This is a genomic window from Tsukamurella sp. USMM236, assembly GCF_037148755.1.
In the GTDB taxonomy this organism is placed as follows: Bacteria; Actinomycetota; Actinomycetes; order Mycobacteriales; family Mycobacteriaceae; genus Tsukamurella.
Genome location: NZ_JBBCSS010000001.1, coordinates 341,279 through 396,781, shown reverse-complemented (window position 1 = coordinate 396,781; position 55,503 = coordinate 341,279). Strand labels below are relative to the sequence as shown.

55 protein-coding genes and 1 pseudogene (2 of these 56 only partly in view) are annotated in these 55,503 nt (G+C 70.7%); 18 read left to right on the top strand and 38 right to left on the bottom strand.

Annotated elements, in window-relative coordinates:
- Positions 1–3,235 carry the 3' portion of an alpha-(1->3)-arabinofuranosyltransferase gene (locus WFK95_RS01740; protein ID WP_336669707.1) on the top strand. The gene continues 1,046 nt to the left of window position 1, outside the view, so only the last 3,235 of its 4,281 coding nucleotides appear in the window; its start codon lies off the left edge, out of view; it ends in the stop codon at positions 3,233–3,235.
- 346 nt (positions 3,236–3,581) lie between these two features.
- On the opposite strand, the gene WFK95_RS01735 is transcribed toward WFK95_RS01740, so the two are convergent.
- A complete protein-coding gene (locus WFK95_RS01735; RefSeq protein WP_224647714.1) occupies positions 3,582–4,817 on the bottom strand; it encodes an acyltransferase family protein in 1,236 nt (411 codons plus the stop codon).
- Positions 4,818–4,982: 165 nt separating this feature from the next.
- Between WFK95_RS01735 and WFK95_RS01730 the strand changes: the two genes are divergently transcribed.
- A complete protein-coding gene (locus WFK95_RS01730; RefSeq protein WP_224647715.1) occupies positions 4,983–6,326 on the top strand; it encodes a DUF3068 domain-containing protein in 1,344 nt (447 codons plus the stop codon).
- Here the strand turns inward: WFK95_RS01730 and WFK95_RS01725 are convergent.
- On the bottom strand, positions 6,256–7,455 hold the full coding sequence (locus tag WFK95_RS01725; RefSeq protein WP_336669706.1) for a polysaccharide biosynthesis protein: 1,200 nt from the start codon (positions 7,453–7,455) through the stop codon (positions 6,256–6,258). The two genes, WFK95_RS01730 and WFK95_RS01725, sit on opposite strands and share 71 nt — an antisense overlap.
- A 29-nt stretch (positions 7,456–7,484) precedes the next feature.
- On the opposite strand from WFK95_RS01725, the gene WFK95_RS01720 reads away from it, so the two are divergent.
- On the top strand, positions 7,485–9,197 hold the full coding sequence (locus tag WFK95_RS01720; protein ID WP_336669705.1) for a hypothetical protein: 1,713 nt from the start codon (positions 7,485–7,487) through the stop codon (positions 9,195–9,197).
- A 200-nt stretch (positions 9,198–9,397) separates the two neighbouring features.
- Positions 9,398–10,813, top strand: coding sequence for a condensation domain-containing protein (locus tag WFK95_RS01715; protein WP_336669704.1), 1,416 nt, complete (start codon positions 9,398–9,400; stop codon positions 10,811–10,813).
- Here WFK95_RS01715 and WFK95_RS01710 read toward each other — a convergent pair.
- The 10 genes from WFK95_RS01710 to WFK95_RS01665 all read right to left on the bottom strand — a co-directional run bounded on the left by WFK95_RS01710 (position 10,800) and on the right by WFK95_RS01665 (position 19,984).
- Complete coding sequence (locus WFK95_RS01710) at positions 10,800–11,069, bottom strand: hypothetical protein (RefSeq protein WP_336669703.1); 270 nt, start codon at positions 11,067–11,069, stop codon at positions 10,800–10,802. The genes WFK95_RS01715 and WFK95_RS01710 overlap by 14 nt on opposite strands.
- Positions 11,070–11,527: 458 nt before the next feature.
- Positions 11,528–12,154 carry an MBL fold metallo-hydrolase gene (locus WFK95_RS01705; protein WP_336669702.1) on the bottom strand — a complete coding sequence of 209 codons (627 nt, stop codon included), beginning with the start codon at positions 12,152–12,154 and terminating at the stop codon, positions 11,528–11,530.
- Positions 12,151–13,236, bottom strand: coding sequence for an S-(hydroxymethyl)mycothiol dehydrogenase (locus WFK95_RS01700; protein ID WP_224647721.1), 1,086 nt, complete (start codon positions 13,234–13,236; stop codon positions 12,151–12,153). The genes WFK95_RS01705 and WFK95_RS01700 overlap by 4 nt, the downstream gene beginning before the upstream one ends.
- Before the next feature lie 43 nt (positions 13,237–13,279).
- Positions 13,280–14,158: a hypothetical protein gene (locus tag WFK95_RS01695; RefSeq protein WP_336669701.1), complete on the bottom strand. Its 879-nt coding sequence runs from the start codon at positions 14,156–14,158 to the stop codon at positions 13,280–13,282.
- Between the two features lie 8 nt (positions 14,159–14,166).
- Positions 14,167–14,517, bottom strand: coding sequence for a UBP-type zinc finger domain-containing protein (locus WFK95_RS01690; RefSeq protein ID WP_336669700.1), 351 nt, complete (start codon positions 14,515–14,517; stop codon positions 14,167–14,169).
- Entirely contained in the window at positions 14,514–15,995 is a 1,482-nt protein-coding gene (locus tag WFK95_RS01685) for an ATP-binding protein (RefSeq protein ID WP_336669699.1), read from the bottom strand. Before WFK95_RS01685 ends, WFK95_RS01690 begins: the two co-directional genes overlap by 4 nt.
- The gene (locus WFK95_RS01680; protein WP_336669698.1) at positions 15,992–17,671 is read right to left on the bottom strand and encodes an FAD-dependent oxidoreductase; all 1,680 of its coding nucleotides are present in this window, start codon (positions 17,669–17,671) and stop codon (positions 15,992–15,994) included. The genes WFK95_RS01685 and WFK95_RS01680 overlap by 4 nt, the downstream gene beginning before the upstream one ends.
- Before the next feature lie 4 nt (positions 17,672–17,675).
- Positions 17,676–18,311 (bottom strand): hypothetical protein, encoded by a 636-nt coding sequence (locus WFK95_RS01675; RefSeq protein WP_336669697.1) that lies wholly within the window; start codon positions 18,309–18,311, stop codon positions 17,676–17,678.
- A complete protein-coding gene (locus WFK95_RS01670) occupies positions 18,308–18,508 on the bottom strand; it encodes a hypothetical protein (protein ID WP_336669696.1) in 201 nt (66 codons plus the stop codon). The genes WFK95_RS01675 and WFK95_RS01670 overlap by 4 nt, the downstream gene beginning before the upstream one ends.
- Positions 18,509–18,841: 333 nt before the next feature.
- Positions 18,842–19,984, bottom strand: a complete 1,143-nt coding sequence (locus tag WFK95_RS01665) for a glycosyltransferase family 4 protein (RefSeq protein WP_336669695.1) — start codon at positions 19,982–19,984, stop codon at positions 18,842–18,844.
- Between the two features lie 25 nt (positions 19,985–20,009).
- Here WFK95_RS01665 and WFK95_RS01660 point away from each other — a divergent pair, with 25 nt between their 5' ends.
- Positions 20,010–20,774, top strand: coding sequence for a class I SAM-dependent methyltransferase (locus WFK95_RS01660; RefSeq protein WP_336669694.1), 765 nt, complete (start codon positions 20,010–20,012; stop codon positions 20,772–20,774).
- Between the two features lie 70 nt (positions 20,775–20,844).
- Here WFK95_RS01660 and WFK95_RS01655 read toward each other — a convergent pair whose 3' ends face one another.
- From WFK95_RS01655 to WFK95_RS01635, 5 genes are all read right to left on the bottom strand, one after another.
- A complete protein-coding gene (locus WFK95_RS01655; RefSeq protein WP_336669693.1) occupies positions 20,845–22,980 on the bottom strand; it encodes a magnesium transporter MgtE N-terminal domain-containing protein in 2,136 nt (711 codons plus the stop codon).
- Between the two features lie 387 nt (positions 22,981–23,367).
- Positions 23,368–24,267, bottom strand: a complete 900-nt coding sequence (locus tag WFK95_RS01650; RefSeq protein WP_443081519.1) for an RNA polymerase sigma-70 factor — start codon at positions 24,265–24,267, stop codon at positions 23,368–23,370.
- Positions 24,246–25,286, bottom strand: a complete 1,041-nt coding sequence (locus WFK95_RS01645) for an NAD(P)/FAD-dependent oxidoreductase (protein WP_336669691.1) — start codon at positions 25,284–25,286, stop codon at positions 24,246–24,248. Before WFK95_RS01645 ends, WFK95_RS01650 begins: the two co-directional genes overlap by 22 nt.
- Positions 25,287–25,361: 75 nt before the next feature.
- Positions 25,362–27,935: an ABC transporter permease gene (locus WFK95_RS01640; RefSeq protein WP_336669690.1), complete on the bottom strand. Its 2,574-nt coding sequence runs from the start codon at positions 27,933–27,935 to the stop codon at positions 25,362–25,364.
- The gene (locus WFK95_RS01635) at positions 27,935–28,714 is read right to left on the bottom strand and encodes an ABC transporter ATP-binding protein (protein ID WP_224652021.1); all 780 of its coding nucleotides are present in this window, start codon (positions 28,712–28,714) and stop codon (positions 27,935–27,937) included. Before WFK95_RS01635 ends, WFK95_RS01640 begins: the two co-directional genes overlap by 1 nt.
- 105 nt (positions 28,715–28,819) lie before the next feature.
- Here WFK95_RS01635 and WFK95_RS01630 point away from each other — a divergent pair, with 105 nt between their 5' ends.
- The 4 genes from WFK95_RS01630 (at position 28,820) to WFK95_RS01615 (ending at position 31,479) form a co-directional block, all read left to right on the top strand.
- Positions 28,820–29,302: a hypothetical protein gene (locus WFK95_RS01630; protein ID WP_336669689.1), complete on the top strand. Its 483-nt coding sequence runs from the start codon at positions 28,820–28,822 to the stop codon at positions 29,300–29,302.
- A gap of 107 nt (positions 29,303–29,409) precedes the next feature.
- Complete coding sequence (locus tag WFK95_RS01625) at positions 29,410–30,585, top strand: AAA family ATPase (RefSeq protein WP_336669688.1); 1,176 nt, start codon at positions 29,410–29,412, stop codon at positions 30,583–30,585.
- A gap of 45 nt (positions 30,586–30,630) precedes the next feature.
- Positions 30,631–30,960, top strand: coding sequence for a hypothetical protein (locus WFK95_RS01620; RefSeq protein ID WP_146488536.1), 330 nt, complete (start codon positions 30,631–30,633; stop codon positions 30,958–30,960).
- A 102-nt stretch (positions 30,961–31,062) separates the two neighbouring features.
- Positions 31,063–31,479: a hypothetical protein gene (locus WFK95_RS01615; protein WP_146488537.1), complete on the top strand. Its 417-nt coding sequence runs from the start codon at positions 31,063–31,065 to the stop codon at positions 31,477–31,479.
- On the opposite strand, the gene WFK95_RS01610 is transcribed toward WFK95_RS01615, so the two are convergent.
- The 3 genes from WFK95_RS01610 to WFK95_RS01600 all read right to left on the bottom strand — a co-directional run bounded on the left by WFK95_RS01610 (position 31,443) and on the right by WFK95_RS01600 (position 33,229).
- Positions 31,443–31,889: a hypothetical protein gene (locus WFK95_RS01610; RefSeq protein WP_336669687.1), complete on the bottom strand. Its 447-nt coding sequence runs from the start codon at positions 31,887–31,889 to the stop codon at positions 31,443–31,445. The genes WFK95_RS01615 and WFK95_RS01610 overlap by 37 nt on opposite strands.
- A gap of 98 nt (positions 31,890–31,987) precedes the next feature.
- On the bottom strand, positions 31,988–32,779 hold the full coding sequence (locus WFK95_RS01605) for a hypothetical protein (RefSeq protein ID WP_336669686.1): 792 nt from the start codon (positions 32,777–32,779) through the stop codon (positions 31,988–31,990).
- A gap of 18 nt (positions 32,780–32,797) precedes the next feature.
- Positions 32,798–33,229, bottom strand: coding sequence for a hypothetical protein (locus tag WFK95_RS01600; protein WP_336669685.1), 432 nt, complete (start codon positions 33,227–33,229; stop codon positions 32,798–32,800).
- Positions 33,230–33,740: 511 nt separating this feature from the next.
- On the opposite strand from WFK95_RS01600, the gene WFK95_RS01595 reads away from it, so the two are divergent.
- On the top strand, positions 33,741–33,986 hold the full coding sequence (locus WFK95_RS01595; protein WP_336669684.1) for a hypothetical protein: 246 nt from the start codon (positions 33,741–33,743) through the stop codon (positions 33,984–33,986).
- 630 nt (positions 33,987–34,616) lie between these two features.
- Here the strand turns inward: WFK95_RS01595 and WFK95_RS01590 are convergent.
- From WFK95_RS01590 to WFK95_RS01565, 6 genes are all read right to left on the bottom strand, one after another.
- Positions 34,617–34,775: a hypothetical protein gene (locus WFK95_RS01590; RefSeq protein WP_336669683.1), complete on the bottom strand. Its 159-nt coding sequence runs from the start codon at positions 34,773–34,775 to the stop codon at positions 34,617–34,619.
- Positions 34,772–34,987 carry a hypothetical protein gene (locus tag WFK95_RS01585; RefSeq protein WP_336669682.1) on the bottom strand — a complete coding sequence of 72 codons (216 nt, stop codon included), beginning with the start codon at positions 34,985–34,987 and terminating at the stop codon, positions 34,772–34,774. Before WFK95_RS01585 ends, WFK95_RS01590 begins: the two co-directional genes overlap by 4 nt.
- The gene (locus WFK95_RS01580; RefSeq protein WP_336669681.1) at positions 34,980–35,264 is read right to left on the bottom strand and encodes a hypothetical protein; all 285 of its coding nucleotides are present in this window, start codon (positions 35,262–35,264) and stop codon (positions 34,980–34,982) included. The genes WFK95_RS01585 and WFK95_RS01580 overlap by 8 nt, the downstream gene beginning before the upstream one ends.
- Positions 35,261–35,491, bottom strand: coding sequence for a hypothetical protein (locus WFK95_RS01575; protein ID WP_336669680.1), 231 nt, complete (start codon positions 35,489–35,491; stop codon positions 35,261–35,263). The genes WFK95_RS01580 and WFK95_RS01575 overlap by 4 nt, the downstream gene beginning before the upstream one ends.
- A gap of 198 nt (positions 35,492–35,689) precedes the next feature.
- The gene (locus WFK95_RS01570) at positions 35,690–36,010 is read right to left on the bottom strand and encodes a hypothetical protein (RefSeq protein ID WP_336669679.1); all 321 of its coding nucleotides are present in this window, start codon (positions 36,008–36,010) and stop codon (positions 35,690–35,692) included.
- 247 nt (positions 36,011–36,257) lie between these two features.
- Positions 36,258–37,403 (bottom strand): AAA family ATPase, encoded by a 1,146-nt coding sequence (locus tag WFK95_RS01565; RefSeq protein WP_336669678.1) that lies wholly within the window; start codon positions 37,401–37,403, stop codon positions 36,258–36,260.
- Positions 37,404–37,788: 385 nt separating this feature from the next.
- On the opposite strand from WFK95_RS01565, the gene WFK95_RS01560 reads away from it, so the two are divergent.
- Positions 37,789–38,088, top strand: coding sequence for a DUF3892 domain-containing protein (locus WFK95_RS01560; protein ID WP_146488547.1), 300 nt, complete (start codon positions 37,789–37,791; stop codon positions 38,086–38,088).
- A gap of 107 nt (positions 38,089–38,195) precedes the next feature.
- A complete protein-coding gene (locus tag WFK95_RS01555) occupies positions 38,196–38,594 on the top strand; it encodes a hypothetical protein (protein ID WP_146488549.1) in 399 nt (132 codons plus the stop codon).
- A 46-nt stretch (positions 38,595–38,640) separates the two neighbouring features.
- On the opposite strand, the gene WFK95_RS01550 is transcribed toward WFK95_RS01555, so the two are convergent.
- Both WFK95_RS01550 and WFK95_RS01545 read right to left on the bottom strand, forming a co-directional pair.
- Positions 38,641–39,585 (bottom strand): hypothetical protein, encoded by a 945-nt coding sequence (locus WFK95_RS01550; RefSeq protein WP_146488550.1) that lies wholly within the window; start codon positions 39,583–39,585, stop codon positions 38,641–38,643.
- Complete coding sequence (locus WFK95_RS01545; RefSeq protein WP_269434170.1) at positions 39,582–39,713, bottom strand: hypothetical protein; 132 nt, start codon at positions 39,711–39,713, stop codon at positions 39,582–39,584. The genes WFK95_RS01550 and WFK95_RS01545 overlap by 4 nt, the downstream gene beginning before the upstream one ends.
- A gap of 108 nt (positions 39,714–39,821) precedes the next feature.
- Between WFK95_RS01545 and WFK95_RS01540 the strand changes: the two genes are divergently transcribed.
- Positions 39,822–40,139: a sigma-70 family RNA polymerase sigma factor gene (locus WFK95_RS01540; RefSeq protein ID WP_146488551.1), complete on the top strand. Its 318-nt coding sequence runs from the start codon at positions 39,822–39,824 to the stop codon at positions 40,137–40,139.
- A gap of 2 nt (positions 40,140–40,141) precedes the next feature.
- On the opposite strand, the gene WFK95_RS01535 is transcribed toward WFK95_RS01540, so the two are convergent.
- Positions 40,142–41,503, bottom strand: coding sequence for a recombinase family protein (locus WFK95_RS01535; protein ID WP_146488552.1), 1,362 nt, complete (start codon positions 41,501–41,503; stop codon positions 40,142–40,144).
- Positions 41,504–41,527: 24 nt separating this feature from the next.
- Here WFK95_RS01535 and WFK95_RS01530 point away from each other — a divergent pair.
- Positions 41,528–42,034: pseudogene (locus WFK95_RS01530) on the top strand (type VII secretion AAA-ATPase EccA); the annotation flags it as partial.
- A gap of 10 nt (positions 42,035–42,044) precedes the next feature.
- On the opposite strand, the gene WFK95_RS01525 reads toward WFK95_RS01530, so the two are convergent.
- The gene (locus WFK95_RS01525; protein WP_224650532.1) at positions 42,045–42,575 is read right to left on the bottom strand and encodes an FAS1-like dehydratase domain-containing protein; all 531 of its coding nucleotides are present in this window, start codon (positions 42,573–42,575) and stop codon (positions 42,045–42,047) included.
- Between the two features lie 165 nt (positions 42,576–42,740).
- On the opposite strand from WFK95_RS01525, the gene WFK95_RS01520 reads away from it, so the two are divergent.
- Positions 42,741–43,892 carry an FAD-dependent monooxygenase gene (locus WFK95_RS01520; protein WP_336669677.1) on the top strand — a complete coding sequence of 384 codons (1,152 nt, stop codon included), beginning with the start codon at positions 42,741–42,743 and terminating at the stop codon, positions 43,890–43,892.
- 53 nt (positions 43,893–43,945) lie between these two features.
- Here WFK95_RS01520 and WFK95_RS01515 read toward each other — a convergent pair whose 3' ends face one another.
- The 3 genes from WFK95_RS01515 to WFK95_RS01505 all read right to left on the bottom strand — a co-directional run bounded on the left by WFK95_RS01515 (position 43,946) and on the right by WFK95_RS01505 (position 48,171).
- Positions 43,946–45,124, bottom strand: a complete 1,179-nt coding sequence (locus tag WFK95_RS01515; protein WP_336669676.1) for a hypothetical protein — start codon at positions 45,122–45,124, stop codon at positions 43,946–43,948.
- Between the two features lie 559 nt (positions 45,125–45,683).
- Positions 45,684–47,039, bottom strand: a complete 1,356-nt coding sequence (locus tag WFK95_RS01510; protein ID WP_336669675.1) for an MFS transporter — start codon at positions 47,037–47,039, stop codon at positions 45,684–45,686.
- Between the two features lie 13 nt (positions 47,040–47,052).
- Positions 47,053–48,171, bottom strand: coding sequence for a C45 family peptidase (locus WFK95_RS01505; RefSeq protein ID WP_336669674.1), 1,119 nt, complete (start codon positions 48,169–48,171; stop codon positions 47,053–47,055).
- 65 nt (positions 48,172–48,236) lie between these two features.
- Here WFK95_RS01505 and WFK95_RS01500 point away from each other — a divergent pair, with 65 nt between their 5' ends.
- The gene (locus tag WFK95_RS01500) at positions 48,237–49,298 is read left to right on the top strand and encodes a LacI family DNA-binding transcriptional regulator (protein WP_336669673.1); all 1,062 of its coding nucleotides are present in this window, start codon (positions 48,237–48,239) and stop codon (positions 49,296–49,298) included.
- Between the two features lie 7 nt (positions 49,299–49,305).
- Positions 49,306–50,304, top strand: a complete 999-nt coding sequence (locus WFK95_RS01495) for a phosphatidylglycerol lysyltransferase domain-containing protein (protein ID WP_336669672.1) — start codon at positions 49,306–49,308, stop codon at positions 50,302–50,304.
- 15 nt (positions 50,305–50,319) lie between these two features.
- Here the strand turns inward: WFK95_RS01495 and WFK95_RS01490 are convergent, their stop codons facing one another.
- Genes WFK95_RS01490 through WFK95_RS01470 form a run of 5 tightly spaced genes read right to left on the bottom strand, consistent with a single transcriptional unit; the run spans position 50,320 to position 54,387 of the window.
- Entirely contained in the window at positions 50,320–51,480 is a 1,161-nt protein-coding gene (locus WFK95_RS01490; protein ID WP_336669671.1) for a TetR/AcrR family transcriptional regulator, read from the bottom strand.
- A 20-nt stretch (positions 51,481–51,500) separates the two neighbouring features.
- Positions 51,501–52,331: an SDR family NAD(P)-dependent oxidoreductase gene (locus WFK95_RS01485; RefSeq protein WP_224650516.1), complete on the bottom strand. Its 831-nt coding sequence runs from the start codon at positions 52,329–52,331 to the stop codon at positions 51,501–51,503.
- Positions 52,332–52,355: 24 nt separating this feature from the next.
- Complete coding sequence (locus WFK95_RS01480) at positions 52,356–52,754, bottom strand: MaoC/PaaZ C-terminal domain-containing protein (RefSeq protein ID WP_336669670.1); 399 nt, start codon at positions 52,752–52,754, stop codon at positions 52,356–52,358.
- Positions 52,751–53,209: a MaoC family dehydratase N-terminal domain-containing protein gene (locus WFK95_RS01475; protein WP_336669669.1), complete on the bottom strand. Its 459-nt coding sequence runs from the start codon at positions 53,207–53,209 to the stop codon at positions 52,751–52,753. The genes WFK95_RS01480 and WFK95_RS01475 overlap by 4 nt, the downstream gene beginning before the upstream one ends.
- Complete coding sequence (locus WFK95_RS01470; RefSeq protein ID WP_336669668.1) at positions 53,206–54,387, bottom strand: lipid-transfer protein; 1,182 nt, start codon at positions 54,385–54,387, stop codon at positions 53,206–53,208. The genes WFK95_RS01475 and WFK95_RS01470 overlap by 4 nt, the downstream gene beginning before the upstream one ends.
- Before the next feature lie 119 nt (positions 54,388–54,506).
- Here WFK95_RS01470 and WFK95_RS01465 point away from each other — a divergent pair, with 119 nt between their 5' ends.
- Positions 54,507–55,503, top strand: partial view of a long-chain-fatty-acid--CoA ligase gene (locus WFK95_RS01465; RefSeq protein WP_224650497.1) — the 5' portion only. 536 nt of this gene lie beyond the right edge of the window; the window shows 997 of its 1,533 coding nt (coding positions 1–997); the start codon lies at positions 54,507–54,509; its stop codon lies beyond the right edge, outside the window.

Sequence of the window (55,503 nt, the reverse complement as noted above, 5' to 3'; positions counted from 1 at the left end):
GGCCGAGCCGGTGCGGGTCTTCCTCGACAGCGTCGGCGCGCCCCTGCGCAACGTCTACAAGCTCGAGCCCTTCCTGCGGTTGCCGCTGGTCCTGGGCATGGCGCACCTGCTGGCCCGGGCGCCGCTGCCCGGCACCGTCGGCCTGGCGAAGGTGCGGCGGGCGCTGGCGCACCCCGAGCAGGACCGCCTCGCCGCGGGCGCCCTCGCCGTGGTCGTGGTGCTCGCGCTAGCGGGCGGCATGGCGTGGACGGGCAAGCTCGCGCCCCGCGGGCCGTACGACAAGATCCCCGACTACTGGTCGCAGGCCGCGGACTGGCTGTCCGCGTACGCCGCCGGGACCGCGCCCGGCCAGGCCCGCGCCGAACGCGCCCTCGTCGTGCCGGGCGCGCCCTTCGGCGCGCAGCTGTGGGGCCTCACGCGCGACGAGCCGATCCAGCCCCTGGCCGAGACGCCGTGGGCCGTGCGCGACGCGATCCCCCTCAACCCGCCCGGCGCGATCCGCGCCCTCGACTCGGTGCAGCGGCTGTTCAGCGCGGGCACACCGTCGGCGGGGCTGGCCGCGACGCTGCGCCGCCAGGGCATCTCCTACCTCGTGCTGCGGGCCGACCTCGACCCCGGCACGTCGCGCTCCGCCCGGCCCGCGCTGGCCCGCGCCGCGATCGAGGGCTCGCCCGGGATCAGCGAGGTCGCCCGGTTCGGCGCGGACATCGCGCCGCCGACCGTCGAGAAGGTGGTCGTCGACTCCGGGTTGCGGCCACCGCTGCCGGCCATCACGATCTACCGCGTCGACGGCGGCGCCCCGACCGGCCCGTACGTGGCCGACCTGGCGACGATGCCGCGCGTCGCGGGCGGGCCGGAGGCGCTGCTGGGGCTGCAGGCCGACGCCGCCGCGTCGGGCCGGCGCGAGCTGGGCGCGGCGCTGCTCGCCTCGGACGCGAAGGACGCGGGCCTGCCCGACGGTCCGCTGACCGTCACCGACACGCCCAAGCGGCGCGAGACCGACTACGGCCGCGTCGACGACCACAGCTCCGCGATCCGCACCGCCTCCGATCCCCGCCGAACGCTGAACCGGCTGCCCGACTACCCGGCGGCGGGGCTGGTCGACGGGACGTGGCAGGGCGCGACGGTATCCGCGTCCAGCTCGGCCGCCGACGCCACGCAGCTCGGCACCGTGCTCCCCGGCGCGGGGACCGCCGCCGCGGTGGACGGCGACAAGAACACCGCGTGGGTCTCCTCCGGGCTGGACCATGCGATCAACCAGTGGCTGCAGTTCACGCTGCCCGAGCCGCGGGCGGACCTGTCGGTGACGGTCACCGTCGGGCGCGCACTGGGCCCCGCGGTCACGCGCCTGCTCATCACCACCGAGGCGGGCACCGTCTACTCCGATCCCGTCACGGCGGGCACGCCTATCACGCTGGTCGCGCCGTCGGAGCCGACGCGCTGGGTGCGGATCACCGCCGCCGAGACCGCGGACCGCACCTGGGGCAACCAGTTCGCCATCACCGAGGCCGAGCTCACGGACACCCGGTCGAAGCAGTCGATCCCCGCGCGGCACGACGTCGCGCTGCCCGCGTCCGGGCCGGCGCAGCGCTGGGTCTTCGGTCAGGACACGATGGGCCGCTCCGGCTGCGTCGTCACGCCCGGCGAGAACGGCGCGCCGGGACCGGTCCAGTGCGCCGACATCGCCATCGGGCCGGAGGAGCCGGGGCCCCTGCGGCGCACCGTCGACGGTCCCGGGGCAGCTGCGGTGACGCCGTCGCTGACGGTCCGCGCCCGCCCGGGCCAGGCGCTGTCGGCGCTGCTCGGGGCGGCGGGCGCGCCGTCGGCGTTCGCGGAGTCGGCGGTCGGCGACGGCCGGGCGAGCTCCGCCGCGGCCGTCGACGGGGATCCGAACACGGTCTGGTCGGCGCCGCAGTCGGTCACCGAGCCCACGTCGCCGAAGCCGGTGCTGCGGCTGCGGCTGCCGTCGCCGCAGGTCGTCGGCGGCCTGACGCTGCGGCTGCCCGGCGGCGAGGCGCCCGCGCGGCCGACGCGGATCGGCGTCGACCTGGGGACGGGGCGGCAGGTACGCGAGCTGCCGTCGGGCGATTCCGTCACCGTGAAGGTCGAACCGGCCGTGACGGATTCGATCTCGATCTCGCTGCTCGACTGGGACGAGCGGATCAACATCAACGACTTCGGCTTCCCGGAGAAGATGGCGCCCGGGCTCGCCGAGGTGCGGGCCGTCGGCCCCGACGGGGCGCCCGTCCCCGGATCCGATCCCGCGCCCGCGGACCGTCCGGTCGTGGTGCCGTGCGAGACCGGCCCGACGGTGCGGATCGGCGACCGGCTGCTGCGCTTCCGGATCGAGGCGGGAGCGCGGGAGCTGCGCGACGGTGCGCCCGTCCGCGCCGTGGCCTGCGACCCCGCGCCGGTGCCGCTGCCGGCCGGGAAGGCGCAGGTCGTGGCGTCGCCGGGGCTCGCCTTCAGCGTGGACTCGCTGTCGTTGGACACGCCGGCGGCCGCCGAGGCATCGCCCCGGGACGAGAGCGTGAAGGTGCAGAGCTGGACCCCAGACCGCCGGGTGGTGACGGTCAGCCGCGCCGACGCCGATCAGGTGCTCGTCGTCCCCGAGAGCCGCAACTCCGGCTGGGCCGCGACGGGGCCGGACGGCACGCCGCTGCGCGCCGTGACGGTGAACGGCTGGCAGCAGGGTTGGGTGGTGCCCGCCGGGACCGACGGTGCCGTGACCCTGCGGTTCGCGCTCAACGCGCCGTACCGGATCGGGCTCTTCGGCGGGCTCGCCCTGCTGGTGATCCTCGCGGCGCTGGCCCTGGTCCCGGGCTCGCGGCCGCGTGCCGACGGCGGGCCGGTGCGCGCCTGGCAGCCGGGGGTCGCGGCGGGCCTGGGGATCGGCGCGGTCGCCTTCGTGCTCAGCGGCTGGCCCGGGCTCGCGCTGTGGGCGGCCGCCGGTCTCGCGACGTGGGTGGTCTCCGGGCTGCACGTCTCGGCGGACCGTCGGGCGGCGATCCGGGTGTTCGGCGCCTCCGGCTTCGTGCTGGCGGGGATGCTGCTGCTCGCGACCGGCCCGTGGCACGCCGAGGCCGGTTACGTGGGCCACGGCCCCTGGCCGCAGGGCCTGGCCCTGGTCGGCGTGCTGCTGATGGCCTGGTCGACGGTGCCGCCCACCCGATTCCTCCGCCGGCGCGGCGGCGCGTCCGGCGAGGACGAGCGCGAGGCCGGCGGCGCGAAGTAGGCCTGCGGGCTGGGTGTTGTCTCGCAGAGAAGCGATGCGCGCCACGCATACCCCATGAACCTGCAGGTCAGTGGCTCATTTTGCTGTTCGAGCGATGCGTCCGGCGCATACCCCCGCAGCTCCCCACGATTCCGCAGTGCTCGTTCGACGTCCCCACGCGGCGTTCCTTCCCCCACGCCGCACCGAATCCCCCAGGAAATGCCGTGGACCGGTGCGCAAGGCACACGCTCGGACGTCCCCGGGCAGACTCCGGGTGATGCGCCGCGCGCGTCACCCGCTGCCGAAATGCGCCTCTGACCTACAACGACGAAGGGGCATGCGTGGCACGCATCGCTTCCGTGCAGAACTACCCCACCGGCGCGACGGGCTCCGCGGCCGGCGGCTCGATCCGCGCCTGCGCGGCCTCGGCGGGCGAGGAGGCGGCGGACCGTCGGGCCTCGCGGCGAGCCAGCCAGCGACGGGCCGGCTCCTCCACCCAGGCGTAGCTCAGGGCCGCGACGGCGACCGAGAAGACCAGCGTCAGCAGGGTCACCTTCAGGAAGGCGCCGTTGAAGGGCACGATCGCGAACAGCGGGAAGATCGCGGTGAGCACCACGAGGTGCCAGATGAAGATGCCGTACGACCAGCGGCCGAGCGCCAGCATGAACCCCGAGCCGAGCCACCGCGAGGGCTCCGAGGCGGGCGCCAACACGAGCGGCGCCAGCAGCAGGAAGCCCAGCACCCCGCCGAGTCCCATGCGCAGGGCGAACTGCCAGGCCTCGGGGGTGTCGAGCGTGACGGGCCCGCCCAGCGGCGTGCAGATCACGGCGAACACCACGAGCGCCGCCGGCCAGCACACGCGACGGCGCGCCAGGCGCCGCACCGGAGCGAACCAGGCGACCGGAGCGCTCACGATCTCGGCGAGGACGATGCCCGCGACGAACCACGGCACGTACGAGGGCAGCCAGTTGTGGTGGTTCACCCCCGGCGGCAGGGGCAGCGCCGCGCCGACCCACGCCCAGCTCAGCGACACCGCCGCCACGGCGAGTAGCGCCGGCACCCGCCACCGCGCGGCCGAACCGCGCAGCCGCACGAGTGCCAGCGCGGCCAACGGCAGCAGCAGGTAGAAGAGCATCTCCACGGAGAGCGACCACATCTGGGTCAGCCCGTCGGTGAGGGAGTAGGGCACGAAGACCTGGGTCAGCGAGAGGTTGGCGAGCCAGGTGGAGCCCGACGGGGCCGTCGACCGCGGGAGCAGGGCCAGCGCGACCACGGCGACCAGGAGATACGCGGGCATGATCCGCACGAATCGCGACCGGTAGTACCGCCCCGTCGGCGGGCCGTCGGAGGACGTCCAGGCGGCCCGGGCGTGCGCGCGCCACAGCAAGAACCCGGACAGCCCGAAGAACAGGGCGACCGCCATGTCGAACCGGCCCCACACCCGGCCCATCACCGAATGACCCACCTGACCGGTCTGGAAGGCGGTGTGGGTGAGCATCACGGCGATCGCCGCGCACGCGCGCATGCCCTCGAGTGCGGGCACGAAACCGGCCGCACCCGCAGGCTTTGCAGATGCGAATTCGCTGGTCCCGACGGTGCTCATCGTCCACCGAATCTACCCGGGATCCGGGCGCCGCCCGCGCGCGTGGCCCATGCCACCCCGGCACCACCTGTAGGCTCGGGTACTTGTAAGGGAGCGCGACCGCGTGCCCCGACGGCGTGTGCGAACCCCGTACGCGCTCCACGAGAGCTGTGAGGAGACACTTCGATGGCGGTAGGCCGTAGCCGGCTGGCGCGCGTTATCGGTCCGATCCTGATCTTCTTGGGCGCGCTGCTGATCACGGCCGCGATCGCCGGACCGGCGTACGTCGCGGGCAAGCTGACGACGATCCCGCTGGACATCGACACCACGACGGTGGCGAAGTCCGAGAAGGTCGCGGACTCCCAGGCGGATGCCGACTTCCCCGCGAAGTCGCTGGACATGTGCTCGATCAACCGGGACAAGGCCGTCGTCAACGACGTCTCGGTGACGACCCAGACCCGCACGCTGGTGACCACTCCGTCGGACGAGTCGACGATGACGGTGCAGTCCGGCAGCTCGATGGTCGTCCCGTCGATCAAGACCAAGGGCGAGCCGCGGCACCCGCAGCTGACCGGCGCCGTGCAGGACAAGCGTCCCTGCGACGACGGCCTGGTGCAGGCCTGGCTCGACCGTGTCTCCCTCGACCGCGAGACGGGTGAGCCCACCGGCAAGACCTCGGAGGCGACCTACCAGCCCGGCGAGAGCACCCCGGCCGTGAAGATCGCCGACCGCAAGGGCCTGCAGTACCGCTTCCCCGCCGGCACCACGCAGGACGGCAAGTACGAGTTCTTCGACCTCATCACGCGCAGCAACGTGGGCCTGAAGTTCGTCGAGGAGAAGGAGGTCAGCGGCACCAAGACGCTGCACTTCCAGGGCCAGCAGAGCTGGGTGGACCTCTCCACGATCCGCGACAGCAACGACCCGACGCTGGGCACCGTGCTCACCATGCCCGCGAGCTGGTGGGGCATCGGCGGCGTCGATCCCAAGGACGACATCACGCTGAACCGCTGGGCGAAGACCGACGTGGACCTGTGGGTCGACCCGACCTCGGGCGTCATCGTCGACCAGTCGCTGCACTACACGCAGCAGTTCCGCCTCCCCGGCCAGGTCGCCCCGAACACGCCGAAGCAGGTCCGCGACTTCAAGCTCGACGTCTTCGACGCCAAGCAGCGCTGGGTCGATGCGACGGTCCGCTCGCAGGCGGAGGTCGCGAAGTCGGCGCAGAACAAGATCGCTGTCGCCAAGTACGTGGCGCCCGTCGCGGGCGGCGTCCTCGGCCTGATCGCCCTGGGCCTCGGCGTCTTCGCCCTGTTCCTGGGCCGCAACCCGGCCACCGCGGGCGGACCGGGCACGGGCCGGGCGGCCGCCGCCGGTTCCGGCGATGCCGCTCCCACCGCACCGCTCGACGAGGACCCGATCACCACGCCCGACGTGGGCGGCGATCCGGCGACGGAGGCGTTCAGCGCCCAGCCCCGGCCGGACGAGTCGCAGACCGAGGCGATCGACTTCCGGAAGCGCGACGAGCGCTGACGGTCACGACCGCACCGATCACCATCACCGCCGCGAGCGCACACAGCGCCGCGGCGGTGATCATTTCGGCGGGCGTGCGCGGCAGGGTGAGCAGGATCGCCGCCTCGGACGCGACCACCGCCCACGCGAACAGCGCCATGCGGGTGCGCTCGATAGCGATGGCGTAGAGCAGCAGGCCCTGCAGCAGCGCCAGGAGCGCGCCCTGCGCCGCGAACAGCCACAGCAGCCCCTGCACGGGCCGGTAGTCCTCACCGGCCAGGAGCGTCGCGAGCGGGGCGCACACCGCCGCACCGGCGACGCACGCCAGGCCCAGGGCCGTCAGCAGCCCCACGACGGTGCGCAGCGCGCTACGGGCCCGGCCCGGGGTCGCGAGCTGCGGGTAGAAGACGACGCCGACGGCCTGCGGCAGCCAGAACGCGACCTTCGACGCCACGGCGCCGAGGGCGTAGGTGCCGGCCGCGGCCGCGCCGAGGACGGGCCGCGAGAGCAGCAGGTCGAGCGAGGCGAAGACGACGAGCACCAGCTGCACGGAGCTGGCGCCGAGCACCGCGCGCACCCCCGCGTCGGGCCCGGCCTCGTGCCCCGCCGGGGCCCCGGCCAGCGCCCGGCCGACCGCGGCGGCGACGAGCGCGCCCACCGTCGTACCGAGGAGCGCCGGCCCCGGGCCCAGCAGCAGTCCGGGCACGGTGAAGATCAGCTTGCCCAGGCCGGCCAAACCGAGCAGCGCCGCGAGCCGGCCGAAGCGCCGCTCGCCCTGCAGCAGGCCCTGCTCGACGGCCAGCAGCACCAGGGCGGGCGCGGCGGCCAGCGCGGCGGCGGCCGTGATCGCCCGGGTGTGCAGGCCGGCGGCGGCCAGCGGCACCGCGACCGCGGCGAGCACCCCCGCGCCCAGCGCGATCCGGTAGCCCAGCGCCCGCATCTGCGCGGCCCCGGCGCCGCGGACCACCTGGCGCGCGACGACCGTCTGCAGCGCGAGCGCGGGCACGGCGAGGATCAGCGTCAGCTGCAGGAGGGAGGCGAACTCGCCGTATCCGGCGGGCCCGAGCCAGCGACTCGCGGGCAGGTGCACCAGGTACGAACAGAGGTTGGCCAGCATCGAGCCGATCGTGACCCACGCCAAACCTCGCACCCGGCCATTGTGTCAGTAGGCTCGGGTCGATGAGATCGCGCGACCTGGCCCTCGCCGCCTGGTCCGCCGTGCTCGCCGCCGTGATCCTGGGCCCGCTGGCCGTCGGCGGCCGCTACCTCCTGCTGCGCGACGCGGTCTCCACGCCCCGCTCGTACCTCACCGACACCGCGCTCGGGCTCGGCGACAACGCCGCCCGCGCGACGCCGCAGGACTGGCTCCTGGCCGTCGGCTCGCAGGTGGTCGACGGTGGCCTCCTGGTGACGGCGCTGCTGTTCGTCGCGCTGGTCGCGGCCGGCTGGGGCTTCGGGCGGTGCGCGCTGGCGATCCTCGCCGCCGTGGGGCGCGAGGCCGGCCTCGGCGCAGGCCTGGCCGCGGCGACGGTGGGCCTGTGGAATCCGTTCGTCGCCGAGCGGCTCCTGCAGGGGCACTGGAGCCTGCTGGCCGGGTACGCGGCGATCGGCTGGGCGGTCGTCGTGGGATTGCGGCTGGAGGGCCGGGCACAGCTCGGCGGCTTCGCGGCGTGCCTCGCCGCGGGCGGCCTGACGCCGACGGGTGCGGTCCTCGCGCTGATCGCTGGCCTGGTGGCGGCGCCGCGGCGGTGGGCCTGGCAGCTGGGGCTGTTCGTGTGCGCGGCCGCGCCGTGGCTGTACCCGTCGCTGGTCTCGGGCAGCGGGGTGCGCGCCGACCCGGCGAGCGTCGCCGTCTTCGCCGCCCGGGCCGAGCCGGGCCTGGGGACGCTGGGCTCCCTGCTGGGGCTCGGGGGCATCTGGAACCGGCAGGCCGTGCCCGACGGTGCCCCCTGGCTCTGGACCGCGCTCGCCCTCGCGCTGGTGGTCGGCGGGCTGCTCGTGCTCCGCGCGCGGGTGTTCTCCCCGCCCCTGGGCCGGTTCGCGCTGCTCGCGCTGTGCGCGGTGGTGCTGCCCGCGCTGGCGGCGACGGGCCCGGGGACGGCGCTGCTCGAGGCCGTGGTGCAGGCGATCCCCGGCAGCGGGCTGCTGCGCGACGGGCAGAAGTGGGTGGCGCTGGCCCTGCCGCTGTACGCGACCTGCATCGCGGCACTGGTCGCCGCGGTGCCCGCCGCCGCGCGGGCCGCGGGCGCCGTGATGGCGGTGGCGGTGCCGATCGCGGTGCTGCCGGGCCTGGCGTGGGGCGTGGGCGGGGCGCTCGCCCCGGTGACCTACCCGGAGTCGTGGCGGACCGTCGCCGAGGCGGTGCCCGCGGACCGCGGATCGGTCGCGGTGCTGCCGCCGGGCATGTTCCGGACGTACGCGTACGGGCCCGGCGCGCCGGTCCTCGACCCCGCGCCGCGGATGCTGCGGGCGCCCGTCCTGCAGACGGGTGAACTCCGCGTCGGCGGGCGCTCCGTCGACCGGGTGCCCGGCGCGGCGTCCGACGCGGAGGACGCGCTCGCCGCCGGCGGCGACGCCCTGGCGGGCCGCCTGGCGGAGCTGGGCGTCGGCTGGGTTCTCGTGGAGGCCGTGCTCGTGGACGGCGAGACGGCCTTCCCGGCGGTGCCGCTCCCCGGTCTCACGCTCGCCGTCGATACCCCCGACCTGCGGCTCTACCGGGTGCCCGGCGAGATCGCGACCGTCTCCGCGTCAGCGGCGGAGCGGGCCGGGGCGTGGACCGCGCACCTGCTGTGGGCGACGGTGCTGCTGGGCGGGGCGACGGTGGCCGCGACGGGCCGCGCGCGGCGGATCTCGGGGGCCGACGGTGCCGGCGCGCCGACCCCCTCGCAGTGACCCGAATTCCCGTACGGCGTGTAGGAAATCTGCTGTTCATTTGCATTCCGCATGGCACGACACCCCCCATTACTTCGTTCTGTAATTAGCGATGCACATGATGCGTCATGCACGACGAAATGTGAACCCCCGACAATTGTCGGGTTTCTCACTGTTCGTACGTCTTTTGCCGCGCTATGGACTTAGTCATCATGTTCTTCATGATCTCGGGTTTCTCAGAGCAGTGGCAGTGCCCGGCGGGAGAGTGGACCGTCTGGGCTCCGGACGCGACCACCAAGGAGGCGATGCGCACCGCCCCTGACCTGGACGTCTGCACGTCCTACGTGCAGGCCGACCACCTGCGCAGCGGCATCGACGGCGAGGCCTGCACCCGGCGTCTCGTCTTCACCACATTCACGATCCACGATGTTTTCGATGAAAGAGCCGTCGAATCGGTCTTCACCGAATTCGTGCGCGGGCACGGCGTCTTCCACACCGCATTTCCGGTGTCGACGGATCCGAATCCGCGCGGACGCACGCTTTCTCCGGAGCAGATCGCTCTCGCCGTCGAGGCCTCGTCGGAAACGCATCCCGGCGCGACAGTCAAGGACTACCTCATGTCGTCGGTGCCGGAGCTGCACGAGTGGGCGGCCTTCGCCTTCGCCGTGACCGGCGTCGAGCACGCGCGCCCCGGCACAGCCGACCCGCACTTCCAGGTGGTGGTCTGCTCGGACCACCTGTACACCGACGGGGTCTCGCAGGCCGTGAGCTTCTTCGAGCTCGTCTCGCGGTACACCGCGGCCCGCAGCGGCACCCCGTACGTGCCGGTGCCGGTGCGCCCGCACCGCGAGTTCACCCGCGAGCAGCGCACGCTGGCCGCCACCCTCACGCCCACGCATCCCGACGTGGTGCAGTGGCGCGAGACGCTCAGGCGCGCGGGCGGCATGCCGCGCTTCCCCCTGCCGCTGGGGCTCGCCGACGGCGAGGCGGCACCGGGCCGCATCGCCGTGCACGCCTCGTTCATCGACTCCGACCGCACCGCCCGCTTCAGCGCGGCGGCGAAGCGGGCCGGCGCGAACATGAGCAGCGCGCTCCTCGCGGTGCTCGGGCAGGTCCACAACAACCTCACGGGCGACGAGCTGTTCACCATGCTCATCCCGCGCGCCGACCGCTCCGCGACGGGCGACGCGATGGCCGTCGGCTGGTACGTCACGCTGGTGCCGGTGCAGTTCTCGGCCTCGGGGACGTTCGACGAGGTCGCACGCAACGCGCACGAGGCGGTCGCGACGGCGAAGCAGCTGGACCGCACCCCGGTCTACCCGGTCATCGACCTGCTGGCCGACGATCCGGGCTTCCCCGTGCAGCACGGCTTCACCGCGCCGATGCTCTCCTACATCGACGTCACGCGGGTTCCGGGCGCGGAACTGGCTCGGCAGCACGACTTCTCGGTGTTCGCCAATGCCACGCCCTCGCGCGAGGTCTTCACCTGGATCAACCGCGACGAGTCGGGCCTGGACTTCAACGCGATGCATCCGGACACGACGCAGGCGACCCGCTCGGTGGACACGGTGTTCCGCCTCCTCCGCGACCGCATCGTCGAGGTGGCCGACCACTCCCCCGCCCTCATCTCGGCGTAGCGGTCTCCGCCCGCGCGGGCGCGACGGTGCGGGCGGGGCGGAGATCGGCGGGGAAGCCGCCGACGCGGGCGTGCAGCTCGGCCTGCAGGGTGCCCCGAGCGCGGCTGTCGAGAGCGGGCGCGTAGGCGGCGGGCGCGACGCCGAAGGCGATCCACGGGCCGGCGGGATCGACGGCCACCGACGTCACCACGAGCCGGGCGCGGCGGTCGGCACCGTCGGGCAGCGGACCGAAGGGGACGGGCACGAGGCGGCGCACCGAGATCGCCCGGCTGGCGGTCGCGCGGGTAGCCGAGCAGCCGCTCGGCCTGCGGCACCGTGCGGCCGACGAGTTCCTCGGTGCGGATTCGGCCGCCCGACCCCTCCCGGAGCACGAGCGGGACCAGTGCGGCCAGCACGAGGGCCGCCACCAGGCCGAAGACGCCCCAGAAGACGTCGCCCGCGGCGAAGGCGATCTCCGCGGACAGCGCCGCGAAGGCGCAGGCCACGATGTGCACGGCGAGCTGCAGCAGCAGGGAGCCGGCCGTCGTGACGAGGCCCGCGATCAGGATCGCCGTGACCAGCGCGGCGGTGCCCCACCGCCGGTCCAGCAGCGCGCCGAGCAGTGCGGCGCCGAAGACGAGCAGGTAGGCGATCCACCACCTGCTCGCCCGCGGCCCCATCTGCACCCTGGTCATGCAAAGAAGATACAACCCGGGTTCGGATTCGGGCGGGGGATCAGTGCCCCCGGCGGATCCACTCCTCGAGGTGAGGCGATTCGGTGCCCAGCGTCGTCCCGTCGCCGTGGCCGGTGTTCACCACGGTCTCCGGCGGCAGCGCGAACAGCCGGTCGCGGATCGACTCGATGATCACGGAGAAGTCGCTGTACGAGCGGCCGGTGGCGCCGGGCCCGCCGGCGAAGAGCGTGTCGCCGCTGAACAGCTGCCCCGCCTCCGGGAGGTACAGGCACACCGATCCCGGCGAGTGACCGGGCGCGTGGATCACGCGGATCTCGGTGCCGACGACCGCGATCCGGCTGTCGTCTGCGAGGTCCTCGTGTCCGACACCCGGGTGGGTCATGCCCCAGAGCACGTCGTCTCCCGGGTGCAGCAGGATCGGGGCGTCGAGCCGTTCGGACAGCTCCGGCGCGACGGTCACGTGGTCGTTGTGCCCATGGGTGCAGACGATTCCGCGCACCGTGCGCCCACCGACGGCGTCGACGATCGGATCGGCGGAGTGCGCGGCGTCGATCACCACGACCTCGCTGTCGTCGCCGACGAGCCAGACGTTGTTGTCGACGTCCCAGGTGCCGCCGTCGAGGCTGAATACACCTGAGGTGACAACGCGTTCCACGCGCAGCGTCACAGGACCACCACCGAGCGCAGCACCTCTCCGCGGTGCATGGTCGCGAAGGCCTGCTCCACCTCGTCGAGGCCGATCCGCTCGGTGACGAACTTCTCCAGCGGCAGGCGGCCCTGCCGGTAGAGGTCGACGAGCTGCGGGAAGTCCCGCTCGGGCAGGCAGTCGCCGTACCACGAGGACTTGAGAGCCCCACCGCGCGAGAAGAAGTCGATGAGCGGCATGTCGAGGGTCAGGTCCGGAGTGGGCACGCCCACCAGGACGACGGTGCCCGCCAGGTCGCGGGCGTAGAAGGCCTGCTTCCAGGTCTCGGGGCGGCCGACGGCGTCGATCACGACGTCGGCGCCGAAGCCGTCGGTGAGCTCCTGGATCGCCTCCACCGCATCGGTTTCCGCGGCGTTGACGGTGTGCGTGGCGCCCAGCTCGCGGGCCCACTCCAGCTTCTTCGGGTCCCGGTCGACGGCGATGATGGTGCGCGCACCCACGAGGCGGGCGCCCGCGATGGCCGCGTCTCCCACACCGCCGCAACCGATCACGGCCACGGTGTCGCCGCGGGAGACGCCGCCGGTGTTCACGGCGGCACCCAGGCCGGCCATCACGCCGCAGCCGAGGAGCCCCACGACGGCGGGGTCGGCCTCGGGATCGACCTTGGTGCACTGGCCCTGGTGCACGAGGGTCTTCTCCGCGAAGGCGCCGATGCCGAGGGCGGGCGAGAGCTCGGTGCCGTCCTCGAGAGTCATCTTCTGCGTGGCGTTGAACGTGTCGAAGCAGTACTGCGGCTTGCCGCGCTTGCAGGCGCGGCACTGCCCGCACACGGCACGCCAGTTGAGCACCACGAAGTCGCCGGGCGCGACGTGATCGACTCCCTCGCCCACGGTTTCGACGACGCCGGCGGCCTCGTGTCCCAGCAAGAACGGGAACTCGTCGTTGATGCCGCCCTCGCGGTAGTGCAGGTCGGTGTGGCAGACGCCGCACGCCTGCACCGCGACCACCACCTCACCGGGCCCCGGGTCGGGGATCACGATCGGGAGGACCTCGACGGGCTCCCCCTTCGCGCGGGCGACGATTCCTCTGACGGTCTGCGGCACGGTTCTCCTCCTGGTCCGGATACGGCTATTGCCATCCTCGCATCTATCGCGGCGACGAGAACTCGGACAGCTCGCGCAGGTGCGATCCGGCGGGGGCGTCCCGGTGCCGCAAGTAGTGGACGAACAGCTCCTCCGCGTCCGCCGTGGCGTGCACGTCCGCGGGCCGGACGCGGTGCTCGAACTCGCCCTGGACGACGGTCTCCGTCTCCGTCTCGGCGGCCGCCGCCGGGCGGCCGATCACGTACTGGCGGAGGGCACCGTCGGGTTCGCGGCGCTTGATCTCGACCACGAGGCGGTCGTCCGTTCCCGCGGCCTGGAGGAACTCCAGCGACGTGGGCTCCTCCGTCACCGCGGCGTCCGGCGCCAGCGGGAACACCGAATAGAAGGTGTGCGGCAGGATCGCGTCGGCGGCGCCGATGCGCCGCACCGACCAGCGGACGCGCTCCTCGAGGTCGTCGGGGATCCAGGTGGTCCACTGGGCACGGCGGTCGTCGCGCTCCGCGAAGTCGGGGCGCCGCCAGGACGCTCCCACGGCGCGCGCGGGCTCGGGCCCCGCGACGGGCGGGCCTGCGGCACCGTCGTCGAAGAAGGCGACCAGGTCCGGCCCGATCCCGTACCGGGGCAGGGCGTCGATCTGTCGCCGCACGGCGAGCGAGCTGTACCTGCCGTTACGCAGGAGCGGCCCCTCGGGCTCGGTCTGCGGCTTGCGGCGCGTGCGCCGGAGCTCGCGCGGGGCGCCTTCGCAGACGTAGACGGCGGCGGTCGCGCACGCCCGCGCCAGCGGGTTCACCCGGCCGTACAGGTACCCGGCCACTTGGAACACCCGCTCGAGTTCCTCGTCGGAGCACCGCAGCACCCACGCGGCGGCCTCGTCCTCGCCGTAGCGGCGCAGGTCGGCGGCCGTCATCTCAGCGGTCGTCATCACGCCGCTCAATGCACGTGGTTCCTCCAGTCGGCGGGCACGCGGCCCGCGGGGCCGGGCACGGCCTGGTCGACGGGGTGGTTCTGCGGGTCGGCGAGCAGCGGACCGTCGTAGTAGTCCTCCGAGACGTAGTCCCAGAACCAGGCCTCGCCGGGCTCGAAGCTCTGCACGATGGGGTGGCCGCTCTCGCGGGCGTGGGCGCTCGCGTGCTGCGACGGCGACGAGTCGCAGCAACCGATGTGGCCGCACCTCGCGCAGCGGCGCAGGTGCACCCACCAGCCGCCCGCGGCGTCGCACTCCACGCAGCCGGCGCCGCTGGGTGGCACGGCGGGATCGATCGGATCGGTCGGTTCGCTCATGCTTGAATCCCTTCTCCCGGGTCGCCGGGGTCGGCGATCTCGTCCCGCTGCGGGCCGGCGATGGGCAGTTCCACGGTGAACACCGTGTTCCCGGGAACCGAGCGCACCGACAGGTCGCCCTGGTGCTTGTTCACCACGATGCGCCACGAGATGTCCAGTCCCAGACCGGTTCCCTGGCCGACGTCCTTGGTCGTGAAGAAGGGCTCGAAGATGCGGGGCACCACGTCGGCGGGGATGCCGCTGCCGGTGTCGGCCACCTCGACCACCACCGACTCGTCCTTGCGGCGGGCCCGCAGCGTGAGGGTGCCGCTGCCGTCCATCGCCTGCACGGCGTTGTCGATCAGGTTGGTCCACACCTGGTTCAGCTCGGCGCCGTAGCCCTGGATGTCCGGCAGGTCGGGGTCGTAGTCCCGGACCACCGTGACGTCGCCCTGCCCCAACTTGCGGCTGAGCATGACGACGGTGCTGTCGAGCAGCTCGCGGACGTCGAGCACCTGGAAGGGCGCGCGGTCCATCTGCGAGTACTGCTTGGCCGCCTGCAGCAGGGTGGAGATCCGGTTGGTGGAGTCGGTGATCTCGTTCATGAGCAGCTCGGTTTCGACCGTGTAGTACAGCCAGCGCAGCGCGCCCGACAGCGTCTGGACGTCGTCGAGCGAGCCCGCGACGCGGTCGAGGAAGTCCGTCTGCAGGCCCGCGGCCACGAAGACGGGGGCGAGCACGTGCCCGTCGCCGATGTCGTGGTCGTCGAGCCAGTCCATGAGCTCGTCCTCGCGGTCGGAGGCCTCCAGCGGGCCGAGATCGGGGGCGACCGCGACCGCCTCGACGGCCTCCTCCTGGAACTTCACGAGGTCCACCAGGCGGGTGCGGTCGAGCTTTCCGCTGGCGATGCCGGCCAGCTTGTGCCGCATGCCGCCGACGCGGGTGCGCAGCTCCGCCGCCGCGCGGGTGGCGGCGCCGGCGGGGTTGTTCAGTTCGTGGGTGAGGCCGGCGGACAGCGAGCCCAGCGCCAGCAGGCGCTCCCGCTGCTCGATCATCTGGCGGCTGCGCTGGCCGCCGTAGAAGACGCCCTCCAGCAGATGCACCGCCATCGGGAACCAGTCGTGCATCGCCTCGTTGAAGTCGGCGGCGGGCAGCATGAAGAACTGCGCCTCCGTCACCGCACGCATGGACGAGTTGTACTGCGTCTGCGCCGGGCCGCCCTTGCCGAGGAACGCCGACCACGCGCCGGAGTAGGCGCCGCGCTGGTCGGAGCGGGTGGTCTCGACCTCCGCGTCGCCCACCTTCTGCGACAGCGCGATCGTCCCCTTGAGCAGGACGTACAGCCAGTCCGCGGGGTCGCCGGTCGAGTAGACGGGGCCGGCCGGGAAGGTCTCCACGTGGCCGCGTTCGCACAGCCATTCCAGTTGCTCGTCGCTGAGCTTCTCGAACAGGAACAGGGTGCGCAGTTCGTCGACGAAGCACGGGTCATGAGTGCTCACGAGTCGACTCCTTCCAGATAGCGGTGGACGAACATCACGGCCATCGCGCCCTCGCCCACCGCGGAGGCGACGCGCTTCGCCGATTCGGATCGGACGTCGCCGGCCACGAAGATGCCGGGCACGTTCGACTCCAGGTGGAACGGCGGACGGTCCAGTTCCCATCCCGGCGGGGCGGCACCGTCGGGCGTGAGGTCCGGGCCGGTCAGCAGGAAGCCCCGCCCGTCGCGCTCGACGACGCCGTCGAGCCAGTCCGTGCGCGGCTCCGCACCGATGAAGACGAACAGGAAGTCGGCCGGGACCTGCTCCGTCTCGCCCGACTGGGTGTCGCGCAGCGTGAGCTGCGTCAGGTGGTCGTCGCCGTGCGCCTCGATCACCTGGGTATGCGGCTTGACGTGCACGTTCTCGATCGCGTTCAGCTGCTGGATGAGGTAGTACGACATCGACGCCTCCAGCGACGGGCCGCGCACCAGCAGGGTGACCGAGCGGGCGCCCTTCGACAGGTAGGCCGCGGCCTGGCCCGCGGAGTTCGCCCCGCCCACGATGTAGACGTTCTGCCCCGCGCAGGCCGGCGCCTCCGTCATCGCCGAGCCGTAGAAGATGCCCGCGCCGGTGAGCCGCTCCAAGCCCGGGGCGTCCAGCTGCCGGTAGGCGACGCCCGTCGCCAGGATGACGGTGTGCGCGCCCACGACGGTGCCGTCGGAGAAGCGCACGCGCCGCCCGGCGCCCGTCACTTCGAGGGCGACGACGTCGGCGGCCGTGATCATCTCGGCGCCGAACTTGGTGGCCTGCCGCCGCGCCCTGTCGGTGAGCTGCGTACCCGAGACCCCGTCGGGGAAGCCGAGGTAGTTCTCGATGCGCGAGCTCTGCCCCGCCTGGCCGCCGGTCGCGGACCGCTCGACGAGCACCGTCCGCAGCCCCTCGGACGCGCCGTACACCGCGGCGCCGAGGCCGGCCGGTCCGGCGCCGACGACCACCAGGTCGTAGAACTCCTCCGACGGGGTGGTGTTCAGGCCCACGTGCGCCGCGAGCTCGCTGTCCGACGGTGCGCTCAGCGCGGTTCCGTCGGCCGCGGCGACGAGCGGGAGCTGCTGCCCGTCGCTGCCCGCCGCGGCGAGGAGCCGCTGCCCCTCGGGCGACTCGGCGGTGTACCAGCGGTACGGGATCTGGTTGCGGGCCAGGAACTCCCGCACCTCGGACGAACGGGCGGACCAACGGTGGCCGACGACCTTCGTCTCCGGCACGGGCCGGTGGTCGCTGCACAGCCACGCCTCCAGCTGCGCGTCGATGACGGGGTAGAGCTTCTCCTCCGGCGGGTCCCAGGGCTTGAGCAGGTAGTGGTCCAGGTCGACCACGTTGATCGCCTCGATCGCCGCACCCGTGTCCGCGTACGCGGTGAGCAGGAGCCGGCGCGCACCCGGGTAGACGTCCATCGCCGCCTCGAGGAACTCCAGCCCCGTCATGCCCGGCATGCGGTAGTCGGCCAGGATCACGGCCACCAGGTCGCCGCGGAGCTTGAGCTCCTTGAGCGCCTCGAGGGCCTGCTCGCCGCTCTCCGCGCGGACGATCCGGTACTCATCGCCGTACTTGCGCCGCAGGTCGCGGGCGACCGCGCGGGACACGCTCGGATCGTCGTCGACGGTCAGGATCGCGGGGCGCCGTTTCTCGGATTCAGCCACCGTTTCAGATTACGGCGGTCGCGGCTTCCGCGTCGGCGAGTGCAGCTGTGAGCGAACGCAGCGGGTCCGGGCCGTAGGAGACCCGCTCGAGCGTGCCCGCCTGCGTCCCGATCGACCAGCGGGTGGCCCAGCGGTCGTGCAGGCCCTCCGGCTGCGCGATGCGGACCTCACAGTCGCCACGGGCGGTGCGCACCGTCATCGCCGCGATCGGTGCCACGATCTCGCCCTTGTGTCGCCGCCGGTCGCGGAGGTTGAGGACGGCCAGCACGATCATCGCCGCGAAGAGGAGGATGACCGCCGCGATGCGCCAGGGCGCCCAGCCGCCGTAGTCCATCCACATGAGTGCTATCGCCGGGATCAGGAGCGCGACGCCCCCGAACAGGTAGCGGGCGTCGCTCGCGCTCGTCGCGGGTTCCATCCCGATCGCGGTCCGCCACAGTTGGCCCGCTACCGTTGCGAGGGTCAGGCCGATCGCGAGTAACAAGCCGTGCGCGATCCGCTGACTCGGCGGGCCGTCGAACGGCCAATCGAGGAGCGTGAACGCCGCGAACAGCACGAGCCACAGCAGGAACACCACCCCGGCGAACGCCTTGAGCGCCGCGACCGGCACGGTCCGGGTCTCGACGTCAGCGCGCTTCATCGCCGGGACTTCACGAGTCCCACCGCACCCGATGCCGCGATGATCAGGTAGCCGGCGATCATGACAATGGCAAGAACGGTCCGGAGGCTCGGCCATTGCGACCAGTCCACGAGAAGCATCGTCGCAACGCCGAGCAGCCCGCCGACCAGCATCATGATCCATGCGATTCGCGGCGCTACCTCACGTTGCCTCATCATGTGTTCACGGTAACGGATACCGGTCGGTGCCTCGACGAGCTTCGGTGCGAGTCGGCGACGACACGCCGATGGACCGCCGCAGAGTCCCACCGAATCTCAGCCCGCGAGGGTCGATGCCCTCAGCTGGCGTCGTCCCCCGCGCGACGCCGATCCGCCCGCCCCACGTTCGAACCCCCACCAGAGGCCGTGCTCGCCGCGAGGGACCGAGTGACCCCCGTGCGACATTCGCTCCCCCACTAGAAGCCGCGACCTGCGTAGACACGGTGATGCACCGCGCGCATCACTTTCGTGGAGCACCACATGCCCGCATCCGAGCCAGGTCACCCCGCCGAATCAGACCAACCCGCCGACGCGCTCCCCGGCGACAGACGCGGCCAGCACGCGGGAGACGCCGTCGGCGGTCGCGGGCCAGGAGAACTCCCCCGCCCGCTCCTGCGCCTTCGCGCCGAGCTCCTCCCGCAGCAGAGCGTCACTCAGCAGCGTGTACACCGATTCGGTGAGCCCGGAGAGGTCGCGGACCAGCAGGCCGGTGGCACCGTCGACGACGGAGTCCGTGAGCCCGCGCGACGAGACGTACCCGACAGTCGGCACCGCGTGCTGGGCCGCCTCGATCACCGTGATGCCCCATCCCTCCTTGCGCGACGGCATGACGTGCACCCAGGCCCGCGAGAGCAGGCGGTGCTTGCGCTGCTCGGTGACGTGGCCGTGGAAGGTCACCCGGTCGAGGACGCCGAGCTTCGCGGCGTGCGCGTACAACTCGGAGTCCCACCAGCCGCTGCCGATGACGTCGAGGTGCAGGTCGGGGACGCGGCGCCGCAGGCGGGCGAGCACATCGAGTGCGTCCTCGATCTGCTTGTGCGGCACGAGCCGCGAGAGCACGACCATCCGCGGCGACGCGGACCGCACGTCCGCGATCCCGGGTGCCACGGAGTCGATCCCGTTGCGCACCACGGCCACCCGCTCCGGGCCGACGCCGAGCAGCGCCAGCTCCTCGGCCGACGGCAGCGAGACGGTGAGGTACTGCGAGCGCCGGTGCAGCCACGGCGAGAGCCGCGACTCGATGAACCAGCCGATCCGCGCCACGAGCCGGCCCGCGACGGGCCACTGCTCGCGGTGGCAGTGATGCACGAGCACGGTGACGGGCACGCCGGCGACGAGCCGCGCGAAGAAGGGGATGCCGTTCTGCGTGTCGATCACCGCGTCCGGGCGGATGCCGCGCAGCGGGCCGCGGCCGAACCGCGCCGCAACGATCGCCAGCAACGCCAGCGGATACACGGTGAAGCGGCCGCCGCCGCGGGAGATGCGCACGCCGCGCACCGTCTCGGACCGCGCCGCGCCGGGGTACATCGCGGTCCGCAGCGTGACCCGCACGCCGCGGGCGGCCAGCTCCCCCCCCACGCGCTCGAGGTACAGCTCGCTACCGCCGCCCTGCGGGTGGCGGGTGTCACGCCAACACAGCAGGAGGACTTCACGCACGGTTCCTAGGGTACCGTCCGTCTGCGTGTACCCCGCGACCTGGAAGAAGGCCACTGAACGCCTCCGCCGTCGCGCCACGCTGCGCCGGTCGGTGGGGCTGCTGTCCGACTTCCGGTTCGAGCAGTCCGAGCCCGCCCGGTTCTACGGCTCGCTCGCGCGCGACACCGTCGAGCTGACCGGCGATCTGTTCGGGGCTCTCGACGGCGCCCTGGTCCTCGACGTGGGCGGCGGGCCCGGGTACTTCGAGGACGCCTTCGCCGAGCACGGCGCGGTCTACATCCCCGTCGAGCCCGATCCGTCGGAGGCGCACGCCGCCGGCATCACGTCCTCGCGGGGGCTGCGCGGCTCGGGCCTCGCGCTCCCCATCGCCGACGGTGCCGTCGACGTCTGCCTCTCGTCCAACGTCGCCGAGCACGTGCGCGACTGGCGCACTATGGGCGACGAGATGCTGCGCGTCACCCGGCCCGGCGGCATGGTGATCCTGAGCTACACGCTCTGGTACGGCCCGTTCGGCGGCCACGAGATGGGGCAGACGCACTATCTCGGCGGCGAGCGCGCCGCTCGGATGTACACGCGCAAGCACGGGCATCCGCCGAAGAACCTCTACGGCACGTCGCTGTTCAAGGTCGGCGCCGCGGACGGACTGCGGTGGGCGGCCACCGTCGAGAACGCGGAGCTCGTGGCCGCGTTCCCGCGCTACCACCCGGCGTGGGCGTGGTGGCTGGTCCGCGTGCCGGGCCTGCGGGAGCTGCTCGTCTCCAACCTGGTGCTGGTCTTCCGCAAGCGCTAGCCGCCCGACGGTGACGCACTCGACTCCGGCCCCCGCCGCGGATCGCGGAGGGGGCCGGAGGGTGGGTCGATCAGGCCGCGGAGTCCGCGACCGTCGGAGCGTCGTCGGCGTCCGAGCCCGCGTCGGCAGCCGGCGTCTCGGTCGAGTCCGCTGCGGGCTTCTCGGTCGAGTCCGCGGCGGGCGTCTGCGCCTCCGAGGTCTCGTCGGCGGGCGCCTGCTCGTCCGTCTCGCGGGTGACGGTGCCCGTCGGCTCGACCGTCGTCGGGTCGGCGGTCTTCGTCGGATCCACCGTCGTCGGCTCGACCGTCTTCGTCGGCTCGACTGTCTTCGTCGGCTCGACCGCGGTGGTCGGAGCGTCGACCGTCGCCGTCGGCTCGGCGCCCTCCGTCTCCGCGACCCGGTGCTTGCCGACGTAGTCGCCCGCCGCGGCATCCTCCGTCTCCGTGTCGTTCGGCGCCGAGAACAGCGACGACAGGGCCGACTGCGTCCGGGCACCGCTGGCGTCCGCCCCGGCGAGCGCCGACGTGCCCTGCGCCAGTCCGGTGAGGTCCTTGGTCGCGCCGCCGAGGCCGGCGAGGCCCTTCGTCACCTCGCCGAACAGGTTCGTCAGTCCCCCGCCGTTGATGACGGAGGTCGCCAGCGACACCGGCAGGGAGATCACGGTCGAGATCAGCGAGAAGACCGGCTGCAGCAGGCTGAGGCCGAGGTTCACCGCGGGCACCACGACGTTGTTCGCCACGAACTCGATCGGGCCGGCGACGATCGGGCCGACCAGCGGAATGTTCGCGACGAGGTTCGGAATGAGCTGGGCGCCACCGGCGACCGCGCCACCGACCACGCCCGTCAGCAGCTCGGGGAGCTTCGCGATGCCGCCCGGAGTGCCGAGGCTCGCGACGACCAGCGAGACGACGCGGCCGATGAGCTGGCCGTCCATGATGCCGAGCAGCTTGTCGTCGGGCAGCCCGCCGACGATGTCCTTGAGCTTGTCGGTGGGGATGGAACCGACGAGCTGAATGAGCTTCTCGGTGGGCAGGCCCGCGACGATGGGACCGAGCTTCTCGACCGGGATCCCGTTGACGAGGTCGGCCAGGACCTTGTCGTCGAGGCCCGAGACCACGGTGATGAGCTTCTCGGTGGGGATCTGCTTGACCAGCGCGGTGAGCTTGTCGGCGGGCAGGCCGGCGACCACGGGGCCAAGCTTCTCGACCGGGATGAGGCCGACGATGTCGCCGAGCTTCTTCTCGTCGAAGCCGGAGACCACGGCGGCAAGCTTGTCCGTGGGGATGTAGCCGACGAGGGCGCTGAGCTTGTCGGTGGGCAGCGCCGCGACCGCGGGGCCGATCTTCGCGGGGTCGACGGTGCCGATCACCTCGGTGAGCACGGATGTCGGCAGGCCCTCGACCAGCTTGGCGATCGTGGCGGGAGGCAGGGTCGCGACCACCGCGCCGAGCTTGTCGACGGGGATCTGCGCCACGAGCGCGGCGAGCTTGTCGTTGGGCAGGCTGCCGACGACGGGGCCGAGAACATCGGTGGGAATGCCGCTGACCAGGTCCTTGAGCTTCTGCTGGTCCAGGCCGGAGACGATGGTCACGAGGCGATCGGTCGGCAGCGCGCCGACGATCTTGCCGAGGGTCTTGTCGTCGAGGCTCTTGACGACCTCGATGAGCTTGGCCTCGGGGATGCTCTTCACCACGGCGTTGAGCTTCTCCTGGGAGAGCCCGGCGACGATCGTGTTGAGCTTGTTCTGCGGCAGGCCGTTGACAATGGCGGTCAGCTTGCTCTCGTCGAGCGCGTTCATGATGGCGACGACGCTCTCGGGCGGCATCGCCTCGAGGATCTTCGCGGTCTTGTCGGCCGGGATCTTCTCCATGATCGCGGCGACCTTGTCCGGCGGGACCTGGGCCAGGACGCGGGCCAACTTGTCGGGATTCGCGCTGGAGAGCTCGGCGACGAGCAGCGCGTCGGGCAGCAGGTCGATCAGGCCGACGGTGTTGACCTCGATGCGCAGCGGCGCGGCGGCTGCCGGCACGGCGAGCACCTGCGCCGGCGTCGGCACCGTGAGGCTCGACGGCGGCAGGGCGGCAAGGGTCAGCGATCCGGTGAGGACGGTGGCCGCCATCGCCTGGGTGATCACCCCCGTGCGGCTCCAGCTGAACGTGGTGCGTCGGCCGAGGTCGGCGTTCGTGGGCAGGGTGGCAGCACGCATGGGTCTCTCCTGATGTCTTCACGTGACGATCAGCACGCCCTGCGGATGGCGGCGATCGGATGATTGAGCGTGTGTGTCGTCACAAGAGAAGCTGTGAGTGCGCTCGATCACCGCGAAGATTAATCACAGGATTCGCTACCCGGCAGTAGCAAATCCTTTTCGAAATGCAACCGTTACCATTTCGTGATATTTGCTTGCGAGTGCACGATACGCGCAGGTCAGAGCTGAATAGCCGAGTTGCGCGTCAGTCCCATCTTTGCAATTTCACAATTCGTTAGCAGCACTTTCTGCCTCGGTCGCACCCCCGGATCGCTGCCGAATCGCGAAGTTAATGAACCGTCCCATACCTTTGGGTGCAGATCCACAGCTCGGCGCCCTGAAGGTCAGTCATCCGATGACTCGGTGCAACTTGTCCGGATTCCGCACCGAGTACACACCCGTGACCTCTGCACCGCCGACCTCGATGCACGTGACCTGGTCGACCACCCCGTCGAACGTCACGACCATCGCGGGCATGCCGTTGTAGACGGCGAAGCGCAGCCCGAGCTCGCCCATCGTCGCGCTCTTGCGGAACAGACCCGCGACGAACCGGGCCACGCGATCCGCGCCCTGCACCGGCCGGCGCGCGGCCGAGACGACGCCGCCACCGTCGCCGAGGTAGACCACGTCGGGCGCGAGGACGTCCATGAGCGCCTGCACGTCGCCGGTCGCCGCCGCCAGGACGAACCGCTCGGCGACGCCCTGCGCGGCGACGGGGTCCACGACCTCGCGCGGCCGCCGCGCCCGCACGTGCCCGCGGGCGCGGTGCGCGGTCTGGCGCACCGTCGCCTCGCTCTTGCCCACCGCCGCGGCGATCTCGGGGTAGCCGAAGTCGAAGACCTCGCGCAGCACGAAGACCGCGCGCTCCGTGGGCGTCAGCGATTCCAGGACCAGCAGCATCGCGGTGGTCACCGCCTCGCCGGTGAGCACGTGCTCGGCCGGCCCGTCGCCCGACGGTGCCGCCAACGGCTCCGGCAGCCACGGCCCGACGTACTCCTCGCGCCGCCGCGACGCGGTGCGCAACGCGTTGAGCGCCTGCCGGGTCACGATCCGCGCCAGGTACGCCCGCGGATTCTCGACCGACCCGAGGTCCACGTCCCGCCAGCGCAGGTAGCTCTCCTGCAGCACGTCCTCGGCATCCGCGACGCTGCCCAGGATCTCGTACGCCACGGAGAACAGCAGCGGGCGGTGCTCGGCGAACAGGTCCGCGGCCGACGTCGCCGGGCTCACCGCGGCGCCGGCAGCCAGGCGTAGCGCGCCGTCTTCGCCGCCCCCTTGGCCATGCGGCAGACCTGCTCCTTGACCAGCGCGGCGGACCGGCCCCCGAACTGGATGCGGGTCGGCGTGTCGTCGCGGCGTGCTGCCTGGATCACCGCGCTGCGCCGGCCGATCGAGACGTTCTGGCCGGTGTAGCCCATCGAGAACGCCTTCGCCTGCTTCCCCGCCAGCTCCCGCGCGAGGTTGTCCGCGCCGTGCGCGCCCTGGGGCAGCGCGGTCTGGCAGCTCAGCCGCGCACCGGGGACGGCGGCGCCGTCGCCCACCGCGACGATCCGCGGGTCCGAGACGCTCCGCAGGAACTCGTCCACGACCACCCGGCCGGCGTCGTCCACCTCCAGGCCGCTGCGCGCAGCCAGGTCGCTGACCTGCGTCGCGACGGCCCACAGCACCAGGTCGGCGTCGCCGGCACCGTCGTAGCGCCCGCGCTCCACGGTCACGCCGAGCCGGTCGAGCTCGCGGCGGACCCGCGCCCGCGCGCCGGGCCCGAGGGACGCCCCGACCTCGCCCTCGCTGAGCAGCCGCACGCGCAGACCGGGCCTGGCCTCGGCCACCTCCGCGGCGGTCTCGATGCCGGTCAGGCCTCCGCCGACGACGGTGACGGCGGCCCCGTCGGACAGGGCGGCGAGCGCGCGGTGCGCCTCCTCCGCGGTTTCGAGCGCGCCCACCACATGGGTGCCCGACGGTGCCGTCGGCGCCCCGCCCGCGGCGTAGATCGCGCGGTCGAAGGGCAGAGACGTCCCGTCGGCGAGCAGCAGCGTGCCGTCGCCGATCTTGTCGACGGTGCCCACGACCAGCCGGATCCGCGGGTCCAGCATCTCGGTGAGCGGAGTGACCGCGGAGCCGCTGCCCGCGATGTGCTCGTGCAGCCGCACCCGCTCGACGAACCCTGGCCGCGGGTTGACGACGGTCACGTCCGCGTCCGCCTTCTTCACCAGCCGGTTCGCGGCGATGGTTCCGGCGTAGCCCGCGCCGATCACGACGACCTTCATGATTGCCTCCTCATGCGAATTCGAGTCTTCCGCACATGGGACACCGGCCGCGCGCGATCTGTGACAGCCGCCGCCTCAGCCCTCCGCGATGGCGGCCAACGGCGGCGTGCGGGCGGCACGGATGGCGGGCAGGATCGCCGCGCCGACGCCGACGAACGCGGACGCCACCAGCATCACGATCACGGTGGACCAGGGCACCACCACGGAGCCGAGGCCCTCGTCACGCAGCGCGTGCACGAGCGATACGCCCAGCAGCACACCGAGCACCAGGCCGAGCGCGGCGCCGAAGACGGCGATGAGCATGGACTCCAGGTAGATCGAGCGGCGCACCTGCGACCGGATGAGGCCGATCGCACGGAGCATGCCGATCTCGCGGCGCCGCTCCACCACGGACAGCGCGAGGGTGTTGACGATGCCGAGGATCGCGATCACCACCGCGAGACCGAGCAACCCGTACAGCACGCCCATGAGCGCCGTGATCGCCTGTCCCGCCTGCTCCTTGAGGTCGTCCTGATCGTCGACGTTGACCACCAGCAGCGGCTTCACGGCCTCCCGCAGGCGCTCCTTGAGGTCGCTCACCGAGGTGCCCTCGGCGGCGTCGACGAACACCGACTGCGGGGTGACGAGGGGCGTCGATGCGCCGCTCGCGGGCGGGTAGAGGGTGTTCATGTCGGCCGCGGTGATCACGGGGCCGGACAGGGAACCGCCGGTGCCGGCGTAGATCCCGGTCACCGTGAGCTTCGTCTTCGCGGCGCCGACGGCCGACATCGGCTCGACGACGGAGCCCACGTCCCAGCCGCGCTCGCGCGCGGTGCGGTCGTCCACGAGCAGCCCGCCCGGCTTCAGCGCCAGCTCGCCCGAGGTCCGGGTGAGGTTGAAGGCGGTGGTGATGTCACCGTCGATCCCGAGCGCGCTGAGCCGATCGCCCCCGAGTCGCACGGGCACGCCGTAGAGGATGGTCTTCGCGCCGACGCCGGGCACGTCCTTGATGGCGGTGAGCGCGGCGGGCGGCATGCCGAGCGACGGGGCCTGCAGCATGAGGTCGGAGCGGATGCCCTGATCGACCTGGGCGTCGATCGACTTCTGCATGGACGCGCCGAGCGTGCCGATGACGCCGACCAGCGCCACGCCGATCACCAACGCGAACGCGGTGGCGGTGGTGCGCTGCGGATTCCGCATCACGTTGGTGCGGCCCAGCCGGCCCGCCGGGCCGAAGGGCGCGGCGATGACCTTGCCGATGCCGCCGAGCAGCGGCCCGACGAGGGCGGGCCCGCCGATGACGATGGCCAGGATCAGGCCGAAGCCGGCGATGCCGACCTCGATCGCGGCCGTCGAACCGACCTCGGTGGTCGCCACGAAGAGCAGCGCCAGGGAGCACAGCAGCAGCGCCGCGCCGACCGCCCCGCGCACGAGCAGCGACTGCGGCGAGCCGCCGTCCTGCGCGCGCATCGCGGCGACGGGCGGCACCCGGGAGGCCCGCACGGCGGGGATCAGCGCGGAGATCACCGTGACGACGGTGCCGACCACCATCACCGTGATCACCACCGACGGGCTGACGGCGAGGCCGCCGTCGGGGAATCCCGCGCCCGCGGCGGTGACGCCGGCGCGCAGCAGCACCGCGAGGCCGATGCCGACGGCGAGCCCCAGCGCGCTGCCGACCACGCCCACGACGAGCGCCTCCAGCACGACCGAGTTGCGCACCTGCTCCCGGCCGGCGCCGATGGCGCGAAGCAGGGCGAGCTCGGACATCCGCTGCGCGACGAGCATCGAGAAGGTGTTGTAGATGATGAAAACGCCGACGAGGAGCCCGATGAGGCCGAACGCCACCAGGAAGTAGTTGAGGAAGCTCAGCCCCTGGTTGATCGTGTCCTCGAACTCCTGCCGCACCTGCGCGCCGGTCTGCACGTTCAGGTCGGGCAGGCGCTGGGCGAGCGCGTCGCGCAGCTGCTCGGGTGAGGTGCCCTGGGCGGCGCCCACCTCGATGTACGGCGCGGTCGCGCCGTCGCCGAACAGCTTCTGCGCCTCGTCCTTCGCGAACAGCGCGCCGAGGTAGCCACCGGAGTCCGTGGAGATCGTGTACAGCCCGACGACCGTGACGTCGGTCGGGCCGGGCGAGTGCGGCGCCACGATGGTGGTCTTCGACCCCACCGGCAGCTTCAGCCGTTCGGAGGCGGACTCGTTGAGCACCATCTCGTTCGGGGCCGACGGTGCTCGGCCGGAGGTGATCTTCAGGCCGTCGGGGTCGAGGTTCTCCCCGGGCGGAAGGTAGGCGCCGCCGACCTGGGGCGCGCCGGTGGGCGAGACCACGTCGCCGTTGCCGTCGCGCAGGGCGATGGTGCCGGTGACCGCGGGGACCACGACGCGCACGCCCGGCACCGTCTTGACCTGGTCCACCACGGACAAAGGCACGCCCGGTCCCGACGGGCCGAATCCGCCCTGTCCCTGGGCGTTCTCGGGCGAGATCCGGGCGTCGACGCCGACGGCGATCTTGTCGGAGATCCCGTCGAAGGCCTTCGACAGGGTGCCGGTGAAGACCATGGAGCCGGCGATGAACGACGTGCCGAGCAGCACCGAGAGCACGGTCAGGACGAGGCGCCCCTTGTGCGCCAAGAGGTTCCGCAGCGCCACCCGGCGCATCGGGTTGGCCATCAGCGGGCGACGAGCTCGTCGAGGTGGATCATCTTCTCCAGCACCCGTTCCGCGGTGGGGCTGCGCATCTCGTCGACGATGCGACCGTCGGCGAGGAAGACCACGCGGTCGGCGTAGGACGCGGCGCGCGGGTCGTGCGTGACGATGACGACGGTCTGCCGGTAGTCGTCGACGGCGGCGCGCAGGATGGACAGCACCTCGGCGCCGGAGCGCGAATCCAGGTTGCCCGTGGGCTCGTCGCCGAAGATGATCTCCGGCCGGCCGACAAGCGCGCGGGCGCACGCGACGCGCTGCTGCTGGCCGCCGGACAGCTCGGTGGGGCGGTGGCCCAGCCGGTCCCGCAGCCCGAGGCGGTCGATCACCGCGTCGAGCCACTGCTGATCGGGCTTACGGCCCGCGATGTCCAGCGGCAGCGTGATGTTCTCGATGGCGGTGAGCGTGGGCACCAGGTTGAAGCTCTGGAAGACGAAGCCGATCCGGTCGCGCCGCAGCTGCGTGATCTGCTTGTCGTTGAGCGAGGTCAGCTCCGTGCCGCCCACCTGCACCGAGCCGCCCGACGCCGCGTCGAGGCCCGCGAGGCAGTGCATGAGCGTCGACTTGCCCGAGCCCGACGGCCCCATGATGGCGGTGAACTCCCCCGCCCGGAAGTCGACCGAGACCCCGGCGAGGGCGTGCACGACATTGTCGCCCTCGCCGTAGACCTTGGTGACGCCGACGGCCCGCGCGGCCACCGTCTCGGGCGTGGGCAGCGTCGCCGGCGCGAACGGAGTCTGTGACATGTCACCGAGAATGCCAGAATCTCGTCACCTGCGACATCGGGGCGATCCCCCACTCGAACCGGACACCGCGGGGTGAGGCCCATCGGCATCCGTCATGATGGACCGATGCGCCTCGAACCTCGGATCCTCACGCAGCTCTCCGGCGTGCTCGACCTGCGCGACGGGAAGTTCTTCGGCAGCTGCTTCGGGCACCGCGTGCCCGACGACCTGCTGGCCGCCGTGACGGTGCACGGCGCCGCGACCAACCGTGCCACCGCCGGCTTCGCGTCCCCGTCGCGGGCGCAGGCGGCGATGCCCGTCGAGCTCGAGCACTGGGACGACGTGCCGCCGGCGGACGGCGAGTGGGACACGGTCCTGCACACCCAGCTGTGCGTGGACACGTCCGGCACGGTCGAGTGGTTCTCGCCCACCGCGGACGGCCCCGGCGAGGTGCTGGAGTTCCCCATGGCCCGCGGCTTCTACGAGGTCGAGGCCGCGGCGCGGCACGCCGGCGAGGGCGCCGATCACTGGCGGCTGCGGTTCTGGTCCTCCCCGGAGTACGGCCCGGACCTCGCCGAGATCCGCGAGATCGCCCTCCTCGCCCGCTGACCGCGGCGCCCCACCACCGCCCTCGCCGCCCGCGGGTTGGCCGAATGCGCCCGCCGCGCGACGCGCCCCGCTACTGTGATCGCAACATCGGGGTTCGGGGGGACCACATGGGTACATCTGCGCTCCGCGCGTTCCAGGCGGGCATCGCGTCGCTGGGGATCGGGATCGGCGAGTTCGAGGCGGTCCCGCGCGACGCCGCGCTCGCGCGCCGCGCCTTCGAGGCCGCCACCACCGCCGATCCGGGCATGGCCGACGCCTGGCTGGGCCGCGTCGCCGCCGGGGAGAACACCGCCGAGGTGCTCGCCGCACTGCACCGCACCGCCGAGTCGCTCGGCGCCGCCGCCCGTCGCGTCGGGCTCGCGCCGGGCGCGCTGACCGGCACCTTCGCCACCGGCCTCTACGTCGACTACCCGCTGCGCGACGCCGCCACCGCGCACGTCGCCTACGCCGCGCGCCTGCTCGCCGACGGTGCGCCCGAGGAGGCCGAGCGCGTCCTCGACGCCGCCCCGTCGTGCCCCATCGCGCGGTACCAGCGCGCGGTCGTCGCCGCCCGGTCCCGACGGTGGCCGGACGCCCTGACCGCGCTCGACGGCCACGCGGACTGGGACGACACCGTGCTCTCGGCGGCGGCGGCCACCGTCGCCGGCTCCGCGGCCGCGCAGCTCGGGCGGTTCGCCGAGGCCGCCCGGCTGCTGACGGTCGCGGCCGAGGGGCCGGTGCCCGGCGCCGCCGCTGCGGCCCGCTACTGCCACGCCCTCGTGCTGCGCGAGCAGGGCGACGAGGACCGGGCCCGAGAGCTGCTGGAGCGGGCGGCACCGTCGTACCCGCCGGCGGAGGCGGCGCTGCGCGACCCGGGCCACCGCCTGGTGCTCGACGCGCCGGAGGCCCCCGGGCCTGCCGCGGAGGCGGCCGGCGCCGGCGACGAGCTGCTGGCCGCGGCCGCCGACGAGTTGGAGCGGCAGGTGGGGCTGCGCGAGGTGAAGGAGCAGGTCACCCGCCTGCGCACCATGATGCAACTGGCGAAGGTGCGCGCCGACCGCGGCCTGTCGAGCGGGAGTCGCTCGCTGCACCTCGCCTTCACCGGCCCGCCCGGCACGGGCAAGACGACGGTGGCGCGCATCGTCGCGCGGATGTACCGCGGGCTGGGGCTGCTGGCGACCGACACCGTGGTCGAGTGCTCCCGGCGCGACCTGGTGGGCCAGTACCTCGGCGCCACCGCCCAGAAGACCTCCGCGGTGATCGACTCCGCGCTGGACGGCGTGCTCTTCATCGACGAGGCATAACTAGGGTTTGGACTCAGTTACTGAGTAGCCCGAAAGGAACCCGTTATGACCACCACACCCGAAATCTCCTCCGCCGCCGACTCCCAGCTTCACGAGGCCATCCAGGCCCTGATGCCGCAGCCCTACAACCTCACACAGGAACAGATCGCGACCATCCGGGCTCAGGTCACCACATGGCTGGACGATGCGTGCGCACGGCTTACGCGCGAACTGCGCATCGAGCGCGACGGCGTGAAAGTCGCTCATTTCGGCGACGGAGTGGTGCACATCCTGATTGACGACACCCACGAGATATACGGCGTTCCGGTACAGACTCTGCGCACCCTGGTCGAGGTCGGCGAGGAACTATTGGCGATGTTGGACGCCCCGAGCTAAATCCAGCTTCACAGCCCTGATGGTCGTAGAGCCGGTTCGACTCCGGTTCGGGGTGCAACGATAACGCGCCACAAGAAGAAGGCGCGATCTACGATTCCCAGAATGAACACCAAGAAGGTCGGTTCGATAGCTGCACTTACGGTTTCGGGACTCCTCCTCATTCCACTGACTTTGCTCCTGCTTCTCCCCATGAAGGCGACAGGCGTCGACTGCGGCACTGTCTTCGCCTCCGACAAGTCGTGGACGTACACCTCGTCCTACAACAGCGACGATCCTGGCGTCTACTTCCGAGGCTCCACGTCACAAGCGGAGCTGGAACAAGGTGCCCAGGATGCCGTCAGTGCTTTGATGGCCGATGCGCGGCGGGGATCAGCTTCGTATCACTATTGCAAAGAACGCCATCAGGAGCGCCGTATCTGGGTCGGCGTCATCGGTGCAGGTGCTGTCCTGGCAGGCGGCTTTGGAGCTTGGCTCTTGTGGGGTCACCGGCTTCGCCGCCCGAGCGCTACTTCGCGATAGATGCGTTCTGCGGCCTTCTTGGCGCGCTCTTCAATGGTGGGTTCGGGCTTGGGCGGAGAGTTTTTGGTGCGCGCTTCTTTTGCGGCTGCGGACACGGCCTGCTCACCGTTCCTGACCCGCTCGAACGCTTCGGGGTCGTGCTCTGCTAGGAACTTCGCGTCGGAGACGGACTTGCCTGAGACGTTGAACCGCTCGGCAGCCTTATCGCGGGCATCGCCCCGACTCTGTTCCGGTAAAATTACCGGCTCTGAATCGCCCCCCTTGTTGTTCTGGGTTGCCCGACGCCGAGCGGCAGCCGCTATAGCCTCAACCCGCTCATACTCAACCGCAATGGCCGCGCGGTGAGAAGTAGTCAGATGGCGGCGGTGGAGATTGTGCGAGATGATCCACAGACCGATCGCATGCTCCAAACCGCCCCTAAACGACGAAAAAGCCCCCGCCAAGGCAATCACACCAGGGCGGGGGCTAAATCGTTCTACGGCCAAACTAGAGGCCAATACGGCCAATCCTACAGGTTGTGGCCGTGCACCACCTTCTCCGGAGCTACCTGCTCACGCGGAATCCCGCCACCATTATTCCGAGAATCAAATGGATCAAACTGACCAGAAACACCAGAACCCGACTCCACAGCCTTCGACGAAGCCTCTGCCTCCGCCACCATCTCGGCAAAAGGCGGATCGGCAATCGTCAAATCCAGAATCCCGCGACGACGCCCAAGCAAATCCATCCCGATCCGCACACGCTGATGAACGTGACCCACATTCGACGGCTCCGACGGAATCACACGAGCACGCAACAGCGCCTTCTCCTCCCGCCGCAACGACTCCCACGTCCGCCCAAGCTCCCGATACTCGCGGAAGTCATCAACCTTCCCCAAGTCGATAGCGCCCAATGCATCGAGGTGAGCGCACTCAGGCCGCAACTCCTCAAACCGAGCGTGCAGCTCGGCGCGCTTCGCATCAATCCGGTCGACGGCCTCATCGCCGAACACGGCCAGGTCGTCCTTCAGCGCCGCGAGATGCACATCCGCGACCCGATTCGCAATCGCATTCAGACTCCCATTGTCGTCCGCCTCATGAAACTCCCGAACGACATCTTTCACCGACATCTTCTCGGCCTTGAACTTCGAAACCTGTAGTACATCGGAAATGAACTTCCTGATTTCGTTGTATCGGTCCTTCTGGGCCTGAACGTCGAAACCCAGGTAGTCGAGTGCCGTTAGCGCCTTGTGGACGTCTCCGAACCCGGTGATGCTCGCTTCGGCAACGGCCTTCTGGCGTGCAATATCCTGATCGCTCATATTTTCAATTCCTTCTTGTTAGTCTAGCTCGCCGGCCAGAAACCGGTCCATATCATCAATAGCGGCCAACTCGGCCTTCTTCTCAGCGATTTCACGCTGTAGATCAATCTTCGTCCGAGCCTTGTCAATAATCTGCCCAGCCGGACCACGCGGCCTACTAGACCCCGCGTAGCGCTCCAGTTTCGAGATCCCCAGCGCCGCGAACAGTTGCTTAAGTGTAGACGCAAGATTCCGCAATTCCACGACGAGCGGCGAAGCAACCAAATCCCCACGATGGTTCTCAACCATCAAAGGTGAACCATCACGCAAAGCATCATTCACCCGCTCCGCCTGATCGGCTATCCTGCAAGCCTGCACCACCAGGATCTCATTCGAGCTATCCACGTGGTACGCCGCCGAAATCGCAACCCACAACGCCTCACCAGCCTCACCGAACCCGTACTCACCCATCACGCAACCTCCACTGGGGAAGCGCCCACACCGCTGACACCCGCTCAATCCAGGAATCCCGCTGCAACTCCACCGCCGCGCGATGCGCAGACGAACGACTCATCCCAGCACACCGGCCAACATCAGCCCAATCAGTCGCCGGGGTCACCCCATCCACCGCAATACTCGCTAAACCGACAAGAAGCCTAACCGCATTCGCAGTCAAATCCGACCGCACTGCCGCCTTCATCAAATCCATTCATTTCTCCAACCGTCTCAAAACTCTACAACCATTTTCTTCCCCGCCGAAAACCGAAACTCGAATCAAAATCTCACTTGAACCGTCCCCGCCCCTAAGGCCGAATCCCCGTGGACACACACAGGCCGACACGCCCAGGAGGCGGCCTGTGGGTTGGGTTGGGGGGGACCCCCCACCCTTGTTGTGCGGCAACGGTTTTCGCTTGTGTTGTTGGCGTGGTGGTGATAGCGTTGTGTCATTCCCCTTTTCCTCTCGTCTTCGGAGGCATTCGCTATGCGTACTGTCATCGCTGTTCTGGTCGTGTTCGCCGGCATCACGCTTACCCCGGATTTGGGGGCGTTCCTGCTCGGCGGTCTGGTGTTCGCTGGTGCGGGTTTCCTGCTGCTGCTGTCTGCTGGTGAGCGTCAGGAGCGCACCATTGTTCGCCGGACGCAGGATGAGTGCGCGGAGTCCATAAAGGCGTACGCGGAAGGGTTCGCGGCTGGCCTGGCCGACGAGGGCGAACCGGTCGCCGCTTAGTCGATATCCCAGTCCTCGAAATACTGTGGCCCCGGTCTGGGCTGGCGCAATCTGACATGCTCGGCGTCGAGGGATTCGAGCCACTCGTATTCGGCTTGCATCACATCGTCGATGATCTGGTCAACGTTGAAGCGTTTCGGTCTACTCAAAGCAGGGTTTCCAATTCATCTAGACGATCATGGAGTTGATCGAGGAGCATTCTCAGCTCGTCTATTGTGGTTGTTATTCGCCTGTGTGAGCAGTGGAGCGTTACTCGTCCTTGGTCACTGAGTCCTACTCGGAGGAGAGGGAGAGTAGAGGCTGTTGGTGGTGTTAGGTGTTGTCCTGCGTGGGGGTTTGTGAGTTGCAAATCACTCCTTTTTGCCGCGCGATTCGAGGTTGTTGAGGAGTTGCGCCACGAGGGTGTGGAGCACTTGTGCGTCGGTCACCAGGTGCGGCCGGTTCGTGCCGGTGTGCTGGTGTTTGGGGTGTCGGGGGCGTGCAGTGCGGTGATCGCTGCGATGAGGGTTTCGGCGCTCGCACCGGGGAAGTAGACGGTCACCCCATCCTGTGAGAGGGCGATACGTCCTGACGCTGTGAGTGATACCGCTATCGGTTCTGTTTCGGTTGGGACCAGGTAGCTGAATTCGGTCACGCTTCACCCCCGCTGCTGTATACCGTGTCCGCGCCGCTATTCAGGGCTTGCGCGATGAGCTGCCCGGCCTCTGCCAGTTCCTCGTCGGTGAGGAAGACGTATGTTCGTGGGGTGGTGAGTCGCCAGTCGCCGCGTCGGGTCCGTGTGAGCTTCATGTGTTGGTCTCCTGTTGCCATGCGATGCCCGTCGGCGTCGCGATGTAGCCGTGGCCGTCCACGTAGACGACATAGTTGTGGAGTCGGAGCCAGCCCAGCGCGGTAGCCGTCGTGATCTCCGAGATTCCGAGCTGTGCGGCAATGTCTGCGAGGCGTCGTGGTCGGGTCGCGATGAGGGGAATGAGTTCTCGGCGGTGATCCCGGTCAGTCATTGGTGCGCCCTTCGGCAAGGTCCACGAGGGCGTCGGCTACGCGGAGAAGATCGTCTGCTGCAACTCGCACGTAGAAGATTCCGCTGCGGAGGATCGCCCCGTTGGTGTCGGGCTCGACTTCCACGCGCACGACGGATCGGTCCTGTTGGCCGTCGTAGTGGCGTCGAAGGTCCGTGATGACCCGGTGCGCGTCGGCAGCGTTTTTTAGTGTCACCGCGTGTGTTCCCCGCCGGATTTCGTATTTCTCGCCGTTGCCGTGCAGGCTGAGTTGGGTCAATTGGCGAGCTCCTGCAGGTGTGCCCGTCCGGCCTCGGTAATCACGTAGCGGCCACGTACGGGGCGTTCGACAAGCCCTGCCGCGAGGAGCGCGCCGAGCACGCCGGGAACCGTAGAGGCGGCCAGCAGAGACGTCCGCGACAACTGATCGGTTGTCCAGACTTCGCCGTCCGCGAGCACGCCGAGTAGATGCCCCGGCGCGGCCTGGTGAATGTTGATCTGTGCCATTTGTGTGACTCCCTTGGGTATGAGAAAACCCCGCCGATGTTGGCGGGGCTCGATGTGCTTATTGGTTACTTCGCCACCAGTCGGTGACGCTGAGAGGGCTCCAGTGGGGAGGCTCCTGCTCGAACCAGTACGGCATTCGGTCCGGGGCAGGATTGGCGCGATGCCACGGCTCTAGGTTGGGCAGAAACTCGTCCTCAGTCACGAGGGGTACCTCCGCTGCAGTTCCCACCAGGACAGCACGCGCAGCTTCGCGCAGACGATGTGCACGGCGGTCTGCTGCGCGGTCGCATTCCATCCACGCCAGGTGATCTCGGCGGGGACTTTCGGCCCGTACTTGCAGACGAGTGCGAGAGCTTCGACGGTTACCGCGCCGGGGTCGGCGTCGTTGGGGATTCCTCCGGCGGCGACGATGCTGCGGAGGATCGGCCAGTATTGGTTTCGGATGGCGTGGTGCCCAGTGCGGAGGAACCGCCCGTTGCTGTCGTAGATCGCGTTGTCTTTGCGAGTGATCGCGGTCAAGTTCGTTCTCCTCCATGGGCGCGGGGTGTTATTCACGTCCCCCGTGGTGCCCGTAGGCTCTGACCTGGTGTTTTATGATCCCCCATGGCTTGCCCCATGGTCCCCCGTGGTGCCCCATGGTCTGACCTGGGGATTTGTAATGTTTGCGCAGGTCACACCTTCGGTGACCTTCGGTGACCTCGGGGGATACCTTGGGGGATGACATATATGCAGGTCATCACCTTCGGGGACCTTGGGGGACGATTTTCTATACCCCAGGGGAATTCGCGTTCCGACCCGCCTCAGTGGCGATATACCGCGTCGGCTGAAGACGCCCGTTCTCGTCGTGCTGACGCACACCCTGCTCGACAAACCCGGCCTTACGCAGGGACCGCACTGCGCGCTTCAACTTGTCATCGGTGAGCCCCGCGGCCTTCATCGCCGCCTCCCGCGTCAACCCGGTGGGCTCTCCGACGAGGGCAGCCAGCAGCGTCAGGGCGTCGTCGTTCACCTCTTCGCGGTCGGCCTCGCTCATCGGCTGCGTCGACTCATCACCGATCTTGTCGGCATGGAGGTCGGCGACGGTCACGGCGTACTTCCCGCGATACTCGGCAACGGGGATCTTCACCCCGAGCGCCTCCACCAGACGGGGCTCGAGCGAGTATCGCAACGCCGGCTGATTACGCGGCAGGAGGTTGTTCTTCACCACACCCACAGCGAGATCGCTTTCGCCCTGTGCGACGGCCAGCAGGACGCTCCGCGCCTTCTTCGCGTACTCGCGCGAGAAGCCCATCGCCGCCCGGACACTGCCCGACGTGTCGGCGTTCGTGTGCGCGATCCCCAGCGTGGCAAATCCCCCAGCCCGCGAGGCACGGTTCCACGCCGTGAGCATCTGAATCACGGCCCCGGTCTCCATTCGTGGTGCGAGATCATTGATGCTGTCCACCACTACCAGTGCCACAGGGTGCTCGGAGTCGGCCACATTCTTCGCGTACTCGGCGATCACACCTGGCGTCGTCGTCGTCTGCTCGAAGTCATCGTCGTCCTCGGCAAGCACCGTGAGGAGTGAGCAGTCGGCCCCGGCCAGCTCCAGACGGGCGCGCGTCATCGTAGTGATGTCCTCCTCGGTGGCGATCCACACGACACGCCTACCTGTCCTGGTGACCTCGGCGGCGATATGAATTGCCCACGCGGACTTCCCGATTCCCTCGTCACCATATAGATGGTTGTAGGCGTTGGAGACGATCATTCCGGGTACGGCCCACTTCGGCGGCTCCGCTGCTGGGGCACTACTGAGGGGCAGGAAGCGCACACCGTCGATCTTCACTTCCCCGGCTCGGGGATGCTCGGGGTCGATGATGTTGCCGTTGCCGTCGACAATCCAGCCGTCGTCGTTGCGGTCGGCTCCGATCATGCGCGGCCCTCGCGGATCGCGAGCAGCTCTTCGATGAGCATGTTGAGCTTGTCGGAATTGAGGAAGACGAGCCGCCTACCGTCGATTCTGATCACTGCGCCCGGGGCGTTACGGCGTGGTTCAACACTGAAGCAAAGCATAGGGGATTCCTTTGGAATGCGAAAGGGCCGCAACCCGATTCGGCTGCGACCCTTGATTTGAATGCGCACTATCGGCGCGGTAGTGGTGTTCTCGAAAACACCTTCTCTTTAATCTTACCATGTGATCCTGGTAGCGAGATCAATATCCAGGACACTTGTCAATAGGTTGGCGGATAATGTGAGCAATCCAATATTCACGTCGGGGCGTCCACCCCTCTCGTTCACCCCGACGCACACTCAAAGCCATGAGCCACGAGTACCGCATCACAGCCGTCCACCTCGAACCCACGAACTCCCAGCGATTCGAACACATCACAGCCGTAATGGCCGCACGAGTCCACAGCGGAGAGTCCGTCCAGGATGACGAGCGTGAGCGGTCACTACAGACCATCCTCAACTGGATCGCCCTCGGGCACACGTTCTACTGCCGCAGCAAGAGCGGCAGAGCCGACGTTGTCGCTTATCCCAAGGGCGCGCCCCGCTACATCCGAACCGTCCGCGACGGCACGGAGTCGAACAACCTGCTGGAACTGCGCCGGTTCTGATCCCACCGCCTACGCCGCCGACCGTCCCGCCTACTTGCAGTCGAAGGCGAACGGCGTTCTCAATGACAATCTGCTGTCGCTTCCGGAGGTCGATCTACGATAGTCGGGTGAGCAGGAGCATCGAAGTAGCGCTGTATGTTGTCGGCGGTGTCCTGCTGGCGGTCGGCATTGCGTTAGTTGCCTGGGACGCGCACAAGAGTCGGGTCTCCTTCCACAATCTCATGAATTCCCTTCAAGTGAACTACGACTCCGACACTGATGAGATCGAGAAGCTGAAAAGCGACATCGAACAGGCCAGAGCTGGACCGCATGGCGAGTTGGTGGCGCAACTCGTGCACCTTCACGGCAGACCTCAGTACATCGGAAACAGCCTGTATAGGCGCGTAGCGTCTCTTTACGATTACGCGAACGAGAATCGCCCCAGTCAGCTCTACCTGGTTGGGCCAGCCCTGAGCGCTGTGGGGACCGTGCTTACGGTGGTTGCGTCGGTCTCAAGTCTCTACTGATGAGGCTGCAGCTCGGCCCGCCTCAGCGGTATACGGCACTAGGCCGTTATCCCGCGAGCGACACGAGAACCTCTCGATCATCAGCCTGCTCCGCCAGCACCTCCTCCATCAGGTCCACGTCGAGCCAGTCCATCAACTTCCGGCGAAGGAGATCCCGCACAGCCGACGAAGGCAGCGCGTCCACCTCCACCGACGGCCCGAACTCGAGGGCCTTGCGCGCCTGCGCCGCCGACTTCCCCTTGACCTTCGTCGGGCGAGTAATGAGGCCGAACTCCTCGATCTGCGCCGGGGTGACCGCGAGTCGCTCGAACATGAGGTCTTCGCGGTCCATTCCCATGTCTTCGGCGAACTCGGTCAGCTTTCGTCGGGTGTGCTCCCACGCGTGCACTCCGTCAGGATCGTGGTCCCCGAGCTGATAGACGACTGTCGGCTTGTTCACCGCCGCCATGTCTTCGGCAGCCTCGTACAGGAACGTCTCAGAGGCGTATCCGCGAGCCACGTACATCGGCACTGCTAGGTCGCTGGTCACTGGCCACAGCACACCCTTCATTGCATCCTTCTCGACCCACACCTCTGCCCGGTAGTCCTGGTCGATCCACAGGTCTCTACGGAACCGGTGCGCCGACGATCGCATGAAGTGCCCCAGACTGCCCCACGTCTGCGGGCGCGACACGAACCGGGTTCCGTCTGCGATCCAGTTGTACGGCAGGTCGTCCGATCTGCGGAGCTTGAGGCACTGCCGCTGAACGACGGCGTAGCCGCTCTCGTCTTTCGGCACCAGCGGACGGCCTGCGTCGTTGACCAAACCGAGTGAGACAACCCGGTAGAAGACGCCACGGATGGTGACCGGGGCCTCGGCCTCCGCGACCTTGAGGATTGCAGCATTGATGCACGCGAGATCAGCGTTGGTGCGCCGGTACCGGGCCTTTATCGGACTAGTCTCGTAAGCCTCCTCGTCGACGTGCATGTCGAGCGAGCCCGTCGTCGTCACGCCTCCACCTCCTGCAGCCCACGCCCGCCCGTCGCCAGCAGCCGGCGCAGCTCCGCCAGTTGCGCAGCCGTCAGTTTGGGTGCCCGCGCCAGCACCTCCACCGCCGTCCCGTTCTCGGTCTCGATCATCACGCTCTCCTTGGTCTCCGCCCCGCCGCTCGGTGCGATGGGACGAAAACTACGACCACCTCCGCCATGCCATACGATTCCTACGATTCGCCTGGTAGAGTGGCCTACATGCCGCACCCGCTCCGCACGAGCCACACTGAAGAGATCGTCGCCCTGCAGCGCGCGATCGAAGGCCTCGTGCATGCGGAACTCCGAGACGAACGAGACAGCGAATTCATGCGTGAGGCGATGTCAGTGCTCGCGTTCAAGCTCGCACAGACGCCAGACGCTCGCGTCGATGTGTTCGCGCTGCGACGGGCGGGCTGGACAAACCAGAGGATCGCTGATCTCGTGGGATGCACCGAAGGCAACATTCGACGAATCATCAAGCGCGGACCAAGTCCACGCAGCGCAGAGGACGACCTTCGAGGAGAGAGCGAGTGGTGACCCTATCTCCACTCGATCGCAATTCGACCTGACATCGGCCCCCGACGCTCAAACCGCAAGATCCGCACCACCATCAACGCCTTAATCACCTGCGAGCGAACAGCTGGTGTCAGCGACTTCCATTGTTCAGCAACATCATCGGCGAACAGCAGCTCTGCGAGAGGCGAGCGTTCCGATTCCGCTGCCAGCTTTCGATCCACCGCCGCCAGTTGCTCCCGAAGACGACCAGAGGACCTGCGGAATTGCTCGACACTGAGGTCGCCTGCATCCAACATGTCGACCCGCTCCGCAAGAGCCGAATCGAGCCGATCCCGCTCCGCCCTCAACGCTCCTGCATCGCCACCGCCGCGACCGGCGAACGCCTCAACAGCGTCCGGCATCGACAACCTTCCGATCACCAGCTCATCCACGAACTCGTCAACCGATGACTTCTTGGCGCTCAAGTGCGTTGACTTCGAGCACTTGTAGGAACGTCCCACTTCGCTCTTGACGGTGTTCACCGTCGCCCCGCATACGCCGCACAGGTATGCTCCGCCGACACCCTGATGGGCGATCTCGTAGCTGGTCGTAGTCGTCCTCGCGGGGTCTCGCAGAATCGCGACGACGGCCCGCCAATCATCCTCCGAGATAATCCCCGGCCATTGTGCCTTTCCCGCGTCGTCGGTGCTGCGCCCATTGATCGGAACTAGGCCCGCAACACGAGGGGTGAGCAGGATGTGTCTGATCGTCGATACCCGCCACTGGTGCCCGCGAGCCGTCACGTGCCCGCGGTCGTTCCAGTCCATCGTCAGTCGCCGCAGACTGCCGCCGCCAAGTACGTGCGCCGCCGCTTCCCGAACCAACACCGCCTCCGACTCCCGGATCGTCAGACCGTCCTTCTCGTAGCCGAATGGCCGTGGTCCACCCCGATAGCCGCCCTGCGCGAGAGTCTCGGCCTTCGCGCGCTTGACCCGCTCGGCCATCCTTGCGGTCTCGTGCTTTGCGACCGACGCCAAAATCTCGGCCTGGAGGATGCCTGAGGCGGTCGTTAGATCGATCTCCCCCGCCTTCACGGTGCGGATCGCGACGTTGTTGGCTTTCGCGACCTCGATAAGCGAACCCAGGTCTTCGAGCCGCCGGTACGCGCGGTCTGGGTGCCAGAACAGGAGTCCGCCGTACGCGCCGGAGGACAGCAGGTCGATAAGCCGTACGAACGCAGGACGAGGCCTACTCTTGGTGGCGGAGACGTCGTTGTCCACGAGGACGTCCGCAACGTCCCATCCGAGGGAGGCGGCCAGCTCGCGACAGTCCGCCTCTTGTCGCTGGACGCCGGCGTGCTCGCCGGATCGATCGCGGGAGATTCGGCAGTAGATCAGGGCCTGCATCGACTGAGTGTAACTTGACTTAATGACGAGGCCTACACGCTCGTCCAGGAGGGCTTGACCGGCGGCGATGCCTTCGGCCAGGAAGCGATCGACACGCTGCTGGCGAGGATGGAGAACGACCGCGACCGGCTGGTGGTGATCGTGGCGGGCTACGACGCCGAGATCGACCGGTTCCTGGGCTCGAACGAGGGCCTGGCCTCGCGGTTCGCGCGGCGCATCCGGTTCCCCGGCTACAGCCCCGGCGAGCTCGCCGAGATCGGCGCCGCGATGGCCCGCTCGCGCGACGCGCTGCTCACCGGCGAAGCCGCGGAAGTGCTGGAGGTCTGCTGCGCCGGCGTCGCCGACCGGCTCGACCGCCTCGGGAACGGCCGCTTCGTACGGAACGTCATCGAGGCGGCCGAGGAGGAGCGGGAGCTGCGGCTCGCCGACTCCGGCGTGGACCTCGCCGGCGTCGACGAGGCCGTGCTCATGCGGATCGAGGCGGCTGACATGGCGCGGGCCCTCGACGGGGTGCTCGGCGCCGCGGTCTGACCCGACTCGCTCAGCGGGACTCGGCGACGTTCGCGGCGTAGGCGTCGCTGTTCGACGGCCCGGTCCCGGTCATCATCACCTCGTCGGCGAGCCGGTCGGCGGCCTCCAAGTCGATCCCGGTCTCCCGCTGGCTGTGCACCAGGAAGATCTCTCCGCCGAGCGAGGGCTCGTCGCCCGCGTAGACCATGCACTCGACGACGATGAGGTCGGTCTCCGCCTTGACGACGTGCGACGTCAACCGCACCCCCAGGCTGAGGACGTCGCCGACGTGCAGCGGGCGCAGGTAGGTGAAGGCCTGGCCGGCGTGCAGGATCGCGGAAAGGTTGCAGCCCGGGATGGCCTTCCCGACCACCCCGGACGCGGCCTGCAGCATCGGGGCGCCGAGCATGGTGGCCGGCACCGCCACGTCGTCGGGGAGGCGGCGGCTGACCGCGTAGGGGACGTCCCAGCTGCGGGTGGCGCGGGCGAAGGACCGCACCGTTTCCGCGCCGATCTCGTAGGCATCGGGGAACCACAGTTCCCATTCGTCGGCGACGGCCACGGTCACTCCTCGAGGGCTCTGCCCTCGTTCAGCGGTGGAGGGACGCACAAGGATAACCACAGGTCGGGTGCGATCCCAAACCCAACGCAGCCCTCTGACAACACGACGTGTCACGTGGCGCCCGCCTCGGTGACACGGCGCTCGTTCGGCACTAGCGTCGAGGGCATGTGGAGGACGAACTCACTGCGCGTCGCCGTCGTCGGCGCCGGGATCGGCGGGCTGGCGGTGGCCTCCGGCCTGCAGCGCGCCGGCGCCGAGGTGATCGTCCTGGAACAGGCCGCACGTTTCCTGCCCCGCGGTTCGGGACTCTCGTTGTTGTCCAACGGTTTCGCCGCGCTCCGCTCGCTCGGCCTGGAGGAGCGGGTGCGGGCGGTCGTGGCCGACGGTCCGCCGTCCGTCCCGTACGGCACCCGCCGCGCGGACGGCACCCGGCTCAGCGTCTTCTCTCCCGCCACCCTCGCCGAGCTGCGCGTGGTGGACCGCACCGACCTGCATCGCGCCCTGCTCCGGGACCTGGCCCCGGACACCGTCCGGCCGGGCATCCGGGTGGAGGGCCTCAGCCGGGAGACGCTGGACCTGGGGCCGAGCGGCCTGCTCGAGGACTGGCACGTCCTGATCGGCGCCGACGGCATCCGAAGCCGGGTGCGCGGCAGCCACGCCGGCGACCCGGGCGCGGCGTACTGCGGATACGGCGCCTGGCGGGGCATCACTGACGGTCCCGTCGCGCTGACCGACAGCGGGGAGAGCTTCGGCCGGGGCGAGCGGTTCGGTTACGTCCCGCTCGCCGACGGCCGCGTCTACTGGTTCGCGGTGCGGCCCGCCGCCGACGACGACCTGCCCGAACCCGGAGAACTCCTCGAGCGCTACCGGGACTGGCACGACCCGATCCCCGATCTGCTCGCCGCGACCGCCCCGGAGCGCATCGGCTACCAGCCCATCGAACGGCTCGCGCACCCGCTGCGCACCTACGCGCGCGGCCCGGCGGCGCTGGTCGGCGACGCGGCGCACGCCATGCCGCCCACCCTGGGGCAGGGCGCGAACCTGGCACTGGAGGACGCGGCCGTGCTGGTCTCGCTGCTCCGGCCGATCGCGCGGGATCACGATCCGCGCGACATCCCGACCAAGCTCGCCGCCTACGACAAGGCCCGCAGGCCGCGCACGCAGTCCATCGCGCGGCAGGCGCACCTGCTGGGCGCCGCGCTGCAGGCGCCCACGCCGCTCCTCGCCCGCGGGCGCGACCTGGCGATGCGTGCCGCCCCGAACCGGATGATGGACCGGGTCTTCCGCAGCGCGCAGCGCTGGTCGCCGCCCGACTGAGGGCCCTCGCCCGACGACGCGCCGCGCCCCGGTTCGGGGCGCGGCGCTCGCCGCTAGAGCAGGGGGATCGCGTCGAGGACGCCGCTGAGCAGTCCGCCGCCGGAGTCCGAGCCCGACGAGGTGGACGCGCCCGGGACGGAGGCCGAGACACCCGCGTCCGCGGACGAAGCCCCGCCGCCCGCACTCGATCCGCCCGCGCCGCTCGTGCCGGTGGATGCGGACCCGCCCGACCCGGTCGACGTCACTCCGCCGGCGGTGCCGGTGGTGCCCTCGGCGCTCGCGCCGGTGGATCCGGTCCCCGCGAGCGACGCGGCGGTGTCGCGCTCCGAGCCGGCTGACGACGCACTCCCGGCCGCGCCCGAGCCCGCGACCTGGGCGGTCGAATCCGCGTCGAGTGAGCCTGCTCCGGTCGCGCCCGAGCCCGCGCCGCCGGAGGCGTCCGGAGCGCCCGCTCCGTCGGAGGCGCCCGGGGCGCCCGCTCCGCCGGTGGCGGCGGGGACCGCGCGACCACCACCCGCGGCGGAGGGCCCCTGCGGTGCCGCACCCTGCGGCGCGGTGCCCTGCGGTGCCACGCCCTGCGGGGCAGTGGCGCCCTGGGGGGCGGTGCGGCCCGCGCCGCCCCCGGGGCCCGTGCTCGCGCCGGTTCCGCCGGCACCCGATCCGCCGCCCTGCTGGGCTGTGCCGACGGGCTGCCCCGCGGCGCCCTGCTGCCCGGCGCCACCCTGGGCACCGCCGCCCTGGGCCGTGGCGGCCTGCGCACCGCCGCCGCCCGCTCCGCCCGCGCCGCTCGTGCGGCCCGGGGCGCCGGGAGCTGCAGCGCCCGCACCGTTCCCGCCCGCGCCGGAGCCGGCTCCGGCACCGTTGGAGCCCTGCCCGCCCGCGGCCGCAGGCGCACCCGCGGCAGGCCCCGCGGGCTTCGCCGAGCCCCCGGGCGCGACGGCACCCGGGGCACTCCCCGGCGCACCGGGTTTCGCCGTGCCCGCCGTCCCAGCGGTCGATGCCGGACCGCCCGGTTTCGCCGTGCCCGCGGGCTTCGCGGGGGCGCCGGGCTTGCCCGGGCCCGCCGGCTGCACCGGGGCGGGCGGCTTCGACGGGTCGCCACCCGCCTGGGCTGTGCCCGCGCCGAGCCAGATCGAACCCACCGCGACGGCGGCGGCCGCCGATGCGGTCATCCGCGTCACCGATGCGGCCGTCCCGGTGTTCTTACGGTGCCGCCCCTGATACCTGGACATGACTTCTCCTTCTCCCATCGCGCACGACCATTCCTTCGAGCGGGCGAACGGGCGTCCACAGCGCAGCACCGATCACCGTGCGCCTGCGGCACGGCCGCGGCACACGGATGAGAAGCATTGGAGTGAAAAAGATTTCAGAGGTGGTTGCTATGGCTACCGATTCGACCCACCTCTGAGCAAACACGACCGGGCGAGCGGATTCCAGGAAACACGGGTAACGAAAACAACACGATGTGAACGCGACCACAATGCGCGGAAAGCGACTTCGGCAACTCTCTTCCCCAGCGTGAAGAACAGGGTGTTTCGCGGTAGTAATTTTTCCGATCACACCCGACAACCGCGCCTATCACGAGCCCGGGCGCCGCCGGCCGGCCGTTGCCTGGGCCATTCCCGCCACAATCAGTACACCGTACGTTTTGCCATCGTCGCGGCGTCGCCGCGCGTGCGACACCGGGCCACTCGCTGTCTCGACGTTGCGGTCCCGGCAGGGCCGGCGCCCGAACCTCGTTGCGGCCCCATCGAATCGGCGACGCCCCGGACCCGCCGGCCGGACGCCAGCTCACGGTCGCGCGGTCGCGTCCGCGTCGGCCGACCGCGAGCCCTCGGCGTCCCGGTTCTCCGGCAACGGCTCGAACGCGGTCTCGCGCAGACGGGATGAGCAGAGGGCCAGCACACCGAGAGTGACGGCGAGGTGTCCGACGACGCCGATCCAGTGACCGTCGAAGGCGATCAGCAGCCACGTGGCGGTACCGGCGGCGGTCGCCCCGCCGATCGCGGATCCGACCTGGTACGTCGCCGAGATGGCGGTGTAGCGGACCTCCCGCGGGAACTGCTCGCCGAGGAACGCCGGGATCGGCCCCTGGGCCGCGCCGACCACGAACCCGGACACGACGCTGATCGCGTAGGTCGCGGCCAGGTGGTGCAGCGGAACGATCGCGAAGTACGCGACGTAGACGGCCAGGATGAGGCCCGCGCCCCCGATCATCACCTTCTTGCGGCCGATCCGGTCCGACAGCAGCGCGAAGAACGCCGCCCCGGGGATCAGGGCGATCGCGCCGGCCAGGCTGATCAGGAGGTTGTCGGTGTCGCCGTAGCCGATCTCGGTCATGTAGGTGAGCATGAACACCGAGGTCACGTAGGCCAGCGTGATGTACCCGAAGGAGATGCCCACCGCGCACAGCACCACCGCGGGGAACCGGCGCAGCACGGTGAAGATGGGCAGCGGCTGCGCCTTCCGGTCTTCGCCGGGATGGGGCGCCGACTCCTGCGGGGCGCGCAACCGCATCACGAGGCCGAAGACCACGAGCACGCCGCCGAGCAGGAACGGGATCCGCCAGGCACCACCGGCCAGCCCGGCCCCGGAGATCGCATCGCCCGAGAGCGCACTGACCAAGGTGAACACCGCGATGCCGAGCACCGTCCCGATCCCGATCCCCACGCTGGTGAAGCTGCCCCACAGGCCGCGCCGGTCGTCGGGCGCGCTCTCGATCCCGATCAGGGCCGCACCGCCCCACTCGCCGCCCGCGGCGAAGCCCTGGACGATGCGCACCAGCACGAGTAGCACCGGGGCCAGCATCCCGACGCTGTCCGCCGTCGGCAGGCAGCCCAGGACGAAGGTCGACAGGCCCATGACCAGCAGGGTCAGGATGAGCATCGGGCGCCGGCCCACCCTGTCGCCGAAGTGGCCGATCACGAGGCCGCCGAGGGGCCGGGCGAGGAAGCCCGCCCCGAACGTGAGGAAGGAGACCAGGGTGCCCACCATGGGGCTGAGGTCGGGGAAGAAGATCTTCGGGAAGACGAGCGCCGCGGCGAGCCCGTAGATCGAGAAGTCGTAGTACTCCATCGCGGTGCCGAAGCCGGAGACGGTGAAGATCTTCCGCGCGGACGGGCGCGCGGAGTGCTGGTGGGTTGCCATGGTCGAAGTCCGATCAGAAGGTGAGGAGGCCGAGTTCTGCGGCCTCGAAGGGGGTTCCGGCCCGGTAGGACAGCGCGAAGGCGTCCAGGTCCAGGGCGACGGTGAGGAGGGTGCTCCACTGCTCGACGAGCGGGAGCGAGACGTCGGGGCGCATGATCTGGGGCGCCGTACCGTCGGCCGCGAGGGCCTTCGCGCGCGCCTGGCCGGTGCCGGAGCACAGGTCCGCACGCCGGGCGGTCATGTCGTCCATCCGCAGGTCGGTCGACGATTCCACGCGCGGGATCGTGTCCCCCACCGCCAGTCCCGGGTCGAGGAAGTGGTTGGTGTGGAACAGCCAGCCGTCCTCGCCCGGGCGGACGAGCGCCGTTCCCGCGGGGGACATCTCGATGCTCGCGGCCCGGCCGTGCCGGTCGGCGACGGTCAACACCGTCGACGCGCTGACCCGCGCGCTCCGGACGAGGTCGACGGCGTGGTCGACGCCCGTCGCCTCCTCGATGACGCGGCGTGCGACCGCGTGCACCGGCACGCCCAGGGCGCCCCCGTCCGAGCGGTGGTTGAGGATGTTGAAGTGGACGCCGACACCGGCGTCGTTGAGGCCGATCTTGCCGGACACGCCGAACTCGGTGAACAGTTTGAACCGCAGGCCGGTGTTCCCGACCCCCGCCAGCAGGAGCCCGTCCGGCGCGAGGTGGTCGTGCCAGTCCCAGGTCTGGAGGGTCTCGGGCGCCGCGCCGGGGACGGCCCGCACCATCGTCGAGCACTCCCCCTCGCGCGACGGCGCGGTGCGGGCGAGGATCTCGGTGCGGGCGTCGAGGAGGGCGACCGCGGCGAGGGGCGTCCCCGCGCCGGCGGCGAGTCCGTCGACCTCGGCGGCGAGGTGCGGGGCCCAGGCGGCCAGTTCGTCGTGGCTCGCGGCCGCGACCTCGGCGACCACGCCCGGGGCGATCCCGAGTTCCGCGAAGTGGGCCGCGTAGAGCGCGCTGATGCGCCGGATCCGCGGCGCGAAGCGGGCGCCCCTGGCACGGCCGGCCGCAGCGCCGGTCGGGGTCGTCGTGATGTCGGTGTGGAGCTGCACCCGGTCCTCTTCTCGATCGTGCGCGGCGCCCGGCGCCGCGACTGTGATCCAGACCATAGAAAAGTTAAACGTTTAATACAACGGGTTCCGCCCGTAGGATTCCGAGGATGCGGCGACGGGGCTTGACCATCAGGGATGTGGCGGCCCGCGCCGGCGTCTCGACCGCCGCGGTCTCCCAGGCGCTCAACGGCACGGGCACGCTGTCCGCGGCGACGCGGGCGCGGATCGTCGAGGTCGCGGAGGAGATGGGCTACCAGGCCGACGCCATCGCCCGCGGCCTGCAGGGCGCCCGGCTCGGCGCGGTCGGCCTGGTCTTCCGCTCGCTGGACGCGCTCGAGGACTACAACCCCGAGGGCGTGGACGTCTTCTCCCGCATCGCCGGGATGCTCAGCGTCGAGCTGCTCGAGCGCGGCAGGGGCGTCATGCTGCTGCGCGACCTCGTCACGCATGCCGCCCCGCCGCTCGCCTATTCGATGGACGGCTACATCGTGGTGAACCCGCACCACGACGACCCGGTGCTCCGGCGACTCGACGAGCGCGGCCTGTCCTACGTCACCATCGGGCGCGACCCGGGCCGCCCCGACCGGGTCGACTGGGTCTCCACGGACGACGACGCCGGGATGACGCGGATGCTCGACCACCTCGCGGACGCCGGCGCCCGGCGCATCCTGCTCGTCCGCGGCACCGACCCGAACGCATGGAACATCGACAGCGAGAACGCCTTCCGACGCTGGTGCGCCGAGACCGGCCGCGCCGATCCGGTGGTCGTCACCGTGCCGGAACGGGCCGGGGTCGACGGGGGCCGCGCCTTCGCCGGCGCCCTGGCCGACGGCGCGCACGGCCCCCTGCCGGACGCGATCGTCTGCATGACGGGCCGGCACGCCGCGGGCACCGTCGCCGCGCTCGCCGAGCGCGGGATCCGTGTCCCCGACGCGCTGCTCGTCGCCACCATGTCCGATTCCGAGCACTCCCGCACCGCGACCCCGTCGATCACCTGCATGACCGGGGCGGTGAAGGACGAGGTGCGCGCGACCGTCGCGATGCTGCTCGCGATCCTGGCGGGAGCCCCGCCCGGGGAGCCGGCGCAGATCCACACCGAGGTCGTCGTCCGGGCGTCGACGGTGCCGCCGCGGCCACCGGACGACTGCCCCCCGGCGCGCGGGATCGCAGGGGCAGGCGCATAATTCGTTCATGTCCTTCGCTCATCGAAGCGTTTCGGAGCTGGTCGGCCAGGCGGTCGGCGATCCGCTCGCGCCGTTCGCGCTCCGGCCCGAGAAGCAGCACGTCATCGCTCCCGGCGGGGACGCGGTGGTGGGCTACGCGATGCGGCTCGGCGTGGTGGTCGCGAGCGGCGACCCCGTCGGCCTCACCGCCGAGGCCCGCGCCGCGGCGATCGCGGAGTTCGTGCGGCGCGCCGGGCGCCGGCCGATCGCGGTCCTCGGCGCGGGCGAGGCGTACCGCCCGCTCTGGGAGGCGCACGGCCTGCGGGCCGTGCCGATCGGCCGCGACGTCGTGATCGACACCGGATCCTTCGACCTCGTGGGCCGACGGTTCCGCAACCTGCGGCAGGCGGTCTCCCGCACCCGCAACGCGGGCGTCACCGTCGAGATCGTGCGGGAGGGCGACGTCGCCGATCTGGACCGGCAGGCCGTCCGCCGGATGGAGACCCTCGCGGGCCACGATCCCACCCGTGGCTTCTCGATGATCCTGGGGCGCATGCTCGACGGCACCACGCCCGACGGGGTGTTCGCCCTCGCCCGGACGGCGAACGGCACCGTCTGCGCCGCGCACCGATACCTGCCCGCCGGGCCCGAGGACCTCTCACTGGACCTGCCGCTGCGCGCGCGGCGCGCGCCCAACGGGGTGGACGAGCGGCTGACGCTGGAGACCGTGGCGTGGGCGCGGGACCACGGCTACAAGCGCGTTTCGCTCGCCTTCGCGCCCTTCCCCGACCTGTTCGCCGACGACGCGACGGCCCTGCGGCACCCGTGGGCCCGGGCCGCGGCCCGGCGGGCCGTGCACGCCTTCGACCCGCTGCTGCACGTCGAGCGGTTGTACCGGTACCTGCGCAAGTACCGCTCGTTCGGCCAGGAGCGCGCGGTCCTGCTGCGGCCGCGCCAGGTCGTCCGGGTCGCGGCCGCGCTGATCCTGCTCGAGTTCGGCCGCTACGGCCGGGGCGGCCGACTCTGAACCGGCGCCGCGCCGTCAGGCCCGTGGAAGGCGGTCCTGCGCGCCGTCGACACCGAGGATTCTGCGCCCGTAGGTCGTCACCAGCGCGGCGCGTTCGGCTCCGCGCGGGGCGCCCGGCGTGCACGCGAGCTGGTTGACCGCGGTGATCGCCGCCATCACCGCGACGCGCCGCGCGGCGGGATCGGCGTCATCGACGCTGCCGTACAGGTGGACCCATTCGCCGACGTAGGCCCGCTGAGGCTCGATGAGGATTGCGCTCTCCCGCTCGGCGAGCTCGCCGATCTCGGAGACGATCGCCTGCGTCATCCCGGGGTGGCGCACCGCGAAGCCCGCGTACCGCCCCACGATCGCGTGGAGCGCAACACCGGGGTCGTCGGTGGCGGCGAGTACCTCGTCGAGATCCACCTGGACGAAACCGTTGGCGCGATGCAGGGCCGAGGAGAGGATCTCCTCCTTGCTGGCGAAGTGGTTGTAGAGGCTCGACGGCGCGAGGTCGACTGCGGCGGCGATGTCCTCCAGCGCGACCCCGTCGTAGGTCCGGGCCGCGAACAGCTCGACGGCGGCAGCGAGGATCTGCTCACGCTTGGCGATCCGGGCGAGGCCTCGCGGCGCGGCGACGGACGGCGAGTCGGCAGCGAGCGGGCCCGTCGCGGCGCGGGACACCAAGGCGGACAGGAGCGAGCGCATCGGCGGCTCGGTCGACTCCGTGGCGTGCATCGCCGTGCTGAGCAGGACGCCGAGCACCGCGATCGATCGCGCCCTCGCCCCGGCACCGTCGCCCGGCGCCGCGACCGCCGCGTCGAGGTCCGCCAGGAGGGACTCGCGGACTGCAGCGACGGCGTCCGCCGGGAGGTAGCGGGCCTCCCGGATCCACAGCCGGCCCGCGGCCCGGTGCGCGAGCGTCCGGCCGATCAGGGGTCCGAACCGGTCCGCCTCCGACCCCGCAGCGAGCGCCTCCCGCAGGCCCTGGACGTAGCCCTCGAAGGCCGCCGCGAGCATCGCCTCCTTGTTGGCGAAGTGCCGGTACAGGGCGGACGGGCGCACGCCCACGGCCTCGGCGACGGTGCTCATCGCGACGTTCTCGTAGCCGCGGGCCGCGAACGCCGCGGCGGCGGCATCGATGATCAGCTCGCGCCTGTTGGCCGGCCGCGAGCGCACCACCGATGTCGTCTCCATGGCGTCCAAGACTAGGGCGCCTAGATCATGTACCCACCCCCGCACACCAGAGTCTGCGCGCTGACGTAGTCGGACTCCGGCCGGCACAGCAGGTACACGGCGCCGGCGGCCTCCTGGGGAGTGCCCGCGCGGCCGAGCGGGATCTGGGCCGCCATCGCGTCGAGCAGCTGGGGATTGACGCCCACCTTGATCTCGCGTCCCGCGACGTCGATGCTGCCGTCGCCGCCGGCCGGGGCCTCGGTCAGGCGCGTGGTGATGAGTCCGAAGGCGACGGTGTTCACGGTGACGTTGTACCTGCCCCACTCCTTGGCGATCGTCTTGGTCAGACCCGTCACGCCCGCCTTCGCCGCGGCGTAGTTGGCCTGCCCCGCGTTGCCGCCGAGCCCGGCGATCGAGGAGATGTTGACGACCTTGCGGCAGGGCACCTCACGGCCCTCCGCGCGGGCGGCCTTGACGAGGCCCGAGATCACCGGCTGGGCGGCGCGCAGGATCCGGAACGGGGCCTTGAGGTGCACGTCGAGGATCGCGTCCCACTGCTCGTCGGTCATCTTCTGCACGACCGAGTCCCACGTGTACCCGGCGTTGTTGACGATGATGTCGAGCCCGCCGAGCTCGTCGACGGCCGTGCCGACGAAGCGGTCGGCGAAGCCCTCCTCGGTGACGCTGCCGGCGCAGGCCACGGCCCGGCCGCCCGCGGCCTCGATATCGGCGACGGTCTGCGCGGCGGGCGCCTCGTCGAGGTCGTTGACCACGACGGCGGCGCCGTCGGCGGCGAGCTTGAGGGCGATCTCGCGGCCGATGCCGCGGCCGGAACCGGTGACGACGGCGATCTTGCCGTTCAGTGCGGACATGGTTGTACTCCTTGGGGTGTGGGGTCAGAGGTCGACGACGGCGCTGCCCGTGAGCGTCGTGGTGCCGTCGGCAAGGGTGACCGTGAGGTCGAGGACGGCGGTGCCGGCGGCATCGTCGACCGCGACGACCGTGCCCCGGCAGACGGGATGGGCGTGCACGGGGGTGATGGCGACGAACCGCACCGCGAAGCTGCGGATGCGCTGCACGCCGACCCAATCCGTCAGCAGTCGGCCCAGGTGCGCCATGCCGAGCATGCCGTGGGCGAAGACGTCGTCGAGTCCGGCGGAGCGGGCGACGTCGAGGTCGATGTGCATGGGGTTGTGGTCGCCGCTCGCGCCCGCGAACAGGGCGAGGGTGGTGCGGGTGATCTCGCCGACGGCGAGCGGGGGCAGCTCCGTACCCACCTCGATGGTCGTGCTCATGCGGCGGCCTCCTGCGGGCGACGGACGACAATCGTCGAGGTGGCGGTGGCGACGGGCTCGCCGTCGCGGAGGAACTCGGACTGCTTGACCAGGAACTCGAGGGCGCCGCCGCTCTTGGCGTAGACGTCGACGATGTTCTCCCGCACGGTGATCCGGTCCCCCGCGCAGACGACGGAGAGGTGGTCGAAGCGCTGCTCGCCGTGCAGGATGTGCCGCAGGTCGATCCCGAGGGCGCCGAGGTAGCCGAAGGGATCCGGCGCCTCGAGCGCCAGTCCGAAGACGAAGGTCGGCGGCGCGGGCAGGTCGCGATGGCCCGCGGCCCGGGCCGCGTCGAGATCGGTGAACACGGGGTCGGTCTCGCCGATCGCCCGCGCGAAGAAGCGCAGCCGGCCGCGCTCGACGTCGACGGCGAACTCGGGCAGCGCCAGTGCCAGGGCGGCGTCGCGGTCGATCACCGGTCACCCCGCTCGTAGAGCGTCACCACGGCTGCGCCGCCGAGCCCGATGTTGTGCTGCAGGGCGAGGGAGGCACCGTCGACCTGGCGGGCGCCGGCCTCGCCGCGCAGCTGCCAGGACAGCTCCGCGCACTGGGCGAGGCCCGTCGCGCCGAGGGGATGTCCCTTGGACAGGAGGCCACCCGACGGGTTGGTGACCACCGCGCCGCCGTAGGTGTTGTCGCCGTCCTCGATGAACTTCTCCGCGGTGCCGTCCGGGGTGAGCCGCAGGGATTCGTAGGAGAGGATCTCGTTCGCCGTGAAACAGTCGTGCAGTTCCACGACCCGCACGTCTCCCGGGGCGACGCCCGCGGCCTCGTACACCTGATCAGCGGCGCGGCGGCTCATGTCCGCGCCCACGAGGTTCATCAGCGAGCCGTCGAATGTCGCGGCGCCATCCGTGGTCATCGCCTGCGCGGCGATCGCGACCGTCGTGCGCAGGCCGCGGGCGCGGGCGAACTCCTCGCTCACGATGATCGCGGCGGCGGCCCCGCAGGTGGGCGGGCAGCACTGCAGGCGCGTGAGCGGACCGAAGATCTGGGGAGAGGTCAGCACCTGCTCGACGGTGACCGGGTCCCGGAACACTGCGAACGGGTTGTTCGCGGCGTGGTTGCGGGCCTTGACCGCCACCTTGGCGAAGGTCTCCGGTGCGACGCCGTAGCGCTCGGCGTACTCGGCGCCCGCGCCGCCGAAGAGCTGGGCGGCGAACGGCGCTTCACTTGCACCGTTCCGCTCCTCCGCGATCGCCATGAAGTCGACGAACGGGCTCGGCCGGTCGGGCCACTTGATGGCGAGCGCGCCGCGCTCCATCTGCTCGAAGCCGAAGGCGAGCACGCAGTCCGCGGCGCCGGACGCGACGGCCTGGCGGGCGAGGAAGAGCGCGGACGAGCCGGTCGAGCAGTTGTTGTTCACGTTGACGACGGGGATCCCCGTCGTTCCGACCCGGTACAGCGCGCGCTGGCCGCTGGTCGAATCGCCGTAGACGTACCCGGCGTACGCCTGCTGCACGTCCGCGAGCTCGACGCCCGCGTCGGCGAGGGCGGCCCGGACCGCGGCGGGCGCCATCACGTCGTAGGGCTCGGCCGTGCGCGGGGTGGCGAAGGGGATCATCCCGACGCCGGCGACGTATGTCCGACTCATTTCTACCTCCGTACGATTGGATATTCACATTTATTGCACAGTCCGGCCCTGACATGCAATAGTCGATCTCGTTGTAGCCGACATCACACTGGTAGTCGTTCACTCTCCGGAGGATTGAAGTGCAGATCACCCAATCGCTGTCCCAGACCGCCCAGGCCGTGCCGCACCACGTCGTGACGGTGTACCGCGACCGCCGTCGCACGGCCGCCGAGGTCGCCGACCGCGTGGCCCGGCTCGCCGGCGCGTTCCGCGACCTCGGCGCGCGCGAGGGTGACCGGATCGGCATCCTGTCGCTCAACAGCGACCGCTACCACGAGTTCCTGCTCGCGACGCCCTGGGCGGGGTGCGTCGTCAACCCCGTCAACGTGCGCTGGAGCGCCGCCGAGATCGCCTACTCCCTCGCCGACTGCGAGACGAACGTCCTGGTCGTCGACGACGCCTTCGCGCCGCTGGTCCCGGAGCTCCGCGCGCTCGCGCCGAACGTGACCTCCGTGATCCACGCCGGCGAGGGCGCCGTCCCCGCCGGCATGCTCGGCTACGAGGAGCTGATCGCCTCCTCCGCGCCGATCGAGGACGCCCGGCGCGGCGGCGACGACCTGTACGGGATCTTCTACACCGGCGGCACCACCGGCACCCCGAAGGGCGTCATGCTCTCCCACCGCGCGTGCCTCACGTCGGCGATGGGCTCGCTGGTCACCACCGGCATGCTCAACCGCGGCGGCGTGCTCCTGCACGCCGCCCCCATGTTCCACCTCGCCGACCTCGCCGCGTGGACGATCGGGTGCCTGACCCGGGCCACGCACGTCATGGTCCCGTCGTTCACGCCGGCGGGCGTCGCCGCCGCGATCGAGGAGCACCGCGTCACGGACGCCCTGCTGGTGCCCACCATGATCCAGTTGCTCATCGACTCCCCCGAGGGCCGCGCGGCGGACCTGTCGAGCCTGACCCGGATCATGTACGGCGCCTCCCCGATCTCCGAGGCGGTGCTCGAGCGGACGCACGCCCTGGTCCCGGCTGCCCGGCTCACGCAGGCCTACGGAATGACCGAACTGGCGCCCGTCGCCACCCTCCTCACCGCCGAGGACCACGACGACCCCGCGCTACGGCGCAGCTGCG

Excerpts from the sequence above, each read along its gene's own strand:
- WFK95_RS01645 (WP_336669691.1), bottom strand. The coding sequence starts at position 25,286 with ATGAAGGTCGTCGTGATCGGCGCGGGCTACGCCGGAACCATCGCCGCG.
- WFK95_RS01480 (WP_336669670.1), bottom strand. The coding sequence starts at position 52,754 with ATGAGCACGACCATCGAGGTGGGTACGGAGCTGCCCCCGCTCGCCGTC.
- WFK95_RS01605 (WP_336669686.1), bottom strand. The coding sequence starts at position 32,779 with ATGAGCGATCAGGATATTGCACGCCAGAAGGCCGTTGCCGAAGCGAGC.
- WFK95_RS01690 (WP_336669700.1), bottom strand. The coding sequence starts at position 14,517 with ATGAGCGAACCGACCGATCCGATCGATCCCGCCGTGCCACCCAGCGGC.
- WFK95_RS01735 (WP_224647714.1), bottom strand. The coding sequence starts at position 4,817 with ATGAGCACCGTCGGGACCAGCGAATTCGCATCTGCAAAGCCTGCGGGT.
- WFK95_RS01490 (WP_336669671.1), bottom strand. The coding sequence starts at position 51,480 with ATGGAGACGACATCGGTGGTGCGCTCGCGGCCGGCCAACAGGCGCGAG.
- WFK95_RS01655 (WP_336669693.1), bottom strand. The coding sequence starts at position 22,980 with ATGCGTGCTGCCACCCTGCCCACGAACGCCGACCTCGGCCGACGCACC.
- WFK95_RS01590 (WP_336669683.1), bottom strand. The coding sequence starts at position 34,775 with ATGAAGCTCACACGGACCCGACGCGGCGACTGGCGACTCACCACCCCA.
- WFK95_RS01520 (WP_336669677.1), top strand. The coding sequence starts at position 42,741 with ATGTGGAGGACGAACTCACTGCGCGTCGCCGTCGTCGGCGCCGGGATC.
- WFK95_RS01630 (WP_336669689.1), top strand. The coding sequence starts at position 28,820 with ATGCGCCTCGAACCTCGGATCCTCACGCAGCTCTCCGGCGTGCTCGAC.
- WFK95_RS01675 (WP_336669697.1), bottom strand. The coding sequence starts at position 18,311 with ATGAAGCGCGCTGACGTCGAGACCCGGACCGTGCCGGTCGCGGCGCTC.
- WFK95_RS01620 (WP_146488536.1), top strand. The coding sequence starts at position 30,631 with ATGACCACCACACCCGAAATCTCCTCCGCCGCCGACTCCCAGCTTCAC.
- WFK95_RS01640 (WP_336669690.1), bottom strand. The coding sequence starts at position 27,935 with ATGGCCAACCCGATGCGCCGGGTGGCGCTGCGGAACCTCTTGGCGCAC.
- WFK95_RS01615 (WP_146488537.1), top strand. The coding sequence starts at position 31,063 with ATGAACACCAAGAAGGTCGGTTCGATAGCTGCACTTACGGTTTCGGGA.
- WFK95_RS01495 (WP_336669672.1), top strand. The coding sequence starts at position 49,306 with ATGTCCTTCGCTCATCGAAGCGTTTCGGAGCTGGTCGGCCAGGCGGTC.
- WFK95_RS01600 (WP_336669685.1), bottom strand. The coding sequence starts at position 33,229 with ATGGGTGAGTACGGGTTCGGTGAGGCTGGTGAGGCGTTGTGGGTTGCG.
- WFK95_RS01625 (WP_336669688.1), top strand. The coding sequence starts at position 29,410 with ATGGGTACATCTGCGCTCCGCGCGTTCCAGGCGGGCATCGCGTCGCTG.
- WFK95_RS01510 (WP_336669675.1), bottom strand. The coding sequence starts at position 47,039 with ATGGCAACCCACCAGCACTCCGCGCGCCCGTCCGCGCGGAAGATCTTC.
- WFK95_RS01485 (WP_224650516.1), bottom strand. The coding sequence starts at position 52,331 with ATGTCCGCACTGAACGGCAAGATCGCCGTCGTCACCGGTTCCGGCCGC.
- WFK95_RS01535 (WP_146488552.1), bottom strand. The coding sequence starts at position 41,503 with ATGCAGGCCCTGATCTACTGCCGAATCTCCCGCGATCGATCCGGCGAG.
- WFK95_RS01730 (WP_224647715.1), top strand. The coding sequence starts at position 4,983 with ATGGCGGTAGGCCGTAGCCGGCTGGCGCGCGTTATCGGTCCGATCCTG.
- WFK95_RS01715 (WP_336669704.1), top strand. The coding sequence starts at position 9,398 with ATGATCTCGGGTTTCTCAGAGCAGTGGCAGTGCCCGGCGGGAGAGTGG.
- WFK95_RS01720 (WP_336669705.1), top strand. The coding sequence starts at position 7,485 with ATGAGATCGCGCGACCTGGCCCTCGCCGCCTGGTCCGCCGTGCTCGCC.
- WFK95_RS01585 (WP_336669682.1), bottom strand. The coding sequence starts at position 34,987 with ATGACTGACCGGGATCACCGCCGAGAACTCATTCCCCTCATCGCGACC.
- WFK95_RS01540 (WP_146488551.1), top strand. The coding sequence starts at position 39,822 with ATGCCGCACCCGCTCCGCACGAGCCACACTGAAGAGATCGTCGCCCTG.
- WFK95_RS01505 (WP_336669674.1), bottom strand. The coding sequence starts at position 48,171 with ATGGTCTGGATCACAGTCGCGGCGCCGGGCGCCGCGCACGATCGAGAA.
- WFK95_RS01635 (WP_224652021.1), bottom strand. The coding sequence starts at position 28,714 with ATGTCACAGACTCCGTTCGCGCCGGCGACGCTGCCCACGCCCGAGACG.
- WFK95_RS01470 (WP_336669668.1), bottom strand. The coding sequence starts at position 54,387 with ATGAGTCGGACATACGTCGCCGGCGTCGGGATGATCCCCTTCGCCACC.
- WFK95_RS01595 (WP_336669684.1), top strand. The coding sequence starts at position 33,741 with ATGCGTACTGTCATCGCTGTTCTGGTCGTGTTCGCCGGCATCACGCTT.
- WFK95_RS01670 (WP_336669696.1), bottom strand. The coding sequence starts at position 18,508 with ATGATGAGGCAACGTGAGGTAGCGCCGCGAATCGCATGGATCATGATG.
- WFK95_RS01515 (WP_336669676.1), bottom strand. The coding sequence starts at position 45,124 with ATGTCCAGGTATCAGGGGCGGCACCGTAAGAACACCGGGACGGCCGCA.
- WFK95_RS01560 (WP_146488547.1), top strand. The coding sequence starts at position 37,789 with ATGAGCCACGAGTACCGCATCACAGCCGTCCACCTCGAACCCACGAAC.
- WFK95_RS01565 (WP_336669678.1), bottom strand. The coding sequence starts at position 37,403 with ATGATCGGAGCCGACCGCAACGACGACGGCTGGATTGTCGACGGCAAC.
- WFK95_RS01575 (WP_336669680.1), bottom strand. The coding sequence starts at position 35,491 with ATGGCACAGATCAACATTCACCAGGCCGCGCCGGGGCATCTACTCGGC.
- WFK95_RS01695 (WP_336669701.1), bottom strand. The coding sequence starts at position 14,158 with ATGACGACCGCTGAGATGACGGCCGCCGACCTGCGCCGCTACGGCGAG.
- WFK95_RS01545 (WP_269434170.1), bottom strand. The coding sequence starts at position 39,713 with ATGATCGAGACCGAGAACGGGACGGCGGTGGAGGTGCTGGCGCGGGCA.